This window comes from Prochlorococcus marinus str. NATL2A, assembly GCF_000012465.1.
In the GTDB taxonomy this organism is placed as follows: domain Bacteria; phylum Cyanobacteriota; class Cyanobacteriia; order PCC-6307; family Cyanobiaceae; genus Prochlorococcus_B; species Prochlorococcus_B marinus_B.
Genome location: NC_007335.2, coordinates 454,365 through 510,256 on the forward strand (window position 1 = coordinate 454,365; position 55,892 = coordinate 510,256).

Here is a 55,892-nt window from a genome sequence, read left to right on the forward strand (position 1 = left end):
CCTCAGACAGGAGAACTTACATCCCTTGCTATGAATAGGGCTTTTTCAACATTAAAGAGGTTTAAGGATTTATCAGAAAGTTATAAAGTTGAGAGTCTTATTATTGCCGCTACAAGTGCAGTTAGAGAAGCACCAAATGGGAAAATCTTTATTGCTGAAATTAAAAAGAAGATAGGCTTAGATGTTGAATTGATAAGCGGAGCAGAAGAAGCAAGATTGATTTATCTAGGTGTACTTTCAGGGATGCAATTTGGGAATAAACCTCATCTCGTCCTAGACATTGGAGGAGGTTCGACAGAATTAATCCTTGCTGATAGCTCTGAGGCTCGAGCATTAACAAGTACAAAGATTGGAGCAGTAAGATTACAAAGAGAATTTATTAAAAAAGATCCAATATCCTCTCAAAATGAATTGTTTTTAAGGTCATTTATCAGAGGCTCTATGGAGTCTGCAATTGATAAAGTATCTAAGAGAATTGAAGCGGGAGAAATACCAGTTTTAGTAGCAACTAGTGGAACTGCTATGGCTATTGGGTCGTTAATATCTAATAAAGAAAATCATATGCAATCAAAATTACAAGGATATAAAATCACAAAAAATAATTTAGATATAATTGTTAGTCAGTTAATTAAAATGACACCTTCTGAACGGAGTCAATTATCCTCATTAAGTGAAAGAAGATCTGAGATTATTGTTCCAGGCGCTTTGATTTTGCAAACCATAATGAATATGGTCGATGTTAATGAAATTATTTTAAGTGAAAGAGCTCTTCGGGAAGGATTGGTTGTTGATTGGATGTGTCGAAATAATTATTTAAAAGATCAGCTGAGTTTTCAAGGATCAATTAGAGAAAGAACAGTTATTCATCAAGCGAAAAGATTTGGTGTTAATTCAAAACGATCAAAAAGTGTATCAGAATTTGCACTTACTTTTTATGATCAGACTAAGGGGATTTTGCACAATGATAATGGTGGAGGTAGAGATCTTTTGTGGGCAGCAGCTAAGCTTCACGCATGTGGTAAACAAATTAACATAAGTGCCTATCACAAGCATTCGTGGTATTTAATCAAAAATGGAGAGCTCTTAGGTTATTCCCAAAGTGAGCATTTAATGGTTGCTGCTATTGCAAGGTATCACAGGAAAAGTTTTCCAAAAAAAAGACATGAATCTTGGCAATTATTGGTTAATGAAAGTCAAAGAAGTTTGGTAGCTGATATGTCTTTACTTCTTCGACTTTCATGCTCTTTGGATAGAAGGCCAGAACCTTTGGTATCCAAAATAGTTATTGAAGCTAATAACAAGGTAGTTAATATAGAGCTGATTCCTAATAACTTAGGTCAAAATTTAGATCTTGAGAAATGGAGCTTAAATAAGGCAATTTTACTTGTTAAAAAGATTATGGATGTTGATATAAATATACTTTAAGAAGATATCTTTTTGTCTAATAAAAAGATATCACTTCGCTTAGGATTAAAGGAATCATTTTGTCCTTTTTGAATATATTTTAATAGCATAATCGAAGTAAATAATCCTAAAGCACCCGATAAAATTACAATGATAAATGGATTGAAGTTTTTGTTTTTTCTAGTATTTTTCTTCTTAATCACAGGGCTAGGTTTAGGTTCATTTTTTTTCTTTTCATTAAGTTCTTCAAGAATAAAACTTGTATCTAAGTTTAATTTCTCGGCAATTCTTCGAACCATTGCTCTAATAAAAACTTTTTCAGGAAGTGCGCTTTCGTCTCCTGTCTCAAGTGCAATCAATTGTTCTTTCCCAATTCTTAGTGAGGAAGATAGATCCTCTACTGAAAGATTTCTACCTTGTCGGGCTTCTCTGAGAAACTCACCAACAGTTCGTAATGAGGATTTTTTATTTGCGACATGAGAATTACCGCTTTTTCTTTCTTCACTTTTTTCCAATTAAAAACCTTTTGGGTATTTAGATTATTCTAAAGGCTCTGTAAAGTCGATTGTCTCTAAAAGATAATTTATCTCTAGCTCTAGTCATTGTTAAAATACAATCCTTAGTTTTTATCTTTAACTCGACCTAAATAAATGTGAATGAGTAGGATTATAAAGCTTTGATCTATTATTACCGATTTTTAGAGTTGGACTGATTATATATAAAGTTGTTCTGATCAAATTTTGTTCTTGAGATGTTTTTGCCATCTCAGTCAAAGGTATGACTTTTATCCATTCGTCTGGCCAAGTTACTCTATATGCAATTGCTACAGGGGTGTTCGCAGGATAATACTTTATAAGTATGGATTGCACTTCTTCCACATGTCTTGCACTTAGGTAGAGACATAAAGAAGATTGAATAGATGCTAGCTTTTGAAGGCTCTCCCTCTTTGGTTTTCCTGTCCTACCATCAGCTCTGCTTAGTATTATTGTTTGGGTTAAATCTGGAACTGTTAGTTCGAATCCTAAAGTTGCTGCTGTTGCTTGATATGCGCTTACTCCCGGTACTACTTCTACCTCAATCCCTTCATCATTTAATCTGCATATTTGTTCTGATATGGCTCCATATAAGCAAGGATCACCATCATGGAGACGAACAATTTTTTTACCTTCCTTATGCTTTTTAATTAAGATTAAAAGTATTTCTTCTAGTGTTAATGAACTTGTCTTTATCTTTTCACAATCATCTTTAACAAGTTTTGTAATTTGTATAGGAATGAGAGAGTCTGTCCAAACAAGAACATCTGCTGATTTAAGTCTTTGTTGAGCTCTTATTGTCATTAAGTCTAAAGCGCCTGGACCTGCGCCAACAATTGAAATCGGATTCATTGATTTCTCCCATTCATCGAGGAAGGATCGGGGAGCGCTTTTTTAGAAACATAAATTCTCCATATTCCTAATAAACCTGCACTAATTAAAAATAAGCTAATCAATTGTGCGATTCTTAGTCCTCCTTCACAAAAAGGTGGAACCCCACCCAAGCAGAGAGGATCAGTTCTTAAGCCTTCTATCCAAAACCTGCCTAAGCTGTAAGTGATTAAATACAAGCAACTTAAGCTACCAGGTGGAAGCTTAAGGTCTTTTTTATTTGCCTTTCTAAAAAGAAAAATCAGTATGCCAAAAACAAAAATATTCCATACTGATTCATAAAGAAAGGTAGGGTGAAAATAATCTATTGTTGAGAAGATTTCTGGCCTAAATCTATAAGGTATAAATAATTTCCAGGGTAAATTTGTAGGTATCCCAAAAGCTTCATTATTAAAAAAATTTCCCCATCTACCTATTGCTTGGCCTAATGCAACTGAGGGGACCAAAACATCAATAACATCCCAAAAATGTTCTTGTCTCCAGCGGCAAAAAAATATGATGGACAATGTACCCATTATCAGTGCCCCATGAATTGCAATTCCTCCTCCCCAGATTTCTAGCGCACTGGGAATAGGAATATTTAAGTTTAGGAAATTAATTGAACTCCAGAAGTTTTTGCCAGTGTAATTTCTCCATTCAAATGCAACATAATAAATTCTTGCACCAATTACAGATGCCAAAACTAAAATAGGAAGTAAATCGTTAATAAGGCTTTTTTTTAATCCTTTTTTTGAGGCTAACTCACTTGATAAATTTAGACCTACTAAAACTGAAATAGCTATTAGCAATCCATACCACCTTAAAGAAAAAGGGCCCAGTTGAAACAACTCAGGCCCAGGTGATCTAAGCGCTAAAAAAATATGTTCCATCAACTAGTTGAATTTATATTCCTTCAGCAGCTTGAACTTTTTCTACTTGTTTCTTTTTAAGAACTAGCATTATTTGGGATAAGCCAACTCCTATAAAGAAAATTATCATTCCAATAACTCTTGCTTTACTTTGTAAAACTATCTCTTTGTCAAGTTGCCCAAAACCTCCAACATTTGGATCTTCAGTTAATTTTGCACCTTTCTCAATAGTGTCGCCTTCTTTTATTAATAATGAAGTCCCTGCAGGAAGATTTTCAGTAAAACTTTCTCCTTCTTCATTGTTTAGATTAATTATTTGTGATCCATCTTCGTTAGTTTCTATTGAAGTTATTGTCCCTGAATTGGTTGCAGTAAACAAATTGTTATTGCTCTTCTCACCAGTTGGATAAACCTGACCTCTTCCTCTATTACCCCCTACATGAATTGAATACTTTCCAAAATTATAATTGCTGTCTTTTCTTGGATCAGGTGATAATACAGGGAAGACAATCTCTCTATTTTGATCCCCAGGTAAAGGACCTACTAAAATAATATTTTCTTGTTCCTCGCTGTATTGGGTGAAGTAAACACCTTGTGTCTCTTCTTTTATTTCATCAGTCCATCTTTCTTGAGGCGCAAGTTTAAATCCATCTGGAAGCATTACAACGGCTCCGACTTGGAGAGGAACTTTGCTTCCATCAGCTCCTATCTCTTGTAGGTCCTTTTTATAGGGTATTTCTACGACTGTTTTGAAAACACTATCAGCAGCAACTGCCTGAGGCACTTCAGCTCTTGTTGGCATACTAGCTACATGACAATTAGCACAAACAATTTTTCCAGTTGCTTCTCTAGGATTTTCAAATTTTTGTTGAGCCCAAAATGGGTAGGCCCAAGTTGGTTGAGGAATTAAAAATATTGAAAATCCAATAAAAACTGAAAAGAGAATAAGTTTTAATGAGCGACTCATGGTTTTAGAAATGGTATAAAAGTTTTTTTTCATTTATTGATCATCCCCACCAAGGATCAGTACCAGTTCGAAAATCAGTTTCTGTCCACTGACTTACTAGAACTTGATCATCCTCAATTGAGACATGAGCTATGGCTAGAGATAGAGGGGCTGGTCCTCTAACAACTTTTCCTGTTGAATCGTATTGACTTCCATGACATGGACACATATATTTATTTGCTCCGCTATTCCATGGCACTACACAACCAAGGTGAGTACAAATAGCATTGATTCCGTAACTAGTAATTGCATCCTCGCCTTCAACTATTAGGTAGGTTGGATCACCTTTAAGCCCTTGAACCAAACTTCTATCACCAACTGGATGGGTTGATAGCCAACCACTTGCACTTACATTATTTCCTAACTCATCTTTTGCATTTGTTCCACCACCACCACCACCAGCCCTATATGGGGTGAAGTATTGGGCTACTGGATATAACGCTCCTAAAGCAACCCCTGTAACTGTTCCAAAAGTAAGCAGATTCATGAACTGCCTCCTGCCCATTGAGGGCACATCTGCAGTTGTCATTTGTGTCATTACAGACATTCACCTATATAAAGATATTAGACCAGAATGGACACATAAAGGGTTATTAATCTCTGCCAAGACTGGCTTTTGACATGAGTTTTAAATCTAATGAATTGAATACTGGTAGCTTTCCTTCTCCAATCCCCTTGGAAGTAGACGAAGTAGTGGGGTGCTTAAGAAGGCGATGGGGTGTCACATATGATTTGAAATTGTTAATCAAAAAAGACAGAATATATTTACAAATGATGTGGGGATTTTTAGAACAACAATCTTTTCCATTGGACGAGGAGACCTTTAGAGAAAATTTAAATCGAACCCTAGAAATTATTAATCGGGCAGGTCAATCAGGTTTCGTAAGAAATTGGTTGGAAAATGTACAGGCAAAGCCAAGACTTGGAAGGGCAATAACTTTACCTTTGCCTATGGATCAAAGGATGGACGAATTTGTCCTTTGAGATTTGTTGTTAAGGCCACTAACCCAATTCCAACAAAAAACAAAAAAGTTATCGATGTTGAGAGAAGAAGCATGGTTATGGGATCAGTCGATGGAGTTAAAACAGCTCCTGCAACTGCTGAAGCCATTACTACTAATCTCCAAGCTGATAACATCTTTTTCCAAGAAATTATTTCTAGGAACCCCAAAATCAATTGAAGGATTGGTAACTGGAAGGCTAAACCAGTTGAGAGCATTAGCAGAAGTACGAAATCTAAATATTTTTCTATTGACCAAAGTGGTTCAACCACATCAGCACCATAACTTACTAGAAATCCCAAAGCTGCGGGTATTAAAGCCTTCCAAGCAAAGAAAATTCCTAAGAAAAATAAAATTGCTGAACCTGCAACTGATGGTGCTATTAAAAGCTTTTCTTTTTTTGTTAGACCCGGAAGGATGAACTTTAAAAATTGGAAAAGTATAAAAGGAAGAGAGAGAGTAAGCCCTCCATAACCTGCAACTTTTATTGAAGTAAATAAAAATTCACCGGGTGCTACTTGTAAAAATTGTATTTTCCCCGCTGGCATCTCTAATGCTTGTACAAGCTTCCTGACAAATAACAAGCAAAAACCTGATGAAAGAAGAACTGCAATAAGACTTTTTAGGATCCTTTGACGAAGTTCTTCAAGATGATCAACCAAAGGCATCTCAAGGGGTTGAGATGCCTCATATGAATTAGCTTTTCCCTTGATCCTTATAGGAGGAGGAGCTTTTAAAATATTTTCGTTTTTGTTGGAGCTATTCAGGTTGATTTAGCTTAATAAGATTATTTTAGTCGGAAATTGAGTTTGTAAGTAGTAAATAAGAAATTTTGCTAGATATTTTACAAGTGATAAATAGATAAATTATTGATGATTCCTCTTTCGGGATAAAGTTTTTTACTTGTTTTTTGTTGGGTCAGGCAAAATAAAAGGAGGACAATCATTTAGTGAAGATTCACCATAACTAGCATATTCTTTATAACCACCCATTTTTCCGTTGGTTTTCATTAAAGCGCTTGTAAATGCTAATAAAAGAAAGACTGTTGGAGCACCAATTATTAAAGCAGCACCAAATAAATATCCAATTAAAAACTCTGGGAAAGTGTGATTACCAAGAAACTCATGCGTGCCTAGCAAAAAGTCAATCATTTTAAACTGGTCTAATGAAGATGATAGTAAGTCATTAAAGTTCACTTATGGTGGAAATATTTCGCAGCTCTTTCAGCTTTCCCCCACAGGACCTTCCCACCCCTATGACTAACTGTCCCAGGTAGTGATCCTGATATCCTTTTTAGATTCTCAATTGGAACCATAATTATTGGTGTGAGTTTGTTGCCTCTCGCACGGCTAAAAAAAGAAGCCAGATCAGCAGCTAATTGAATATCTGTCTCATCCACAATTCCATCAGATGATTTCAGTACAACATGGCTTCCTGGTATTTCTTGAGCATGAAACCAAAGATCTCCTTTTTTCCCTTTCTTCAAACTGATTAATTCGTTTTGCCTGTTATTACCTCCTATTTGAATTTTTAGACCGCTAGGACTCTGAATCTCTTTTATATGTAATGAAGTTTCTTTTTTTCTCTTTAATTTAAATTTAGAATTATTTTTTTTGATGCAAATATATTCTTCTACTTCTTCTTTAAGTTCAATAATTGATTCTAGCTTGTTTTTATTATCCTCATTTTCTTCATATAGAAATGAATCAATAAATGATTCGCAGCATTGAATATCTGATATTTTTTTCTTGTGAAAATTGATTCTATTTACAATTGATTCCCGAGATCTTTTTTTTCTTTTAGCTTCTTTAAAAAGGCTTTGAGCTTCAATTATTTGCTTCTTTGTAGGGGAAGGTAAAGTGAGTAAGCTTTTAGCCTTATTTTGCATGGTTGTATATTCAGAAATATTTTTAATTAGTAATTCCTGAACATCTAGCTTTCTTTTTTCATGGCCTTTAGAATTTGCCAGATCTTGTTTCAATTTTTCTCTAATAGAATTTATTTTTCTTTCTACGATTTTATTCGAATAATAGATGCTAAGGCTAAGTCCTATCTTTTTGTTTTTAGCTGTTGATTCTTTTTTCCCCCAGACAATATAATCTGTTGGGCCTTCGAAGTTAATAGTGTAATTACTATTCTCAAGATCTAATAACCACTCTTTCCATCTTTTATAAATTGCTTCCCAAGTTTCTAATTCAATACTTGTTACTGGTTTATTTATTATTTTAAGTGATTCGTTATAATCACTGCTCACAATTTGTAATGTTAGAGCAGGACTTATTCCTTGATAAGTATCTTTAAGGCTATTCTTAAATGTTGATGGTACTAAACATATATTCTCTTTCCATGAATTGAATGGTTCAGATAATACAGGAACTAGGCCTTTAAGAGGTGGAGGAGATGTATAGATATCTCCTGTTCCTATCGGCCTTAATCTTGATTGACTCTCTTTGATTTGTTTCCCAAGAGTAATTACTTTACCTGATCTGTCTAAAAGTAGAATATTGCTGTGTCTACCCATCAGTTCGACTATTAATTCTTTCTCTATTTCTTTACCAGGTCTACTAGAAAATTTAAACCTTACTATTCTTTCAAAACCAATTTGCGTTATATCTACTAAAGCTAAATTGACTAATAAATGTTTTATTTGTTTAGCTAATGTACTTTTCTCGCCATATTTTTTTGGAGGCGGTATTGATACAATTATTGGAGACTCAGGAAGCCAACTTATTTCGATCCATGTTAGTTTTTCTAGGGTTCTAAGTCCTAATTGAATGGTATGTGAATCAATTTGCTGTGCAGTCTCAAATCGACTTGGAACTATTTCTTGGCTAAGTTCAAATACAACCGCTTTAAGGGTTGTTAAGTCCATTATTTGAATTGGAACTGTGTTCATCTATCATCCTTTCAAATTGATAAATAATGCAATTAACCTTTGCTAGGCAAATTAGATAGAGTTTATTTATGTCGTCTTTAGGAAATCTTACTGTTCTTACTGGCCCTAGCGGGGTGGGTAAAGGAACAATTGTTAGGAAAATCCTCGAAAGTCATAGTGATGTATGGCTTTCTATTTCTGCTACTACTCGTCAGCCAAGATCTGGAGAAATTGACGGAGAGCATTATTTCTTCTTAGAGAAAAAACAATTTCAAGAAATAATTGATAAAGATGGTTTCCTTGAGTGGGCTTCATTCTCTAATAATTTTTATGGAACTCCAAAAAAAATAGTTAAAGAAAAGATTGAAAAGGGAACTAATGTTCTTCTTGAAATTGAACTAGAGGGTGCTCGACAAATTCGAAAGTCTTTTCCGGAGGCATTTCAAATATTTTTAGCACCACCAAATTTATATGAACTTGAAAAAAGAATTAGAGGAAGAGGAACTGAAACAGAAGAATCTATTAGAGATCGTTTGTCCATAGCTGAGAAAGAACTTATTGCCCAAAAAGAGTTTGACGCTGTAGTTATTAATGAAGATATAGAAAAAGCCTTCAAGGAAATTGAAGGCTTTATGGGATTAAAACTTTAATTTAATTAATAAATGTCTTTTTTTTAAAAAGACATTGGGTGGAAAAGTAAGTCTGGTACGAATCTATTGAATTCAACGATAATACCTGCTGTGAGAGTGATCCAAATCGTAGCTACAACGGGGGCTGATCTAAACCATTTAGTGCGAAATAATTGAAACATGATTGAAATAAGTTAAGTGACTTTTAGGGATTAATAAATAACTATATTTAGCCTCTTGGACCATTAAGAGAAACGTTATTGTCTTTTGCCCTGAGTTCTCCATTTTTACCTTCTCTATTAGCTTGAAGTGGCCAAGCGGCTCCTCTTTTTAAACATTGCCAGGCTAGTGAAGTGTCGATGATGATTTCGTATTCTGCTGCGTTCTTTTTGCCTCTAACAGCTCTTACATACTCCCTACCAGACCAACCAATAATCCCAGCAATATATATAAACATTACTCCTGGGATAAGTAGATCTCCTTCATGACCTCTGTTGATCCATGCACCCCAAGGTTCAATGGGTGGACCAATTATTAGATGAGGCAGCCCGTCGTCTCCGCAAAGGGCTTTGCTATATCTTTCAAATCTTTTTATGGCTTGATCTGTGGAGGCGGTACTTGCTCTCTCTTGGAAACGGGGATTATCAGCGCAAGAAACCAAAGCAGAGGCAGTAAAATCTGTAGGAGCTCTATCAGCGTTTAGTGCGGGGCCTGGTCTTGCATTAGCTATTGGAGCTATTCCTAAGAAAAGAAATGCTGAAAGAAAAATTGATAAAAGACGACTCATGAGTTCTGATTTTTATCTGTTGCCCTGTTTTAATGGGATTTCAATACTAAACTTAGTTGATCAATAGCTAGAAATGTCAATAATTTTATCCCTCGAAACAAGTTGTGACGAGTCTGCAGCGGCTTTGGTTTCTAATGAAAAAGGAAAAATTGATTTGTTAGCTAATGAAATAGCTTCACAAATTGATGAACATGCTAATTGGGGTGGTGTTGTTCCAGAAATCGCTTCAAGAAGACATTTAGAAAACCTTCCATTTTTAATTGAAGAGGTTTTTGCAAAATCAAAATTACAGATAAAAGATATAGATGCAGTAGCCGCAACTGTTACTCCAGGATTAGCAGGATCACTGTTGGTCGGATCAATTACGGCAAGAACTTTAGCTAATTTACATCAAATTCCATTCTTAGGTATCCATCATTTGGAGGGACATCTTTCCTCGATATATTTGTCAGAAAAACATCCTAAACCTCCTTTTTTAGTCTTATTGGTTAGTGGAGGACACACTGAATTGATAAAAGTAGATGTTAAACATAAGTATCAACGTCTTGGTAGAAGTCATGATGATGCAGCTGGAGAAGCTTTTGATAAGGTTGCAAGACTTTTGGGACTTTCATATCCAGGGGGCCCTGCAATTCAAAAAATAGCTAAATCGGGAGACCCAAAAAAATTTTTATTTCCAAAAGGAAGAGTCTCTAAACCTGAAGGTGGTTTTTATCCATATGACTTTTCTTTTAGTGGTTTAAAAACGGCTGTATTTCGCCAGATAGAAAAAATTAGATCAGAAAATAAAAAATTACCAATAGAAGATATTGCTGCAAGTTTTGAATACATAGTGGCTGAGGTCTTAGTAGAGAGGAGCTTTAAATGTGCCCTTGACCAAGGTTTAAATTCTCTTGTTTTAGTTGGAGGAGTTGCTGCAAATGTGAGATTAAGGGAAATGATGCTTGCAAAAGCATCTGAAAATTCAATTGATATTACTCTTGCACCAATGGAATTTTGTACTGATAATGCGGCAATGATTGGGGCGGCAGCTTTGTTAAGATTGTCATCTGAAAGCTTTAAAAGTTCAATGGAATTAGGTGTATCTGCTCGATGGCCACTAGAAAAATCTGATTTACTTTATGATCCGATTCCTCCTTTTTAATTTATATTTTTAACCTTTTAATCTTTATTATGTCTTTAAAAGAAATTGATGAAGAAAATAAATCCACCAAGCTTGCAAGCTCAAATGAACTTAATTCATGGAAGAGAGGATTCACTCCTCAAGCTGAGATTTGGAATGGCAGAATGGCAATTGCAGGTTTAATTATTGTATTAATTATTCTTTTAGCATCAAATTTGTTTTTTTCTGGCTAGGAAAAAGTATACTTTAAATTAATATTTAGTTTGAATTTTTTGGTTGTCATTTTGCTTGTTTAGTGAATGCCGGTCCTATCGATGGATCTTAAAAAGAGAGTTATTAAGTGGAAAAAAGACCATCCTCTTTATTGGCTTGAATCCTTCAAAAGCTAATTCTTCCCATAACGATAGGACTCTAATGCGGATAATTAATTTTTCTTCGAGTTGGAATTATAAAAATATCTATATAATTAACCTCTTTGGCCTGATTTCCAAGTCTCCTCTTCAACTATCAAAAAGCAATGATCCAATAGGAGAAAATAATGATTTAATTACTTTAAAATCATTAGAATTTTGGCGGGAAAATAATAATTGTGATTTGTGGTTAGGATGGGGTGATAAAGGTCAATTAAATGGACGTGATCTTAAAGTTCTAAAATTAATAAAAAATTTTTCAAATTTCAAATCTAATGAAAATAATTATTCCAAACGTGTTTTAAGTCTTGGCCTGAGTAAAAAAGGTAACCCTCGTCACCCTCTCTATATGCCTAATCATTCTTTCTTAAGAAGATTTGATCTATAATTTCGAATTGGTTTTGTCAGTTATTTTCTAAAGGAGAATGTATAAATAATATTTGGATTGAAAGGGTTGCTACTCTATAAGAATATGTAAGTAAAATCATCTTATTAACTTATTTATTTTCTTAGGTAGATTTAATGGATACTCTCTTATGTCTTCATTGCTAGTTATTTATGACTCCTGAGCGACTGGGTTTGCTCTGGGGCATCACAGTTTTTTCTGGGGCTGGAGCAAGATTACTATCAGTGCTAACAGGACTTCCTGGGGTAGTTTTATTGTTGCTATCTGGCTTGTTGATTGGTAGATCAGGTCTTGGATTGGTTGAACCTTTAGATCTAGGTAAGGGGTTGGAGACAATCGTTGGTTTGTTGGTAAGCCTTGTTTTGTTTGATGGTGGTTTGAATCTTCGATTTCCTGGAGGGGCAATCAAGTCAATAGTTCTAAGAATTTCCTCAATCAGATTAATTATTTCATTGGCAGCTGGCTTCTTTGCTGCACATTGGTTCGCTGGGCTTGGTTGGTCAGTCGCAGGAGTTTATAGCGCGATTGTTCTTGCTACTGGGCCAACGGTTGTAACTCCTTTAGTTCGACAAATTCGACTTGCATCGCCATTGAGTGATGTTCTTGAAGCTGAAGGTTTGATACTCGAACCTATTGGAGCAGTGCTTGCGCTTTTGTTGTTAGAGCTTGTTGTTGGAGATTTACATGGCTGGAGAGAGCTTTTTCTTGGTTTGCTTTCAAGGCTTGGAGGAGGAGTTTTAATTGGGTCACTCGCAGGTCTTTTCCTTTCAGAGGGTTTGAAGCGCTTACGCTCTGAGCCTTATATCGGGATCAGATTACAACTTACTCTTGGAGTAGTTTTTCTGCTTTATGGCGTATGCGAATGGTTGTTACCTGAATCAGGCTTGCCGGCATCTGTTGCCGCAGGATTTGTTGTAGGACAAAGACCTTCTACACAGGCGAATGAACTTGATAAATTAATAAGAGAATTAGCTCAGTTAGCAATAACTATGCTTTTTCCTTTATTAGCAGCCGACGTTTCATGGGGTGAATTGAGTCCTTTGGGCTGGGGAGGTATAACTTGCGTACTTTTTTTGATGATCATAGTGAGGCCAATAGCTGTATCGATAGCAACTTTTGGATTGCCTCTTGATAATAAACAAAGATTATTTCTTGGTTGGTTGGCTCCCCGTGGAATAGTGACTGCAGCAGTTGCTTCTTTATTCTCAATTAGATTGGAGCAGGCAGGCGTTTTAGGGGCTGGAAAACTTCAGGGATTAGTCTTTTTGACAATATTAATGACAGTAGGTATTCAAGGTTTAACAGCTCAACCATTGGCAAAAATGTTGGGTCTACTGGATGAAGATAAAGATTTAGATAAGCCGACTAATTCGGGCTCTATCTTTACTGAATCTTGAGAGTAAAACCCAACTTTGAATTAAATCAGGACCATTGAGCGTTCCAAAAAGCGCAGCTCTAAGACTTTTCATAACAAGACCTTTTTTTACTTCGCAGCTTTTTGTAGCTTGATTAATTAAATCAAGAGCTTTCTCTTTAGAAAAAGATGCAGCATCTGTGTCCTCCAACTTTTCAAGAATAAACTTTAAAATTACAGCTGCTTCTTTGATTTCCAATTGCTTTTTGCCATCTTCACTTAATTCTTGCTCTTCAAAAAAAGGTTTAGCTTGGTCCACTCCATCATTAATAAGAACCATGGATGGCCCTATTAAACCTACTAGATTGATGCCCCATTCATGACTTGGAAGATGCCATCCATTTTCTTTAAATAAAGGTTCTAAATTTTCTAATAGAGTTTCTGCTGACATCTCATGGATTACTTGAGAGTTGAGCCAGTTCAATTTGTCCCAATCAAATTTTGCTGAAGCTTTATTAACCTTTTTAAAACTGAAAATCTCTGAAACTTCTGAAATGTTGAATCTTTCATTAATTCCTTCTGGAACTGACCAGCCAAGAAGAGTCATATAATTAGCCATCGCTTCAGATGTGTAACCCATTTTCTTGAATTCAGAAATGGAAGTAACTCCATCCCTCTTGGAAAGTTTTTTACCTTCAGAATTAAGAATTAAAGGAGTATGAGCAAAAACTGGAATATTTAGATCAAGAGCTTCGTAAAGAAGAATTTGTTTCGCTGTATTTGCAAGATGATCTTCTCCCCTTATTACATGAGAAATTTTCATTGCTGAATCATCAGCTACCACAACTAAATTGTATAAGGGATCACCAATTGAATTCGCTGGTGCTCTTCTTGCGATGACCATATCACCTCCTAAATCTTTTCCACTCCAAGTCATTTTTCCACGAATCAAGTCATTCCATGAAATTAATTTTTCATCACTGATTTTGAATCTGATAACAGGATCTCTTCCACTCTTTATAAATTCTGATTCTTGCTCAGGAGTTAAGTTTCTGTGCCTATTGTCATATTTTGGGGCTAAACCATTTCTCTTTTGAGTTTCTCTCATTTCATCTAGTTCAGCTTCTGATGCATAACATTTATATGCAAATCCTTTATCGACGAGAGTTTTTATAATTTGTTTATGTTCATTTACTCTTTCACTTTGAATTGTTGGGGATTCATCCCAGTTGATTCCTAGCCACTGGAGACCATCATATATGTCGTTTATATACTCTTCTCTTGATCTTTCAATATCTGTATCTTCAATTCTTAAGAGAAAAGTTCCACCTTCTTTTTTTGCAAATAGCCAGTTAAATAGTGCCGTTCTCGCTGTTCCTAGATGAAGTGTTCCAGTTGGACTTGGTGCCAATCTTACCCTAACTTTCAAAGCTCTAATTCGATTTAGATACGGGACCGACGGGATTCGAACCCGCAACTTCCGCCGTGACAGGGCGGTGCTCTAACCAGTTGAACTACGGTCCCAGTTTAAGCCAAGAAAAGGATTGTATCTTTAATTAAGAAATCCCTTGTACTGACCCAATGAGTATCATCCTAAAAATGCCTTCTAGTCAACTAAGAATTTATATTCTTGACTTAAGAAAACTATCTTTGTAAGTTTTTTCAATCAAATTCTCTATTAATTTAGAGACGCTCATGAAATAAAACTAAATAAGTAGATGACTTTTAAGGACGAAAACCAGCAGGTTCTATAAGCCTAACTTGATTCCCACGAGCAGTGAACTCGCGACCTTGGTCGCTCTGCACTACAACTCGGCCACCTGATTTAACACGAATAACTCTAGCTCTGACCCAGCCTAATGCGGCTGACTCAAGAACTTTTACGACATCGCCAGGTTGAAGATCCAACTCCATTCTTTAAAAAAGTAACTGCGGAAAGGGTTTTCGAACGCGCCGTGGAGGACTTGAACCCCCGACATCAGGTTTTGGAGACCTGCGTTCTACCAACTGAACTAACGGCGCATTTTATATGCCCTTTAAATCATTGTTGAACAATGACTTTTGTTGAGGAGGCCGAAACCTCAGCGGTCGAAGCGCTGCTTGACGCGTGTGGCTTTGCCCACTCGCTCACGCAGATAGAAAAGCTTCGCTCTTCTTACTTTACCTCGGCGCTCAACCTTAATCGATGCAACTTGTGGACTGTGAACCAGAAAAATTCTCTCAACTCCTATTCCTTGGAAAATTCTCCTTACGGTAATTGTTTGATGAATTCCTCCATGTCTCTTTGCTATTACGACACCCTCATAGGGCTGAACCCTCTCCTTATTGCCCTCACTAATTCGGACACCAACACGAACGGTATCTCCAACGTAAACATCAGGGAGATCTTTGCCTAGTTGCGCATCTTCAAAAGTCTTTATTATTTCTGCAGGAGAGAGATTCTGAATTGAAATTTTCTTTCCTTTAGATTTGGTTTCAGAAGCTGTTTTAACCTCAGAGTCCTCTGAAGCATTTGATTCATCTTCAATTTTTACCTCTTGTGATGAGGGCTCTTTCGAATCGACGGACATCACCAATTACTCTTTATTTGGCCGGACTTATATTGTAACCGCTGGTTTCTCAAATTAAAAATTTTTCATATATCTGATCTTTTCATCTCTATTTGACCATGATTTTCAGATTTAGCTTTTATTCAGTCGTTGATTGAGCGTTGAAAAGAAAAACTAGTCTTTTCTCTCTTTTCTACAATATGGAAATTTTATTAAAGAAAAGAATTTTTTCAATGAAACTGTCCCTCTTCATTTGATAGTTTATCTATTATTAAATCATCAATAATGGCAAATTTTGAGGTTTTTACTTTTTTACTAAACAATGAATCTTTTCTCTGATCTTCTTTCTTCTGAAAACTCAAAAATCCCCATAAATAATGGCCCTGTAATTAAACAAAGGAGAGGGGTTGAAATTAAGTCTTCAAGAGAGATAGAAATTATGCGTAAATCCAGCAAAATAGTTGCAACTGTATTGAGTGAAATTAGAGACTTAGTTAAACCTGGAATGTCTACACTAGATCTAGATAATTATGCTGAAAAACGAATAAGAGATCATGATGCAAAGCCAAGCTTCAAAGGATATCATGGCTTCCCAGGTAGTATATGTTCAAGCATAAATAACGAAGTTGTTCATGGAATTCCGAGTAAGAAGAAGATTATTAATGATGGAGATTTGCTAAAAGTAGATACGGGAGCTTTTTATAATGGTTACCATGGCGATAGTTGTATAACAATATGCGTAGGTAATACCTCAGATAAAGCAAACGAATTGAGTAGAGTCGCTAGAGAAGCTTTGATGCTTGGAATAAAACAAATTAGGCCACAAAACAAACTTCTTGATATTGCAGGTGCAATAGAAGATTATGTGAAAGCCAATGGTTTTAGTGTCGTCGAAGATTACACTGGGCATGGAGTAGGTAGAAACCTTCACGAAGAACCTTCGGTGTTTAATTTCAGAACTAATGATTTACCAAATGTTACTCTAAGAGAGGGGATGACTATTGCAGTGGAACCTATAATTAATCTTGGGTCAAAACACTGTAAGACACTGAGTGATGGATGGACAGTCATTACAAAAGATGGAAATCTATCTGCTCAATGGGAACATACTGTTTTGGTTACAAAAAATGGTTGCGAGATATTAACTGATAGAGGTGATTGATTTTATTTTAAAGGGGTGGCATTTGAGTAAATTTTATTTATAAATCTTGAATATAATATTCTAATTGATTCAACTAATGGCATTATTAAATGTGTTATGGGATTAGGAGATACTATTACTAAATAATCCTCTTTTTTTGCTTTTTGAACTATTTTTTTTGCCACAAATTCAGGGCTCATGATTCCTTGTGGATTTAATTTCGATTTAAAAGGACCTAATATTAATTTTTTGATGATAAAAGAATTTCTTTTTTCCATTAATAATTTACTTTTTTTTAAACTTATAAGTTCACCTATTAGACGTTTTGTTATTTCATATACTGGACTAAAAGCTATTTGAATCTCTGCTTCAGATGTATTTACCCATATTTCCTTAGAATTGTACTTATTTAAATTATTTGATAGGGCTAAATCCTCAAAGATTTCTATTAATCTCAAATGACTAAGGGAATTTATTTCTAAGGCTTTATTTATTTCATTTGATTCAATCATTCCTTTTGGATTAAATCCATGATTAAGTATTAAGATGTCAATATTAGCGAGAATACTTGAAAGGAGTCTTTCTTTTCCACAGGACCATAGAATCCATTCGTCAGGTTTGCCTCCCTCAGAGTTACTATCATTCTTTTTGTCATGAGTTAAGCCAATTAGATAAGCCCCTTCTTTTTTTAGAACCTCAATAAGAGACTTGCCTAGGCTTCCATTCGCACCGGTTATGGCAATTTTTAAACCTTTAAACCTTGATTTGTCTGACAAGCTTTTTTTCATTTAGTTGAATGCATTGTATTTCTTGTGAAAAAATCAGGAATTACTGGGTAATCTTTGTCTAATTAGAATTTTATACAGATTTAGTGTTGAGAACTTTTTTAAAAAGCCTAAACTTATAAAGTTATTTATCTCCCATCAGGTCTTTAATTAATGAGCAAGACCTTTCTGATTGGATCATGCGAACCATTTAGCGGTAAGTCAGCATTAGTTCTTGGCATAGCAAGGAATTTAATTGCTTCCAATCATATGGTTAGATTTGGTAAACCATTAGCCACAAGCCTTGAATTAAATGTCTCTGAAAGAGGAGACATTCAAGATATGATTGATGATGATGTCAGATTCGTTGGGGAGACATTACAATTATCTCCTGAGAATTTAATTCCTTCCATTCAATTTTTGGCGGCTTCTACTGCTAATGAGAGGATTCAAAAAAATATCTTAGATCCGGGGGGGGGGGTTGACGAGTTCCAGCTATCTCTTAATTCTTCTGGTGAGGCTATCAATATTCTTGAAGCAGCAGGTAGTTTGCATGAGGGGCTATTGTATGGATTAAGTCTCCCTCAACTTGCTAAAGGTTTAAAGGCTAAAGTTTTACTTGCTCATTTCTGGCAAGATAGTAGAAGTGTTGAAGCTTTATTGGAGGCTAAAAATCAGCTAGGAGACCATCTAAGTGGTGTTATTTTAAATGCGGTTAACCCTGATCAAATCAAAGATATTAAAGAAAATATAGTTCCATCTCTTAAGGCATTAGGTTTAGAGATCTTTGGAGTAATGCCTAGGTCTCCTTTGTTGAGGAGTGTCACTGTTGAAGAATTGGTGAGACGTTTAAATGCTCGAGTTATTTGTTGTTCTGACAGGCTTGAGTTGATGGTCGAGACATTAAGCATAGGGGCGATGAGTGTTAATTCTGCAATGGAATTTTTTCGAAGAAGGCGTAATATGGCCGTAGTGACCGGAGCAGATCGAACAGATATACAATTGGCTGCTTTGGAAGCTTCGACTCAATGTTTAATATTAACAGGAGCTGGCGAACCTCTACCACAATTGATTAATAGATCAGAAGAGTTAGATGTTCCATTGCTAAAAGTTGATAGAGATACTCTTTCAACAGTTGAGGTCATTGAACAAGCCTTTGGTCATGTTCGTCTTCATGAGACAGTCAAAGCTACTTATGCTTTTCGTTTAGTACAAGAACATTGCGATCTCGATCGAATCTTTAAAACTTTAGGAATTTCTTCTTGAGTTGATGAATAATGGCTACCTTTAAATTATCTGAATTAGTATGTCCTTGAGTCGATCACTCGATCTTCCTGCATTGGGACGAGTTGATACTCTCGCTCAGGAATTGGCCTTGTTGAAAAACGAGGGGAAAAGAAGAATTGCTTTTTTAGGTAGTCGGCATGTACCTGTAGTTTCTATTCATATTGTTGAATTAATAGCTAGGTCTTTGGCTCAAGAAGGCCATTCGATAATCACTTCAGGCTCTCAAGGTGTAAATGCTGCAGTCATTAGAGCGGTTCTAGATGTTAACCCCTCTCTATTAACTGTTTTGCTGCCTCAGTCTCTTGACAGGCAAACTGCAGAGGTAAAGGATCTTCTTGGTAGCGTTTTACATCTAATAGAGAAAGAAGACAATAATGATTTACCTTTGCCAATGGCAAGCAGTCTTTGTAATCAAGAAATTATTAACAGATGTGATCAATTAATTTGTTTCGCATTTCATGATAGTGAAACATTATTGAGTAGTTGCCATAGTGCCGAAGATATGGGGAAAGTAGTGAGCCTTATGTTTTTTGATTGATTTTCAATTAAAGACAATCATCTACCTATTGATACTTTTTCTTAACCTACGAAATATCTCACAATTATATTTACAAGCAATCTTGGCTTTTTTTCATAAAATGGTGAAAACAAATAGAAATTTTTATGCCCTCTTCTTATTCTTTTGACGTGGTTTCAGAATTTGATCAGCAGGAATTAGTAAATGCTATTGATCAATTGAGGAGAGAAGTTGATCAAAGGTATGATCTAAAAGACTCAAAGACAAAAATTGACATTAAAGAAGATGAACTATCTATTGTTTCTCTCAGCGATATGACAATTGAATCTGTAAAAGATATTTTATTACAAAAAGCTACTAAAAGAAATTTGTCATTAAAGATATTTGATTTTCAAAAGATTGAAACTATAGGAGGAAATATGGTAATGCAAATTGTTAAACTAAAGAAAGGTCTTTCTCAAGAAATATCAAAAAAATTAAGTAAGTTAGTCCGAGATAATATGAAGAAAGTAACTGCATCAATACAAGGAGATAGTTTGAGAATTACAGGAAAAAATAAAGATGATTTACAAGCTGCAATTAATTTAATTAAGAAACAGGAGGAGGAATTCGATATAGCTCTTCAATTCCAAAATTATAGATAGTTTATGAATATATAGAAACTTTAGTTATTCAGTTTTTTGCCATGGATTCATTAATAAAAAAACTTTCTAAAAAAGCAATTGACTTATCAGGAAAGTCAAAAAAAGAACTAGAAAGAACATGTTGGATGATTGTTCATGAGTATAAGCATGGAGCAATGCCAACGGAATATGATATTAGAGAGATTGATGAAGAACTATATTTACAGGTTTTAAGCGTAGCTAAAGAGATGATTTAACTAAACGAGGAAGGATATTTTTAGTTACCGAAATGCTCTTCATGCTAATGCTTAAATATTAGGTAATTATTTTTTCTGCCTAACAAATTAAACAATTTTGATTAAATCAACATAAAATCTTTTTAGATAATATTTTTTATGACAACTCCATTTCGTAATGTGACTCCGAATGGACCAGGTGGCACAACAACTCTTCTACTTGTCCTTTCCTTTACTGGTTTTTTACTTCTTACTCAAGCATTTTTTGTCGTTCCGGCTGGTCAGGTTTCAGTAGTAACTACATTAGGAAAAGTCAGTGGGGGCTCACGCAAACCTGGTTTGAATTTTAAAGTTCCTTTTGTTCAAAATACCTATCCATTTAATGTGCAAACTCAAGTTAGACCAGAAAAATTTGATTCATTAACAAAAGATTTGCAAGTTATTTCTGCAACCGCCACTGTTAAATATGCTCTAAAACCTAATGAGGCTGGAAGAGTCTTTAAAACTATCTCTTATAACGACAGAGAGATATATAACAGGATTATTCAACCATCACTACTTAAAGCACTCAAGTCAGTCTTCTCAAAGTATGAGTTGGTAACCATAGCTAGTTCTTGGAGTGATATTTCAGAATTAGTAGAGGATACGGTTGCAGAGGAACTAAATAAGTTTGACTATGTTGATGTTCAATCTCTTGATTTAACTGGTTTAACAATTGCAGATGAATATCGAGCAGCTATTGAACAAAAACAGATTGCTGAGCAGCAATTATTGAGAGCTCAAACCGAAGTTAAAATTGCAGAGCAAGAAGCTCTTAGATACGACACTCTAAATAAAAGTCTTGATGATCAAGTTCTTTTCAAATTGTTTTTAGATAAATGGAATGGTGAGACACAAGTTGTTCCTTCATTGCCAGGAAACGGTTCAGGAAATGTTCCTGTAATTGTTAGAGGAAAAAACTAATTATCCTTTCAAAATTACTAAAAAAAGTCCAATCCAAGTTTTACTTGAATTGGATTTTTTTATGACATTTCAGAAAAGATTTCTTTAAAAGCTTTTATTGTCGCATTTATATCATCTTCAGAATGAGCAAGTGATGTAAAACCAGCTTCAAATGCACTTGGAGCTAGATAAACACCCTTTTGAAGCATCAGTCTATGAATTTTACTGAATAGTTCAGTGTCAGAAGATTTGGCTTCCTCAAAGTTTCTAACAGGGCCCTCACATAAGTAAAAACCGAACATAGCGCTAATGCTCTGACCATAAATAGGAATATTTGATTCTTTAGCAGCAGTGAGGATCCCATCCAAAAGCTTTTTTGTAATAGCTTCTAATTTTTCATATGTTCCTTCTTGTTTAAGCAGTTCAAGAGTTTTAATACCTGCTGTCATGGCAAGAGGATTTCCGCTCAAAGTACCTGCTTGATACATTGGACCGGATGGTGAGACCATTGACATGATTTCTTTACGGCCTCCATAAGCTCCTACTGGAAGGCCACCCCCAATTACTTTACCCATAGTCGTCAAATCAGGGGTAACTCCAAAACGCTCTTGTGCTCCCCCATAGCTGATTCGAAAACCAGTCATTACCTCATCAAAAACCAAAAGAGCACCGTTCTCTTGAGTTACCTCTCTTAATCCTTCTAAGAATCCTGGCTCAGGTGTTATGAAGCCTGCATTCCCCACAACAGGCTCAAGTATGACTCCTGAAATAGCATCAGGGTTTTCAGCAAATAGTTCTTTGACTGCTTCAAGATCGTTATAAGGAGCAGTAAGTGTATTGGCTGTTGTACTTCTTGGTACACCTGGTGAGTCTGGCAAACCAAGTGTTGCTACTCCTGAGCCAGCTTTCACTAAAAACATATCTGCATGTCCGTGATAGCAGCCCTCAAACTTGATAACTTTATCTCTTCCAGTGAAGGCTCTCATTAAACGGAGAACAGCCATACATGCTTCAGTACCACTATTGACGAAGCGGACCATTTCAACGCTAGGTACGGCATCTATAACCATTTCAGCGAGCTGGTTTTCCAGAACACAAGGTGCTCCGAAGCTCGTACCTTTTTCAAGTGTTTCTTGAAGGGCTGCTATTACCTCAGGGTGAGCATGGCCACAAATCGCAGGCCCCCAACTGCCAACATAGTCGATGTATCTGTTCCCATCAACATCCCAAGCATAGGGACCTTTAACTCGATCAAAAACGATTGGATCCCCTTCAACAGATTTGAAAGCCCTTACAGGTGAACTGACTCCACCAGGCATCAAATTTTTGGCAGCACCAAAAATCTCTTCAGATCTTTTTGTGTTCAACGCGTCTGTCACAGCACCTCAGCGAATGAGCTCATAAACACAGTCAGTCATAATGGCCTAAAAGTGACTGATTCGTCTAAATTTTTGAATCTGTTCAGCATCTGGTTATTTTTTTTAATCCTTAATAAATTCTATCTTCCTAATTGAACTTAAGCTTAAAAACAAGTAGCAGTAATACTTCCTTGGATATTATGCCCTGTAATTTCAATCGTTTTTGGCTAATTGTAAATATTTGATTTGTTAATTCTGTGATGATTTGAAAATAGAAAACAAATGAATTTTTTAGAAGAAAAATTCATTTTCAATATCTGATGGAGGCCAGTTGATATCCACAACTACAGGTGCGTGATCACTAGGTTTCTCTCTAGATCTTTGTTCTTTGTCGATCCAACAACTATTGGCACAACTAAGAATATCTTCTGTTAGGTAAATATGATCGATCCTCCAACCCTTGTCTCTTTCCCAGGCTGAATGCCGATAATCCCACCAAGACCAATTTTTCTCTCCCGGCTCAAAAATCCTAAAAACATCTTCTAGTTCCCCTCCTAAAGCATCTTTGAGTAATTCCCTCTCTTTGGAAGAGGCCATGATTGACTCTTCATATCTACTTGGTGTATGGATATCTCTATCTTCAGGGGCAATATTAAAGTCTCCTAGTAAACATATAGGTGTATTATTTTTATTGATTTCTCTTAGGTAAACCTGTAGGCATTTTAGCCATTTTTTTTTATAAATAAACTTATCTGAATTTATAGATGATCCATTTGGAACATAAACATTTATGATTCTAATATCATTGATATCAGCGCTTATAATTCTTTTCTGCTCACTTAATATAGATAAATCTTGATAGTCGTTGGTAACTTCATTAAACCCAATCTTTATATCATTAATTGGGAATCGACTTATTATTGCCACTCCATTATAAGACTTTTGGCCAGAGATTGATACCTCATACCCAAGGTCTGAAAAAATTTCAATTGGAAAAAATTTATCTTCTGTTTTTGTCTCTTGTAAGCAAAGAATGTCAATCTTGTTAGTGATGAGCCATTCTTTGACATGATCTATTCTTGAACGAATAGAATTCACATTCCAGGTTGCAACAAGCAAGACTTAAAAATTTTATTGCTTAAGTTATTATTATGTAAATTTAGACGAAAGTTTAGTTTTGAAGCAAACTGCACGTTTTATTAATGGCCAATTATGGTTTGCTTTATCTTGCTTGGCACCAATTTTAATTACGGTAGGCCAAGTTTTTTCGCCTTCAAAAACAATAAGAATTTCGGAACTAAAAAATTATTCAACTGATGAGAAAAGAGATATTTACAGCACTTTTGATACAGAAGATCAAATTGATCAAGGTTTACCAATCGATCCATTTGATTTAATGAACCGTCTTAAGCAAGCAGGAGCTATGAATAATGCTACAACCCCATCAGATGCACTCGATGCAGCTCTCAATGCATTTGATCAGTCAGAGGATGAGAATATCCCAAATGAATAAAAACACAATAGTATCCTTAGGCTTTTGGTAAATTTAAAATTGGTCCCTAATGGCCTCTTAATTAAATAGATGCAGAACCATCCAATCCCCTCGGTCACTGATCCATTGCAATACCGAGCAATTGGATTAGTTAGAGGTATTTACAAGCCTCAAGATGAAGACACCTTTACTCGTGGAGCTCTAATTGATTCAAAAGGTAATGAAATAGATTCAGTTGTCCTTGGAAGAGTCATAACCTTGATTAAAAATCACGTCCCTCTAGAAAAAACTCACCTCTGGGTCGTATATCCAAGATGTAGGAATAATCAAAATCTTCATTTGCAAATCACAGGTATTTGGGAACCAAGTACTTTAAAAAAAGATCTTCTTGATAGCGAGGGATTGAATGAAAATTCAGGTCTCAAGGGGGATTCTGATTCTTTATTGGAGGGTGATGATTATTTTTCAATAAGAGGAGAATTAATTTTTACTAAGCCAGAGGAAAAGAATGTAGTTATTAAAATTCGTCAAAAGCCAAGAAATCAGCAAAAAAAAGCGTTACCTTTCAAATTGAATCTTAAAGGTGAAGTACCTATTAATTATTTAAAACATTTTATTAGTCTAAATGTTCGTCGTATTGACTATCAACTTTTGATTGAGGATTTTCAAATAATAGGCCCTCTTTCTAAACAACAAATAAACAATAAAAGTAAAAAAATCTTAAAAAATAAAAATTAGTCTTATTTCGAGAATTATATATAAATGCATTCCATCTATAAAACTAATTATATATTTACTAGTAAATGAAATCTATTTTTATTGATTGTAGTCTTGGAATATCTGGAGATATGCTCGCATCAGCTTTATTCGATTTAGGTGTTCCACACTCTATTTTCTTGGATAACTTAGTAAGTTTAAATATAGATAAAAATTATAAACTAAAATTTGAAGCGGGAGATAGTGATGGCATAAAAGGCATTGTCTGTAAAAAAAACGAAATTCAATTTAAGGAATTATCTAGAAGTCTTAATGAGATAAAGAACTTACTTCTCGATTCAAGCTTGAATGATTATGTGAAGAAAAAGTCTATTAAGGTTTTTGAAATTCTTGCTGAAGCTGAAGCAGTTGTTCACGGGAATCAAATCTCAGATGTTCATTTTCATGAACTAGGTTCAATAGATTCCATCCTTGATATTGTTAATGTTTGCTCAGCGATAGACTTTTTAAAGCCATACAAAATTTATTTTTCAAATCCACCTTCTGGGAAAGGAATTGTATCCACTTCACATGGCCCTATGCCTGTTCCAGTGCCTACTGTTTTAGAGATAGCGAGGCAAAATGAAATCCCATTAATGGTGCTTGATGATAAATATTTTGGTGAAATAACAACTCCTACTGGCATCGCATTGATAGCAACTTTTATAGATAAGTTTGGCCAACCAAGTAATCTAAATATTCAAAATATTGGTATTGGCTTAGGAAGTAAAAATATATCTCGTCCTAACTTTTTACGTATTCTGCTAATAGATGAAAATGATTATTATATGGAAAATAATAAACCCTCTAATGAAAATATAATTTCTCAGGAGGCTTGGATTGATGATTCTACTCCTGAAGATGTTGCTGTTTTAATCGATAGATTAAGGTCTGCAGGTGCCATAGATGTTATTTGTTATTCGGTCGATATGAAAAAAAATAGAAAAGGTATATGTATACAAGCTATTGTCTACCCAAAGCATAAAAATTTACTGCGTGAAGTTTGGTTTAACTACAGTACAACAATTGGAATAAGAGAAAATAATATTAGCCGCTGGATACTTCCAAGAAGAATAGTGAGTCATAAAACTAAATTTGGGACAGTTAATGTTAAGCAAGTAATGAGACCAAATGGTCAGACTTCAATAAAAATAGAACATAAAGACTTGACTCGAATAACTTTAAATACAGGAATCCCAATAGAAGAAATACGTCAGAAATTAATCATAGAATTATCAGAATTTTATGAAATCGATGATTGGTCTTTTTGATGATTAATTTTATCATGAATGAAATTATCAGAAGAAATTTTGTTTTTGGAATGATTTCTAAAATCAACATTAAATTTTTGATAACATTAATTTGTTTTGCATTTCTTGGGAATTCAATATATGGGAATTTTGATTCATTATCTAATCAGACAATTACTAGTGAAGAAATATCATGGCTATTATGGGGGGTTATATTTAGTTTCTTTAGTATAATTATTAATGCTTATGCATGGAAGCTTTTAATAAATAACATTGGTTGTAGTATTAGTAATTTGAATATAATACAACTTTTCCTGGCTACAAATATATATAAATATTTGCCTGGTGGAATATGGCATTTTGTTTCTAGATATAAGAACTTGCGGTTAGAACTTTCAAATGAAAAATCAATTGAATCTATTTTATTAGAGCCAATCTTAATGCTAGTTGCAGGCTTTATTTTTATACCTTTTAGAGGTTTCAATCTGCCCATTTATATACTTTGCTGGTCATCTACTTTACTCTTCTTGCCAACATTTAGACAGTCACTAATAAAGAAATTGAGGACAATGAAGGCAAGCATTTTTACTAATAATGTTAATATTAAAGACAGAGATTTAGCGAAAAATAGTCAAAATATTTCAACAAGTTTGTTTTACCCATATAAGCCACTATTTGTAGAGATTATATTTATTTTTTTCAGATTTATTGGTTTTTTATGTTGTGTAAATGCATTTTCTATTGGGTCATTAGTTTCACATGGTGAATTAATATCTTCCTTTTCCTTGGCTTGGATAATTGGTCTTGTAGTCCCTGCCGCACCGGGAGGGTTAGGTGTGTTTGAATCTGTGATTCTATTTAGTCTAAGTTCACATTTGCCAGAGGCACCTCTCTTGGCTTCATTGCTTTGCTATCGGCTAGTTTCAACAGTTTCTGATATATTGGCAGCTTTGATTTATCCAGTTAAAAAACTATTTAAAGTTTAAATATTCATTTTACTTATTTCTGTTATTTAAGCTTGGTATTAGGGCTAAAGAGGCTATTAATCCCAGGCATATTATTATCAAAGAAGGTAAGATAGATTCTGCTAGTCTTTCATCTCCTGCATATTGGAATATTCTTACTGAAAGCGTATCAAAATCAAATGGTCTTAATATAAAAGTTAGTGGTAATTCCTTTATTGTGTCTACAAAAACAAGAAGGATGCCTACCAGAATAGGTCCTTTGAGAAGTGGTAGATGTATTTTAAAAAGGACCTCCGACCAGTTTTTCCCTAGATTTATGGCAGCATTATCTATATTTGGCGAGATCCTCTCAAAGCCAGCATCAAGACCACCTTTTGAAACAGCTAAGAATCGAATGCTATAACCCCAGATTAGTAAGCTTAATATGTTGACTTGCAAGATACTTCCTTTAAAGGAAAGAAGAGAAAGGGCTAAAACAGATCCTGGAATTGCATAGCCAATACTGGATAAGAAGGTCAATATATTGAGCCATTGATGATTATGCCACCTCTTGGAAATTGATAAAATCAATGATATAAATATCGTTATTAATGAAACAGCTAAGGCTAAGCTAAAGCTTCTAATAGTCAATCCAACTAAATCTATATTGAACCCTTGATTTATTTGATCAATATTTATTATTGCCCATGTGATTGGAATACCCAATGTAAGAATTGGAGGGGTAAAGGTTACAACTTGAGCAAGGAATAGATTTATACCTTTTAATTCCCATTTTGGTGCATCTACGCTACTTATTCCGTCTATCCATCGTTTACTTTTTTCTCTTGATTTGCGTTCAATTGCAACTAATAGAAAAACTAAAATTAGAGCAAATAAGGCAAGAGCAATGGCACCTGAGGGCTCACCTTTCTCTATCCAACTCTCAAGTATTCCAGCTGAAATACTTGGAATATTTAACAGTTGAACGGCACCTAATTCATTTATGATTTCCATGGCCATTAAAGCTAATCCAGCAGTGATTGAGGGAATTGCTATTGGGAGAGATATTCTAAAGAAACTTTTCCAAGGGCCTATACCAAGAGTTCTGCATGCTTCAATTTGTTTTCTACCGCCTTCCTCAAAACTTTCTGAACTTAGTAAAAATACATATGGATATGTTGTAAATGCCATTATTACTACACCCCACAACATGCCGGTAATTCTGATGGAATAAATGCTACCGAGGTCAATGAATGTAGCAGCTAAAAGATAAGCTGGTGTTGCGAAAGGAATTAGTTGGCAAACTTTAAGTACTTTTCTACCTTTGAAATGGCAATTGGCTAAAATCCAACCATTTGTTACACCTAAAAATCCTCCTAGAGTTAGAGAAAAAATCAACAGTAAAAGTGTTCCTTTTATTTCATTAAGATTGGCTGTAGTTAAATAAATAGAACCTTTTTGAATACCGTATAAACCCTCTTTTACGAGATTAAATAACGGCCATAAAATAAAAAATGTTAATAAAACTACTAAGTACTTTAATATGTAACGACTATTATTTAATCCAATTAGATTATAGACGAAATTAATATTTTTTTCTATTTTGAAGGCCTTTGAAGCAGGTCTGTTGTTGTTCAATTTATTCTTAAATTTGTCATTTTGTGATTATTTGTCAATACATGCATTTAATTGAGACAGTATTTTTGTTTTATCTAATTCTTTACCAATAAAGACAAGTTGATTATTTCTTTCTTCTCCCCATTCACTATCTTCAATAGAAATTCTTTTACCAGCGAGGTGAAAGACATGTCTTCTTTCGCTTTCGCTGAACCAAAGAATACCCTTTGCTCTGAAAACATCGCTTTTTAATTGATTATCTAGAAAATATTGGAATTTTCTAAGAGAGAAAGGTTCTTTAGTTTGAAAAGAAACAGAAAGAAAGTCTTCAATTCTATTATCTTCTTCTGAGTGTCCATGTCCATGTCCATGTCCATGTCCATGTCCATGTTTATGTTCATGAGAGTGATCATGAACTGATTCTTTTTGATTAATTAGATCAGTTTCAAATAGACCCACACTTAATAATAGATTAAGAGGAATATTTCCTTTAATGCTTTTTAAAATTCTCACATCATTTTTTATTTCTTTTAACTTGTCTATGGTTTCTTCTATATTTTTATTAGTTACTAAATCACATTTATTTAGAAGTAAAATATCACCATAGATTACCTGTGATCTTCCTATTGAACTTTCTAAAGCAACATCATTAAAGTTCTCAGCATCAATTAGAGTTATAATTGAGTCTAATCTTGTTTGATCTCTTAAATCACTTCCAAGTAATGTCATCGCAACTGGAAGAGGATCTGCTAATCCTGTAGTTTCAATTATAATATAGTCTAACTTCTTGTTGACATTGATTAACTTTTCTATTGCTTCTACTAACTCACCATTTATAGAGCAACATATACATCCATTACTTAGTTCTATCATTTCTTCTTCAGTCTTAATTATTAACTCATTATCAATTCCTATTTCACCAAACTCGTTAACTAATACAGCTGTCTTTATACCTTGCTGATTAGTAAGTATATGATTTAATAAAGTTGTTTTCCCTGAGCCTAAAAAACCTGATATAATTGTAATAGGGATATTTTTTTTGGAAACCATATTTTTATTAAGATTAGATACGCTAGCGTTCATTTTAATTGCAGTAAATAATGATACATTAGCTATTGATTAATTTATCAATAGCCTCAGCAAGCTTTATGTCATTGGTAGTGATTCCACCTTTGTCATGAGTGGTTAAATTGATTTTAACTTTATTATATATATTCTGCCAATCTGGATGATGATCTATTTTTTCAGATAAAAGAGCGACTTTACTCATAAATCCAAAAGCCTCAATGAAATTTTCAAATTTAAATTCTTTCTTTATCGTTTTATTATCTATTATCCAAGAAGGATTCTTTTCTATAAAAGAATCTAGTTGATTTTTCTCTATTAAGGAAACCATGAGTTTTTCATATTTCATTTTAATTTAAATCAAAATCACCAATTGCATGTAATTGTAATGACCTTGATTTATTTGATGCTCTATGTTCCCATATATAGATGGCTTGCCATAAGCCTATTTCTAATTTGCCGTCAACAACACTGAAGCTTAAATTATTTGAAGTAAGCATTGTTCTTATATGAGCAGGCATATCGTCTAAACCTTCTTCTGAATGAAGATATTCTATTTTTTTAAGATTTTTGTTGAGAGGATAAACTCCCTCCTCTGGGACAATAGCATTCATGTAAGCTGATAGGTCTTTAAGAACATTAATATCCGCATTTTCATTTATAATTAAACTACAGCTTGTATGTTTTAGAAAAATAAGAAGTATTCCTTTTTTAAGCTTTTTATATTTGATCCAATGATTAATGTTTTTTGTTATGTCAGTAAAACCTTGTCCCTTCGTCTCGAAATCAATAGTTGATAAAATCTGTTCCATTTCTAATAAATCGTTTAACCTGACTTTATTAAATCCTAACAGGTTTGTTTCTTTCTTATCAGGTTAAGTATTTTGAATTCGATCTTATAAAAAAGATATAACCTGTTTGATTTTTAAATCATGAATAATTTAATTAAGAACTTATGATTTAAATATTTAAAATTGATCAAATACTGATCTCTTTTAATCAATTTGATATTAGGATTACACATATATCAAATTAAATACATTGTCAAAGTCTGCTTGGCAGCTTTTGGGTGATTACCTAAAAGATACGCAGTTGTTGGGATCTATACAAAGCACTCTCTACTGGGATCAAAATACATCTATGCCTATTGCTGGTTCCAATTGGAGAGGAGAGCAATTAAGTCTTATAGCTAAGCAACTTCATGCAAGACAAAGTTCTGAACAGTTCGAAATTTTAATAAAAGAAGCTAAATCTGAACTTCAAAATTCAAAAGAAAAAGATGATTTTGAATCACAACTCATCACAGATAGATTTAGAAATATTGATTTGCTTGAGCAAGATTTCAATAGACAGAAAAGTTTGGATCCTCAATTGGTCGTTGAGCTTGCAACAGCAAAGTCTGAAGGGTATATGTGTTGGCAGGAAGCTAGGAAAAATAATGATTTCAAAAGCTTTTCTCCAGCTCTTAAGAAATTAATTGCATTACGAACAGAACAATCCAATCAGCTCTGTGAAGAAAGAAGTTGCTGGGAGACACTTGCCCAGCCTTTTGAACCGAATTTAACGATTGATCGTGTAAGCGAACTATTTGAACCTTTACAAAAGAGATTGCCAGAATTGATTCAGAAGGCTGAGACAATTACCAATAAAAAGAGTGAAAAATGGGATTTAGCAATTAGTGATCAAGAAAAACTCTGTCAAATACTTTTAAATGATTGGTCTAGGGATCCTGCTAATACAGCGATAGCTAAGTCTCCTCATCCATTCTCTATAACTTTAGGTCCGGATGATTATCGAATTACGACAAGAATAGTTAAAGGTCAGCCACTTTCTTGCTTATTAGCTACTGCCCATGAGTGGGGTCATTCTCTTTATGAACAAGGTTTGCCTTCTAAAAGTCACCAATGGTTTGCATGGCCGTTAGGTCAAGCAACCTCTATGGCTGTTCATGAGAGTCAATCTCTATTTTGGGAAAATAGGATTGCTAGGAGCTTTTCATTTGCAAAGTCTTTTTGGCATCATTTTGAGAATGCAGGTGCTCCAATTCACTCTGGAGATGATTTATGGATCAATCTAAATCCATTTACTCCGGGATTGAACCGAGTAGAGGCTGATGAGCTCAGTTATGGCTTGCACATAATGATTAGGACTGAATTGGAAATTGATCTTCTCGAGAGAGGCCTTTCTGTGGAAGATCTGCCTAATGAATGGAATAAGAGGTATTTGCACCTTCTAGGTGTGTCGCCTAAAAATGATACTGAAGGATGTTTGCAAGATGTGCACTGGAGTGAGGGGATGTTTGGTTATTTCCCTTCTTATTTGCTTGGTCATCTTATTAGCGCTCAGTTGACAAAAACTCTTGAAGAAGATTTAGGGAAAATTGAAAATCTTATTGAATCTACGGAAATCAGTAAAATATTGGGTTGGCTTCGCAAAAATGTTCATCATTATGGGAGAAGTTTAGATTCTGAGGAACTTGTAAGGAAGGTTACTGGAGCAAAATTATCACCAACTTATTTTCTTGAATACTTAGATAATAAACTTGAAAAGCTGTCTACAATCTCTAAGTAAAATAGACATATATTGCCAAAAAAATTAAGAGGAGCATGTCTTTTGTTGAAACTTTTCTAAATTATCCGACGCAACTCCATTTGCATTTACTGCGTTGATTTACCATGTAAGAACATAGAAAAATACCATGGCTAACCTTGACCAAGCGCCTAGCAGAACAATGCCTAATCTGCTTCATATATTGCCTGCGTTTGCCAATGAATCTGAACTTAGAGTCAATACAATCGTTGAGTTAAATTCAAATACTATAAATAAATACGAACTTATTACTGAAACAGGGCATCTAAAACTTGATCGTGTCGGATATTCTTCTCTGGCCTACCCTTTTGCTTATGGGTGTCTTCCACGGACATGGGATGAAGACGGGGACCCATTAGATATCGAAATTGTGAATGTTACAGAGCCTTTGGTTCCCGGTTCAATTGTTGAGGCAAGGATTATAGGAATAATGACTTTTGATGATGGAGGTGAAGTTGACGACAAAGTTATTGGCGTAATAGCCGATGACAAGAGGATGGATCACATACAAAGCTTTGAACAATTAGGTAAGCATTGGATTAATGAAACAACTTATTATTGGGAGCATTACAAGGATCTTAAAAAACCAGGAACTTGTACTGTAAATGGTTTCTTTGGTGTTGAAAAAGCAGTTCAGATTATTAAATCCTGTGAGGAGCGTTACTTATCTGCAATAGATCCTAATTTAATTAATTAAATTTTATGAATGATTTAGGCCCTTGCAGACTTGAATATCTCTTCTAATATTTCCCCTGCTCCACGGCCTTTTAATTCATTGGCTAAGTCTATTCCTATTTCCTCCGCAGAGCTTACCGATCCTTTTTTTATATCTCTAATTAATCTTTTACCATCTAAACTTGCGACCATTCCTTCAAGAATTAATTCATTGTTGTTAATTTCCGTTCTAACGCCTATTGGAACTTGACATCCTCCTTCAAGCTCTCTGAGGAAAGACCTTTCAGCTAAACATCTTTTAGATGTTGATTCGTGTTCAAGTGTTTTTAAAATATCTAGTACCTTTTGTTGACCACTTACACATTCAATACCAAGAGCTCCCTGCCCCACAGCATGAAGTGAAATATCTGTTGGGATTAACTGATGTATTCGATTAGCAAAGCCAAGTCTTTGCAATCCAGCAGCAGCCAATATAAGACAGTCATATTCTCCTGAGTCAAGCTTTTCTAATCGTGTAATAACATTTCCTCTTACATCTTTGAAAACAAGATGTGGATAATGGTATCTCAATTGAGCAAGCCTTCTTAATGAACTAGTCCCCACAACAGAACCTTCTGGAAGAGTCTCTAGTTTGTGAATTTGATTTTTCTCATTAACAACTAACGCGTCTGAAGGATCTTCTCTTTTTGTGATGCAGCCAAGAATCAATCCATCTGGAAGGTTCGTGGGTAAATCCTTAAGTGAGTGGACTGCAATTTCAGCATGACCAAGAAGCATTTGTGCTTCAAGCTCTTTAGTGAAAAGACCTTTATCTCCTATTTTTGCTAAAGCCACATCAAGTATTTTGTCACCCTGCGTAGCCATTGCTTCGATAGTGATAACAAGATCAGGATGTTCTCTTTGTAGTTCATCTCGTACCCAGTTCGTCTGAACCATGGCCAGCTGGCTTCGGCGAGAGGCGATGCGCAGTTGGTCTAGAGTCATTAGCAAATATTTTCTATTTCTTTACCTTAAGCAGTCAACCTTACCAAATTAAAAATCTTGGAAAATAATTTAATAAGGTTGATGTGAAATGAAATCTATGATCTAAACAATTATTTGTATTTGTTGGTTGTAAAAGTAAAGGTTATTTAGTTTAGTTTTTTAATTTAGCTTGATATATTCTTTAAGAACCCCGTTTCTGTTTGGATGGCGGAGTTTTCTGAGAGCCTTAGCCTCTATTTGTCTGATCCTCTCTCTAGTTACATCAAAAATTTGTCCAATTTCTTCAAGGGTTTTCATTCTTCCATCATCTAAGCCATAACGAAGTCTTAGAACATCCCTCTCTCTGGGACTTAGTGTAGCGAGAACACCCTCCAAATCTTCTCTTAATAAGGTTTTTGCCACATCTTGTTCAGGATTTTCTATGTCTGCTTCAATAAAGTCACCAAGTCTAGAATCTTCTTCTTTCCCAATAGGGGTCTCAAGAGAAATGGGGAGCTGAGCACTTTTTGCAATGAATCTGAGTTTTTCAATCGTCATTTCCATGCTTTCGGCGATTTCTTCCTCGGTTGGTTTCCTTCCAAACTCTTGACTTAAAACTTTAGTGGTTTTCTTGATCCTTGAAATTGTTTCATATAAATGCACAGGCAAACGAATTGTTCTGCTTTGATCTGCAATTGCTCTAGTGATAGCCTGCCTTATCCACCAAGTAGCATAAGTTGAGAATTTATATCCTTTCTCATGATCAAATTTTTCAGCTGCACGAATTAGACCAAGACTTCCTTCTTGAATAAGATCTTGAAAAGACAAACCTCTATTCATATATTTCTTGGCAATTGAAACTACTAGTCGTAGATTCGATTGCACCATTTTTTCTTTTGCTCGTCTGCCAAGCATTAGTCGCCTGCGGAAGCGAGCTAATGGCATGTCTGCAAGAACTGCCCATTCTTTGACTGATGGGAAATGTCCATTCTCACTTTCAAATTGCGCAGCTTCTTCCTCTAATTGAAGAAGATCTGCTATCTTCCTGGCTAATTCAATTTCTTCATCTGGCCTGAGAAGTCTTATACGACCAATTTCTTGTAGATAAACCCTAATCGAGTCTTCTGTATAAACACCCTTTGGCCCTATTTTTATACTTGCTAAGGCTTTAGCTGCTGCTTCTTGAGCACTTGATAGCACAGAGGCATTATCGTCATCATCATCTAGATCGATATCGGCTTCAGGCACTTTATTAGCTTCAGCAATTAATTTATCCGCCTCTAGATCTAAATCAATTTTTAGATCATTTGAAGATTCTTGAGGAAGAGTCTGGGTTTCTTTAGTCACGTTTAATTTGGCAGCTGTTTTTTTAATTTTTTTGGAATTGTTTTTAGGATCCTGATTAATAGAAATATTTTTAGATGTCTGTTTTTCCTTTAACATGATTCCCCCGATGGTTTTGTGGTCAGTTGCAGAGCTCAGGTTAGTACCCGAAAAAATGGTCGGAATCTCCTAGAGATGTTATTTCAGGAAAAACTATTTAATTTGTAAAATTTCAACAAAAACACTCTAATTTGAGATTGTCCTTAATCGTGATAAATCTTGCGAAAAATCACATGAAATCAATATGGACTTGAGATCATGAAGGATGTTTTGTTGAAGAATAGAAATGTATAAGCAAGGAGGTCAGGGGATTTCTCAGACCGGCTTATCTCAGAATTGGATTTTTCCTATTCTTGATAAAGCTTCTAGTCTTCCCTCTGGGTGGAATTTTGCAAGTTCCACAACAGCTTTAAAGCTGTTCACAATCCAATGGTAGAAAAAATTTCTAAAGTCGGCAAGTATTAAAACAGATATGAATTCTTTTATATTTGATATTTGGTTACATGTGGGTCGCGAAGGGCGATGTTTTTCTTATCAAGATGGAAATAATTTAGATATTGATTTAGGCGATGTTGTGACAGTGCGTCTAAAAGGGCAACGCATGCAAGGGTTGGTTGTTAAGAAGATGAAAAAAAACATAACTAGTACACACCAAAATTTAAATAATTTTTCGCTGAATAATGTAGAAACATTGGTTCAAAAAGCAGCTATCACAAAAGAATGGAGAGAGTGGCTAGAAGAAATTGCTCTTGATTTATATGTAAGTGATTTTCAGATGCTTAAGACCGCGTTACCTCCTGGTTGGTTAGGAAGATCGAAACTATCGAATAGACCTAAAAAACTCTGGTGGGTAAAATTGTCTAGCAATAATTATGAGGGAAAGATATCTTCTCGACAGATTGAGTTAAAGAAAAATCTTCTCTTAAATGGAGGAGGAAAATGGCAAAAGGATTTGGAGGCTGAGGGATTTTCTTCTGTATTGATTAGAAACTTTGTCTCAGTTGGTTGCGGAGAAAGAGAAAAACGTCTTTATCTTTTTAATTCTTTTGATAATGAAGAATCTAATGATAAAAAGATGTTAAAGATTGAGGAACCTCAACCTTTAACACTAGAGCAAAAATCAGCAAAAGAAAAATATGAGTCTCTTCCAGACGGATCAGCTCTTTTGCTTTGGGGTGTTACTGGGTCTGGGAAGACGGAGGTATACCTACAAATTGCAGCGCATGAGTTATCTGAAAGTAGACATTGTCTTATCCTTACACCAGAAATTGGGTTAGTACCACAATTAGTTGATCGCTTTCGAAAAAGATTTGGGTTAAATGTTTTTGAATATCATAGTAATTGTTCTACTAAAGAGAAAATTGAGACATGGAAGAGAGCTTTAGACAACACAAAACCTAGTGTTTTTATTGGTACTCGATCAGCTATTTTTCTGCCATTATCCAGCTTAGGATTGATAGTTCTTGATGAAGAACACGATAGCTCTTTTAAACAGGAATCCCCTATGCCTTGCTATCATGCAAGAGAATTGGCAATTCATAGAGCAAAAAAAACAGGTGCTAAAGTAATACTTGGAACAGCAACTCCATCTTTGAATGTTTGGAAAAATTTAAAACCAAATGGAAATGTAGTTGTTGCAAAATTAACCAAAAGGATTTCGAATCGTAAATTACCAACTGTTAGTGTCGTTGACATGCGAGAGGAATTAGCGCTTGGGAATCGAAGCTTAATTAGTAGATATCTAAAAAAACAACTTTTGAGTATAAAAGAGAGTGGAAATCAAGCTATTGTTTTGGTTCCTAGACGTGGATATAGTAGTTTTTTAAGTTGCCGCAGTTGTGGAGAGGTCGTTCAATGTCCACATTGTGATATTGCACTAACTGTACATCGTTCTAAAGAGGGTAATCAATGGTTACGTTGTCATTGGTGCGACTTTCGTTCGAATATTAGTGATAAGTGTGGAGAATGTGGTTCAAATGCTTTTAAACCGTTTGGTACTGGAACACAAAGAGTGATGGATCATTTAGAAAGAGAACTAGAGGGTATAAGTTTATTAAGGTTTGATAGAGATACAACTAGAGGCCGTGATGGCCATAGATTGTTGCTAGAAAGATTTGCTAATGGTGACGCCGATATTTTAGTAGGTACTCAGATGCTATCTAAGGGAATGGATTTACCAAAGGTAACTCTTGCCGTCGTCTTAGCAGCAGATGGTTTATTGTATCGTCCTGATTTAATGGCTACTGAAGAAACGCTTCAACTATTTATGCAATTAGCTGGTCGTGCAGGGCGAGGTGAGCAACCTGGAAAGGTTGTAGTGCAAACTTATTGTCCTGATCATCCAGTAATTCTTCATTTGATTGATGGTAGTTACGAAGAATTTTTGAAAAAAGAAGAGAAGACTAGAAAAGAAGCCTCGATGGTTCCATACAGTCGAGCCTGCTTGTTAAGGTTCTCTGGCGAATCTTCAGAGTTGGCATCACATGGAGCATTTGATGTTTTATCAAAAATAAAGGATGCTTGCAGTCAAAAAGGTTGGAAATTAGTCGGTCCAGCACCTTCATTAGTTGAGAGAGTCGCAGGTAAAAGCCGTTGGCAACTTCTTTTGTACGGTCCAGAATTAAGTCATATACCACTCCCTTATGGACCTGAATTATGGAAAGATTTACCAAAAGGAGTAACTCTTTCTATTGATCCTGATCCTCTACAATTATGAGTTTTATCTTTTTTTAAGGTGGTAGCTCAGGGAAACCGAAGCCCATTTGTAGACGTAATCTCTGAAGGGATAAGCTCAGCAAAGTTAAAGCAATTATCAAGATAATCCCAACTGAAATTTGGTTCCATTTCCAATTTGAAATCTCCAGTTGGTTAATCTGTCCAATTTCAAGAGGAAAGGAAGTTAGACCTTGATTAAAAGTAGGTTCTAGAGGTTTGGTTTTAAAATTATTTTTATTGCCAATACCATTAATAACGATGTTTATTTTTAATCCCGGAATTTTTGGGATTTCTCTCAAATCAAAATAAATCTTAAAATTTTGACTTGTACCAATTATCCAGTTTTTGTTGTTTGTAATTATTTCAGGTTTATTTATACTGAATCCGCTAGCTTTTGAAGCTACTAAAACTATTTCTTGAAGTAATTTATTTACTTCTTCAAAACGAATAGTTGGTGATTCAAAATGCTGCTTATCCTCATGAGTTTGGAGTTTTAAGATACTATGTTTTTTACTAAGATTTTCTTCAAATGCCATTTGCCATGGAATTGATTCACCAGAATTACTATCTATATCAAGTGAAATCTTTAGTCGATCTGGACCTGTAACACTCAAGTTTGTTGATATATCAACGCAACCACTCAAAAGGAATGTTATTAATAAAATAACTAATAAAGTTATTATTGAAAATCCAAAGTCTAGACTTTTTGTTGGACCAGTTGGAGGATGATAAATTTTCTCCCTCTTCTTTTTTGCTTTGCTAACTGACGATTTTAGAGAAGGTTCCATCTCTAAATTTGGTATTTCTACCGACCAGTTTGATGGTTTTGGTAGACGTGGAGCATCAAGTATTGATAAAAGCTGTTTAGCTTGTTGACGGACGCTTTCGTCTTTGTTATGAATTAATGTTTGACAGATATTGATCGCCTTTTGTTCATCACCTTTCCCCATGTATGCAGTAACTATGAGGAGCCTAAGTTGACCTCCAATTTCTGTCTCTGCTTGGAAATCTAGAAGTAAAGGGTCAATTATTTTTATGCAAATACCGTAATCACCTTTTTCAAGGGCCGCTTCAGTAGCTTTTATAGCTGAAGCTATATTTGACATTTAACCTCTACCCATAACCATTGTTCCAATACCTGCATCAGTGAAAACTTCTAAAAGAAGTGAGTGAGGAGTCCTTCCGTCAATGATATGGGCAGCGTTAACACCTTGGGCAAGCGAACGTATACAACATTCAACTTTTGGTTTCATACCTGCTTTAACTATCCCTTTATCAATTAATTCTCTAGCTTCCGATAAACGTATCTTTTCTATTAAGGAAGAAGGATCATTTTCATTTCTTAAAATACCAGGAGTATCTGTTAGAAGGATTAATTTTTCGGCACCTAGTGCTGCAGCAAGCTCCCCAGCAACAGTATCAGCATTGATATTGTGTGATTTGCCATCAGAAGAGTTGGCTACGCTAGAAATGACTGGGACGTAACCTTCTTCGAGAAGAGGGCTCAAAATCTTTGTATTTACTTTTGCAACTTCTCCGACAAGACCATGACTTCCACCTCCAAGCGTTCTTGCCTCAATAAGTCCGCCATCTATTCCACATAGTCCAACAGCCAATCTTCCGTGATTGTTTATTCCACTTACAATCTGTTTATTTACTCTTCCCGTAAGAACCATTTCTACGACATCCATGGTCTCGGTATCAGTAATACGTAAACCATCCAGGAAAACTGGTTTTATTCCTAATTTTTCTAACCATTGGTTTATCTCAGGCCCGCCACCATGAACGACTACTATTTGTACTCCAACCGACGAGAGAAGAGCTAGATCTCTAAATACTGCATTTTGAAGTGTTTTATCTGCCATGGCTGAACCACCATATTTGATTACGATTCGCTTATTTGCAAAACGCTGAATATAAGGAAGTGCCTCACTTAACACAGAAACCCTTATTGAATCTTTGTCCGTGAAGGGTTTATTAATATTCTTACTGTGCTTAGCTTGTTGGATTTCTTTATTCATTTTCTTGTGGATTATCTTCTTGTTTTTGCGGAAGTAGGATTAAATCTATTGCACCTGGTGTAGGACAAAATAATTCAGCGCACAAACCTTTAGCAAAGAATCTTCCTAAACGTTCTTTTTGAGCATTCCATCTTTCTAAGGACACAGCAGCCATTTCAAATCTCATTCGTATTCCATAATTACCTTCTTTAACCAACTCTTCTACTTCTAGAAGTTGGGGAGGATTGTCTATGTCCCAAAGTTTTAATACTCTTAGAGATGATTCAAGTTGGCAAGATTGGCCATAGCGCCATCTAGTTACATCTTTAACTAGTTTTCCTAGCTCTTCAGGAGCTCTGTCTCTCTCTGAGGCAAACTTAGTTGTAGGAACTACTCTTAGGGCAGGAGGAACTTCAGTCGTTTTCAGTGATATACCTATTAGAAAAATAGGTACTCCATAGAAGAAAGTAGGAACACTGAGGTTTGTTGCATCAGTGAAATAGGCTGTTAGGCCTATTAGAGAAAGGGATGCTCCTCCGATAGTGATGAGGCTTGCCGGTGACAGAAGTTTATTCATGAGTGTAATTTTGGCTAAAATCGTGGGCAGATGGGTTTTTCAGGAGACAGTCTCATGGCCTCACACCAAAAACAATTTTCTGAGTTAACTGATCTTGTTGAAAAATTAAACAAGGATAGAGCTTGGATCCTTGAACAACTAGATAAAGGTTGCTGGCCTGAATTTAGACCTGATCTGGCAGCTTTGGAGAGAGAATTAGGTCAACTTTTAACTAGGGCTGCAGAATACATTGAAGAAAATGGTTAATTTTTTCAGAATGGAATGTCATCTGTATCAGGGATTAATGGTGAGCTGTCCCATTTAACACCCTCGTTATTTAAAGGATTTGCTGAATTGCTTTTTATATTTGACTGAGTTTGAGAAGGTATTGATGGAAGAGGTGTTTTAGAGGAAAAGGGGTGGATTCGAGAAAGAGTAAATTCAGCTTGTTTCTCTTTAGTCCCATCCTGGCGAGGAACAGTATTCATTCTTAAGCGACCTTCAATTACTAATTTAGTATTGACTTGAACCTTGTTTTGAAGTTCTTCTGCTAATTTCCCCCAACCAACTACCTTAATTGCACAGGGAGGGTCATCAGCACGGAGGCTGTCAAATTCAACTTCTAGTTCAGCTAGCGGAGTTTTGTTGTCTTGGGTAAAACGAACTGTTGGAGCCTTCTTTACCAAAACCTCAAGCATGCAATGGTTCATCTTTTTTCTTTAGTTATTGTGGTTTATCTTGATGGATATAAGGGAAAAATGCCAGCCACATCTTTGGTTGTTAACAGGAACAGGCGAAGGTCATATTTTCGCTGAGTCTCTATTGAAAGAAGGCTGGAAAATTACTGTTAGTGTTGTTTCGGATAGAGCCTCGATTCCATATGAAAAATTAAACTTAGAGAAAATATTAATTGGTGCCTTAATTACTGAAGAAGAGATCCGGGGAGTCATATTAAATGCCAGAATTCATCAAAATGGATTTCATTGCGTTGTTGATCTGACTCACCCATTTGCTATGAAAATCACACGGTCAATCTCAAAAGTTTGCAAGGAACTAGGTCAAACATTCATAAGGTATGAAAGAGCTATCGATAATATTTCAAATGCATTTTTAATAGAAAAATTTAGTGATTTAAGAAATTATGATCTAAAGAATAAATCTATTTTGCTCGCCATAGGAGTAAGACATCTTCAGGAAGCCTTTATTTTCGCGAGAAATTCAGGAGCAAATGTTTATGCAAGAGTTTTAGCTAATCCAGAAAGTATAAGAAAAACACTGTCTTCATCAATTCAAAAAACAAATTTTGCGGTATTAAATCCTTCAGTTTCTAGTAATGGAAAAATTGAAAAAGCTCTTGTTAGGAAATGGAATATTAGTGGTGTCATTTGTAGGCAATCAGGAGGAAGTAATGAAATCTTATGGCACCGAATTTGTATGAGTATGAAAATTAATCTTTGGTTGTTGGAAAGACCTACTGAATTTAAAAATATTAATTCAGTAGATAGCTATGAAAAATTAATTAAAAAATTAAAATCTATTAGTATGGAATAAAAAGTTTTTGAGATCATGTCTTTATCTAGCTTCAATCAAGAAATTTATTTGGTTATAACTACTGAATTTGATAAAAAAAATGCATCTAAATTAGCTAATCTACTCTTGAGGGAGAAATTAATACCTTGCGTAACTTTTAAGAATATCGAATCACATTTTTGGTGGGAAGGAAATATTAATCAATCGCAAGAAGTACAATTAATGATTAAGTGTAAGAAAGAAAATCTAGATAACGTTTGTAATAAAATTTCTGAATTACATAGCTACGAAATACCAGAAATAATTTATTTTCGCGTTTCAGCTAATAAAAATTACCATCATTGGATGAATTCTATTTAAGCTTTCAATCCTTAGGCTTCTAAATGTGAATTGATCAAATTTAAAAGATCAGTATTGGAACGAGATCCTAATTGTGTAACGATCTGTCCTGCACAAATAGATCCAATTTTTGCAGATAATTCTGGCTTTAGGCCATCTGCATACCCTTTTAAAAAAGCTCCAGCATAAAGATCTCCAGCACCCGTAGTATCAATAGCCTTCCCAAGAATGAAAGGATCTATTTTTATTTCTTTGCCATTTGAAATTAGAATTGATCCTTTTTCACCAATTGTGATTGCCGCAAGATCACATTTTTTTTTCAATTTTTCAAGAGCATTACTTAGAGAAGAGGTCTCATACAAATTTGTTATTTCATCTTCATTGGCAAATAATATATCTATATGTTCTTCAACTAGTTTTATAAAACTCTCGCGGTGTCTGCTAACACAAAATGAATCAGAAAGGGATAAAGCAACTTTTCGACCTGCATTTTTAGCTATTTCTGCCGCTTTAATAAATGCATTTTTAGCAGCTGGGTTATCCCATAGGTATCCCTCTAAATAAAGTATTTTTGCTTCCCTGACTAGTGAGAGGTCTATATCCTTAGGTTCTAAGAGAACTGAAGCGCCCAGATAAGTGCACATAGTTCTCTGAGCATCTGGAGTGACAAAAATTATGCATCTAGCAGTCGAGGGACCAACGGATGATGGTGGGGTCTTAAAAATGGTCCCAGTCGTTGATATTTCCTCTGTAAAGATTTCTCCTAGCTTGTCATCTCTCACCCTTCCAATAAAGGCTGCCTTCCCACCTAGCTGTGCAACACATGCTAATGAATTGGCAACAGAACCTCCCGACTTTTGAATTCTGTTAGTCGTCATTTCATAAAGTTCTTTAGCTTTCTTTTCATCAATCAAGGTCATTGAACCTTTGTCGAAAGATAGCTTCTTTAGAAAGGAATCATCTGTTGTTGTTAATACGTCTACAATTGCATTCCCAATACCTACTATGTCTAGTGAAGCGGCGTTTGTCTTATTAGTCATCAAGTTTGTTTAAAAAATCATAAAAGAACAATTGTTTGTTTTTAAGAATTCAAAAGAGCTCTTTTTGGTCCGTGAATAGGATCTTCAATAACAATTGTTTGATCTCTATTAGCTCCTAGGGAAACTATTGCTATGGGTACTTCCATGAGCTCAGCTAGGAATCTCAAGTAACTCATTGCTGCAGGTGGAAGATCTTCTAGACGACGACAATTTTCTGTAGAGCATCTCCAGCCAGGTAGCTTTTTAAAAATCGGATTACATTTTTCAAAATCTTCAACACTAGTTGGGAAATAATCAATTCTTTTACCATTTAATTCATAAGCAACACATATATCAATTTCTTCTAGTTCATCTAAAACGTCTAATTTAGTAATAGCAAGGCAATCCAATCCATTTACCTCAACTGCGTATTTTCCAATGACTCCATCAAACCAGCCACATCTCCTTCTTCGTCCAGTAGTCGTTCCAAATTCACCACCTCTATCACAAAGTTGATCATTAATACTCCCGTGCAATTCAGTCGGGAAGGGACCTTCTCCCACTCTAGTCGTATAGGCTTTAGCAACCCCGATAACCCTGTCTATAAGGGTAGGACCTACTCCTGCACCAATGCAGGCCCCGCCTGACACTGGATTAGAGGAGGTTACATAAGGGTAGGTTCCGTGATCAAGATCTAAAAGAGTCCCTTGAGCTCCCTCAAATAAGATGTTCTTCTTTTTTCTGGCTGCTTGATGAATTGTTCGGTTGCAGTCAACAATATGTTTTTTGAGCTGTTTTCCGTAATCAAGATATTCTTCTATTATTTCATCAATAATTAATGGCTCGATTCCATAAATCTTTTGGAGTAGTCCGTTTTTCTCTGATAAAGGGACCTGTAATCTTTCTTGAAGCTTTTCCCTGCTCATCAGATCAATTATTCGAATCCCATTCCTTTGAGATTTGTCAGCATATGTTGGACCAATGCCCCTACCAGTAGTACCGATTTTTTGGTCACCTCGCTTTTGCTCCATAGCCAAATCAAGAAGCCTGTGATACGGCATCGTTACATGAGCAGTTGAAGCAAGCTTTAAGCCTGAAATATCAATATCGTTATCTTCAAGCATTTTTATTTCTTTAATCATTACTTTCGGATCAACAACTGTTCCTGAACCAATAAGACAAATCGTATCTGGATACAAAATCCCTGAGGGGATTAAATGTAATTTGAGAACTTTGTCTTCTACAACAATTGTATGACCGGCATTAACCCCACCTTGATAGCGAACAACTACATCTGCGGAGCGACTGAGCAAATCGGTGATTTTGCCTTTACCTTCATCACCCCATTGAGCGCCTATAACTACAACATTTGCCAAGGAAGAAAATTCGGCTCGAAACCGATTTACTTTAGAAGAAATAAGATTTGCAGATAGCCCTACCCTGAGTCAAAGAAATGAATTAAAGATTATCTTTAACTATCTCTAGCTGCCAATTTCTCTGCTTTAGATAATTCTTTGTTTAACCTCTCTTTGAGATTTTCAGGAACTGGTCTGTTTGCAAAAGTCTTGTAATGACCTGATAAAGCATTTAATGCGGTCTGCATTGTTGTAAAGGTCGTGGAAGTGTTTACTTGAGATCGATTCCTATATCTTGAAATGTAATCACTTATTAGAAAAACAGCTTCTTTTTCTGCCTCAGATAGTCCTTTGTCTTCTTTAGGTAAAGTTATGGTCTCTTTTAAAGTTGATGAGACTGCAATAGTGTCTTTCGCAAAATCTCCAGTCATTAGTGTTTTGGCTGCATTCACTTCTGAAGCGAATTGGAAGAGCATGAGGCAGAAGCCAAGGCATATAGCCAAAGCTGCCCTCACCAACCTGATGGAGAGGCGATGAAAGGCAGAAATCATTTGTTTTTTGCAGTTACGTAAGACTCTAGAGTCCTTTGGGCTCAATTTATAGTTTTTCAGTATTAAATTCTTCAGAAAGTTTTTTAAAAACGGAGTTCAGATCTAACAACTCTGTAATTTTTGTTTTTCTATTATGTAATTCAACCAGTCCCGAACTAGCTTCTCGCCCAGCAACAATTCTCCATGGGATTCCAATAAGGTCTGCATCTTTAAACTTTATCCCAGCCCTCTCATCCCGATCGTCAAGAAGAACATCAACCCGATCTTGTATTAATTTTTGATAGATATCTTCAGCTAAACATTTTTGATCATTATTCTTTATATTGGCAATGATAATTATTACTGTAAAAGGTGCAATTGATGTCGGCCAGATAATACCTAGATCATCATGATTTTGTTCTACTGCTGCTTGAGCTAATCTGGAAATACCAATTCCATAGCAACCCATCCAGAAGTGGTCTTCAACACCTTTTTCATTAGTAAAAGTAGCATTTAATGATTTAGAATACTTAGTCCCTAATTGAAATATATGCCCTATTTCTATCCCTCTACATTCTTGAAGCTTTTGTGTTTTATCATGAATACACCTGTCTCCTGGTTTGGCTTTTCTAATATCACATATCATTTGCACAGTATTAATTAGATTCCAATTATAAAATATTTTATGCTCATCCTTAATATTGTTTCCACATATAAAACTTTTAAGATCTTTTGCAGAATTGTCAGCGATTCTTATGAATTTTTTTTCCCATGCTTTTGATTGTGCAAGTAAATTATCGCTAAGATCAGGACCTATAAAACCAAATGGAATATTAGAAATGCCTTGCTTTTGCATATCTTCATTAGAAATAATTCTAATATCAAGTACATTTTGCTTTAATTCTTGAGATATTTTATTTGAAAGTTTAATATCATTTATTTCTTGATCCCCCCGAATACTTACTAGAACTGGGTATTTTTTATTATCATCACACGTTGCTAGATAAGCTAATACTTTTACAATTTGACTTGGGTGGAAATCATTGTAATTACATAATTCATCTATGGTTTTTTGATTAGGTGTCTTAATTATCGATGGTTTATTAGGTTCTAATAATTTTCCTTCTTCAATAATGGAAACAGCTTTTTCTTGATTAGCCCCATACTTGCTATCAGAACTTATTAAAATCAAGTCCTCTCCAGACTCAGCTGTTACCATGAATTCTTGAGATGCTGCACCCCCAATAGCTCCACTATCTGCGTCGACACAAACAAAATCTAGCCCACATTTTGTAAATATATTTTCATAGGCATTTCTCATGTCTGAATAAGTTGATTGAAGATCATTCTCATTTGCATGAAAGGAATAAGCATCCTTCATGATGAATTCTCTACTTCTCATTAACCCAAATCTTGGCCTTATTTCATCTCTAAATTTTGTTTGAATTTGGAATATATTTATGGGTAATTGTTTGTAGGAGTGAATAGTTTGAGAAATTATTTGCGTAATTACTTCTTCATGAGTTGGTCCCAGTCCTAGTTCTTTACCTTGTCTATCTTTAAGACTAAACATAATACCTTCTCCCTTTGTATATGATTTCCACCTCCCACTTCTTTCCCATATTTCTGAAGGCTGAAGTTGAGGGAGAAGAGTTTGCAGGCAACCTTTTGTTGATAACTCTTCTTCAACTATTGAGGTTATTTTTTTTAGAACCTTCCAAAGTAATGGCATATATGCATAAATGCCTCCGGTTAGGCGCTTAACATAACCACCTCTTACCAGTAACTGATGTGAAATTATATCGGCTTCTGCAGGGACGTCTCTAAGAGTGTTCAGCATTAGGCGGGAGACGCGCATAAGCCTAAAATTTAAATCTTTATGAGATTAGTCCTTTGAGTGTTGGCCATAAGAATATCTATATTGTTTGTGCGGGAATCATGTTGTTTTTTTAAAGTGTCCAATTGTACATGGTCTAAATTAGATTATTCTGCTAACTTCTTCCACATGTTTTCCTAGAAGCTTTCTTTAGCAATGTTTAACGGGCCAGTGAATTCAGTAACAAATGGAAGATCAGAGGAGTTTTTAGATAAAGGGTTGAATACAGCTTCTAACTCAAGTGATTCATTATTGACTATTGACGAAGTTCAGAAAACATTGAATAGATCTAGAGCTTCCGTATACAGGTATACAAATACTGACACAAGAAATCTTAATCCCCCTTTCAATCCTAGAAAACTAAACACTGAATTTAGAAGCGATCAAAAAGATCAATTGCTTTTTCATCCCAATGAAGTCGCAAGATTTGCAAAAGATATACTCAGAATTAAGGAAGTAACTGTAGAAATATTAAATTCTCCATCATCTGAAACACAAAATATTCTAAATGCAATACTTGATGAGTTGAGAATTATAAGGAATAAACTTGATGGACAATCTGATAAGAATCACTCTATTCCTAATCATTTACAAGATCCTGATAAAAAGGCTGCTTAGTTATTCTTAAATGTGGGATAGTATCTATATACATTCTCATTAATTAAGAATTTTAATTGATTTCCACGCATTTGACTAACGGTTTATTTATTCCAAACATTACATGGATTTAGAACCACATTTAATTAATACGCAATCACCCGAGATTGACCCTCTTTTGCTTAATAAAGAAAAAGACCAACTATCTGCAGATGATGAAGATCCTTATAGTTTTAATAGTACCTCAACTTCTTTAATTGGTTTAGCAATAGTATTTGTAATGCTAGGAATACCATTATTAGCTGTCATAAGTGAAAGGCCAGAGACAACAAAAAGCTTACCGACTTCAATAAATCAAAATGGACCTGAGTGATCTTCCTCCTTCACCATCGCCTGGATTAGTAAATCTAGTTGTAGAGATTCCTGCTGGCAGTAGAAATAAATACGAATATTTTAGCTCTGCAGGAATTATGGCTCTGGATAGAGTTTTGCATTCTTCAGTGAAATACCCATTTGATTATGGATTTGTTCCAAATACTCTTGCTGAGGATGGAGCGCCGCTTGATGCAATGGTCGTGATGGAAGAACCTACTTTTGCAGGTTGCTTGATTCAGGCAAGACCTATAGGAGTTCTTGATATGCATGATTCTGGGGCCTACGATGGCAAACTTTTATGTGTACCTACTGCAGATCCAAGACAAAGAGAAATTAATACTATTAAGCAAATAGCTCAGGACCAATTGGAGGATGTGGCTGAGTTTTTTAGAACCTATAAAAGCTTGGAAGGGAGGGTGATCGAAATAGATGGATGGAGAGACTACGATGCTGTTGATGAATTATTAAAAAGTTGCATAGAAGCACATCATTTGGAGATAACCCAAAAATAACTATTTTAATTTTCTTTTTTGGGTAAACTTATCTTTTTTATGCTTTGAAAACTTGAAATTATTTAGTTATTCCTCATGCTCAACTTGTCGCAGAGCGATTAAGTGGCTTAAATACAATGATATTCCCTTTGAATTAATTGATCTTTTAAAATCCCCCCCGTCCAAGGAAATGCTTATCTCAGCTAGTGAGCTATATGGGGATAGAAAATATCTTTTAAATACTAGTGGGGTTGTATATCGTTCTATGGGTTCGGATGCTGTAAAAAAAATGAGTGATAATGATTTGTTTGAGCAACTTATATTGGAACCCAGATTAATAAAGAGACCTTTTTTATACAAATCTAGTAAATGTTTTTTAGTTGGATTTAAAGAAGAAAAGTGGGCTGAGAAATTACTTTGAAATTCACATGATCACTATCATTGACTGAATATAAGTAGTCTTTACAAATAAAGTAAACTATACATTTATTATTGATAAACAATTGAAGCACAACCATTCAGACTCGAGTAAAGAAAGTAAAAATTGTTGGTGGTATTCTTTCTTTGATACGTGGGGACCTATTTCTCTAACTATTCTCCTTTATATAGGTATTCGTCATTTTATAGCAGAAGCTAGATATATACCCTCGGGTTCAATGCTGCCAGGATTGAAAGTTAATGATCGACTAATTGTTGAAAAACTTTCTTTGCGCCAAAGGTCACCTTTGCGTGGGGAAATTGTAGTTTTCAACTCACCATATTCCTTTGATAAGAAATTGATAGCTGATAGGACTAAACAACTTCCGTCTAAATTTCAATGTTCATTAATAACTTTTCCATTAATTTCTTGGATACCTACTCTATCTGATCGTGCTTGTGATGCTTATATCAAACGAATAGTAGCGGTGGGAGGAGATCGTCTTTTGATTAATGGTAAGGGAGAGATTGTTTTGAACGGTAGATCAATCAATGAACCATATGTTATGAACTTCTGCCCAAGTAAATCTAAATTTAATCTATGTCCTCCGATGACTTCAACTGTTCCAAAAGGGCATGTATTCGTTTTGGGGGATAACCGTGCTAATAGTTGGGATAGTCGCTTTTGGCCAGGAGGGGGGTTCTTACCCCATAATGAAATAATTGGCAAAGCAAGCTGGCGCTTTTGGCCTATTAATCGTTTAGGTAAGCTTAATTACTGAGCCTATAATCAATAACTTTCCCAACTGCCTTTTGTCTTTGTTCACCCCCATTTTGATTAAAACAGCTTCTCTTTTGATATGTGATGCTTCCTTTTCAGGATTTGAATATCATCATAAAATAACTACTAGTCATTAAATTAGAGAGCTCCAGCAGCTGTTGAGTCGATAATTCCTCCTAAATGTGAAGTGATATTTAAACAGGTAATTTGATCTGGTTGCCCTTCGTTGTCTGAGAGATCAATGACTGTAACGCCTCCATTACCTTGTTTTATCATCCAAATATTTGATGGCATTAACCCTAAAAGATGACAAAGAATGGTTTTGTTAACTGCATCATGAGCGACAACCAATGCGGTTTCATCGTTTTTAAGGTCTTTGCAAATCTCATTCCAACCAGTAATGGATCTCGTGGAGACTTCTTTTATATTTTCTCCCTCTGGCATTTGAACTTTTTCAGGTGAAATCTTCCATGTTTGTAGAAGATCTGGCCAGTCGGTCTTTATCTCAGACTCCAACTTCCCTTCCCATTTTCCGTGACCAATTTCTATTAGGTTGTCTTTGAGAGAAATTTCGATCCCTGGATGTTCGTTTAGAATTATCTGAGCTGTTTCTTTTGGTCTTGATAGAGAGCTACTGAAAGCTTTTTGTAAAATATTGGTTTTTAAAAATTCACTTGCGGCCTTTGCTTGGGATTTACCATTTTTATTTAAGGGAATATCAATTTGTCCTTGGAACCTTCCTTGTTTATTCCAGTCTGTTTCACCATGCCTAACTAAAATAATTCTTTTTTTACTCTTTTTTTTTGGAATTGTAGGATTTAAATGAGCAACATTATTGAGACATTGGATTTGAACTTGTCTATCTTTCCAATCATTAAAATTAATATTACAAATTGAGATTGAGGTGTTATCTAACTTCAATCTTCTAAACCCTTTTGATGGCTCATTAATTAATTTCAGTATCAAGCATCTAAGAATTGCATTATGGGCAACTATCAAAATTGTTTTATTTGACCCTGAATGAGCATCAAATAGTGATTTTAAGAAATTTTCAGCTTGAGATAAGAGTTCTTTAATTGGTTGAAATTTTGAACCGTCGTCTCTATTAATAGTCAGTTCCTTTGGCTCTTTTTGCCAAATAGACAGCTCTTCTGGGAACTGATTTTTTATTTCATTTTTTGTTAAACCACTCCAAGGCCCAAGGTCAACCTCTAGGAGTTCGTCTGTATAAGTTGCTTGAAGCTCACTTTGATGTTGTTTAATAATGATTCTTGTGGTTTCTGATGCTCTTTGTAAAGGAGAGCTATAAATTGCATCTATTGGAATAGAAGAAATTGTTTTTCCGGCCGCTTCAGCTTGCAATTGCCCTTCTCTAGTTAATGTTGAAAGGTCGTTTCTTCCTTGAATACGACCTTCCTTGTTAAAACTGCTCAATCCATGACGGACAAAAATTAGACGCAATGTCATTAAATAAAGTGTCTTCTAGATATTTATGGTATTCGCCATGAGGGCAATCTAAGGTTCTTTTAGTAAAGATAGAAGTCTTTCTCCATGTCAGTCTTAACAAGTTGATTTTATGAGACAAGCCAAAACTGGTTGGAAATGGGCGATCGCTCTATTTTCATTACTTTTAACTGTTCTGATATGGCAACAAGGTTTGCAAGAAAGCTTTGAACGACCCTCAGTAGCTCCAAAGATTTCTTTGATGCAAACTGAGATGGCAGTGTCAGCTTCTTCATCTTTACCTGAAACAATACAAGAAGTATTTTTAGGTTCAGAACCTCAAAAAAAACTTTATCAAGCCCTCAGTGACATTCCTTTGGAACAAATAGAGGATAGAGAAAGATTGTTACTAGCAATTCTGGAAGAGTCTGAGAGTGAGCAAAAATTTATGTTGATGAAAGATTTTAATGATAAAAAGTTTGAAACAATTAAAGGCTATATATTGGATAGACAACAAGGTAAAGAACTATATAAATTTCCTGATTTTGATGAGATTAAATTAGACCCTTTACTTTATCAAATTTCATGTTCCAACTTGGGATTTACTGATGAAAAATGTATTAATCAAAAATATAATTCCCTAACAGCTATAAGGCTTTTAACTTCACAATTATTTCCATTTTTTGCTTCTGTTATAGGGAGTATATTCTTGATTAGGTATGCTTTCGTTTTCTTAAGAAAGAAAAATACTCCATGGCCAGAAATGATATCCCCCCCCCTATCATTAATAGATATGGTTCTTCTAATCTCTGGTGGTTTCGTTGTTATTGGTGAAGTCGTTTTCCCCGCACTAATTATACCAATAACAGATTTATTGTTTAATAATTTATCCTCTCCATTAAACCAATCTCTAAGAGTATTTATTGGTTACTGTTCAATGACTATAGCTCCTTTATTTATAATTAGATATCAATTAATGGGTTTAGTTCCTTCGGGGATTGATGGAGGTTGGCTTCAATGGAAAATCAGACCAATCAAAGAAGGACTTTTTAAATCAATAAGTGGATGGTTAATGATTATGCCTTTAGTGCTGCTTATTGGATGGCTAATGAATGAGATTATTGGTGACCAAGGAGGAAGTAATCCTCTATTGGAATTGGTTTTAGGTAGTGATGAATTCTTTCCATTATTTTTGCTTTTGATTACAACTGTTGTTTTGGCTCCAGTTTTTGAGGAGTTAGTTTTTAGGGGTATTCTTTTGCCTGTATTGGTATCCAAAGTTGGCAAAGCTAGCGGAGTTTTATTAAGTGCCTTGATCTTTGCTTTAGCTCATTTAAGTGTAGGGGAATTACCTCCTCTATTTGTATTAGGAATTGGTCTTGGTTTGATGAGATTGAGCTCAGGAAGGTTATTTCCTTGTGCTCTTATGCATTCCCTCTGGAATGGAGTCACTTTTATTAGTCTACTATTAGTAGCTTGAGATTAAATAAAAAAAATATCAGTATTCCAGCTCTTGCAGTTGCTTGATCAAGGTGTTTGACTTGAATTACTTTCGAATTTTGATTTGATTAGTCGAACTCAATATAAACAGAAAGCAGGCCAATTTCAAAAAAAGAAGTTGTCCAAGGAATTGTTAAACAGTGTTTTCTCCTCAAAACAGGTTCAAAGAAAGTTTCCAATTCAAGCAGCTCTTCATATCGTTTTAGATGGTGCATTGTTAGGCATACTCATAACAGTGGCGATAATGTCATCCGTAGCTCTGCATTCTCAATATTTGTGGACTAAGTCTTTTACTAAACTTGAAACTACTAGAGACTTGAACCGAAGGACATTGGAGTCAACATCAATCCTTGAAAGTTATCTATTGAGAAATCAAAAGTTGTCTAGAAATTTAGTTCCCACTAAAGCGGAAGATCTTATATACGTAGATAGACCAAAACCAGAAGAAACTAAAAAATCATTCGATGTGACATTGAAAAGTAGACTTCTAGAGAAAATATCTTCTTTTCCCGTTAAATCAGGTTACTAATAATTCCCATGAGAAGTTCTGATCATAGAAAGAAAAGAAAGACTTTTAAAGTAAACACTCTTCAGCCCCTATCTCATTCCAGATTTAGAATTATCTTTGTTTTATTATGCCTTGGACTTGGGGGCCTTTTTTTAAGGGTAGGTTGGCTTCAGCTATTTCAGTCTGAACAATTAAGAGCTCTAGCACGCGAAGTTCAAACAGAACAAAAGACCCCTCTGGGGACACGTCGATCTATTTTAGATAGAAATGGAAAGCTTGTCGCAATAGATGAGAGACGTTTTAAAATTTGGGCTCACCCTAGGTATTTTAATTTTCCCGGTGATTCATCTAGGACAGTTCGTAAACCAGTCGAAGTAGCAAAGCTTCTTTCTGCCCCACTATCCATAAGTGTTGATGATATTTTAAAAAAAGTAGGAAATTATTCCTCAGGGGTAAAACTTGCAGAGGGGGTGACGCCCGAGCAAGCTAATGCTATTAAGAAACTTGGAATAAGTGGTATTGATTTGGAGGTGTATCCTCAAAGGCTTTATCCTCACGGGTCTCTTTTTGCAAATGTAGTTGGTTTTTTGGATTTGGATAGAAGACCTCAGGCTGGATTGGAATTAAGTTTAGATAGTGATCTAAAGCGTCTAGAAAAAGCAAGTTTAATCAGAAGAGGAGCTGATGGAACACCTTTGCCTACAGGTGTTCAACGTGGTGTCTTTGAAGAGGATCAACTAAGTCTCCAATTAACCTTAGATGTAAGGCTTCAAGAAGTAGCCATTAAAGAAATAAGTAAGCAAGTAAAGAAGTGGGATGCAAAAAAAGGTGTGGTCATCGTAATGGATATAGATACAGGAGAACTTCTGGCATTGGCTTCTACGCCAACTTATGATCCTAATAAATATTGGGATTATTCTCCATCTCTTTTTAAAGAGTGGTCAGTGCAAGAATTATTTGAACCTGGTTCTACCTTTAAGCCAATTAACTTGGCATTAGCATTGGAGGAGGGGGTTATAAGCCCTAATGGAGAAGTGAATGATGATGGTCTAGTTACAGTAGGAGGATGGCCTCTCTCTAATTGGGATCGGAGGCCTAACGGGATATTGACTTTCCCTGAAGTGTTACAAGTCTCAAGCAATGTAGGTATGGTTAAAATTATGAATAAATTGAATGCGAGTATTTACTGGCAATGGTTAAGGCGCCTAGGCATTGAAGAAATACCAGAAACTGATCTTCCAGGAGCAGTTTCTGGGCAAATAAAATCAAAGCAGACTTTTGTCAATCAACCGATAGAACCAGCGGTAGCCTCCTTTGGTCAAGGCTTTTCTGTTACTCCGCTTAAACTAGCTCAATTGCACGCTTTAATTGCAAATGGAGGCAGACTTGTGACGCCTCATATCACTAAAGGCCTGAAAGGTGATTATGAGTCGTATTTCAATTCTCCTTCAGAACCAAAGCAGGTGTTATCTCCTGAGGTTACAAAGACTGTTCTTGGATGGATGGAAACAGTTGTGTCATTTTACGATGAAAGTGGTATTGATGTAGATGTTCCTGGCTATCGAATTGGAGGAAAAACAGGGACGGCACAAAAATCGCAGGATGGTTTTAACTATAATTCTAAAATTTGCAGTTTTGTTGCAAGTCTTCCTATCGATGATCCTCGCTATGTCGTTTTAGCAGTTATTGATGAACCCCAAAAGCCAAATGCATATGGATCAACGGTGGCTCTCCCTGTGGCAAAAAAAATTATTGAGACTTTGCTTGTGATAGAAAAAATCCCTCCAAGTATTTCTAAAAAAGAACATTTGGCTAGCAAAAGCTAAGAGATGGCTAAATTTTCCCAAAAGTACTAATTAAAGGGTGAAATCTATAAAAAATATGGCTAGTCTATTACATATGAAAGACGTTTTTTATTATGGAATCCCTTCTTAGTCAGCTATCTTCAATGACTGTGGTGGTGGCTGATACTGGTGATCTTGAAGCGATCAAAAAATATCATCCCAGAGACGCTACAACAAATCCTTCTTTAATTCTTGCGGCTGCACAAATGCCTGCTTATCAAAGTTTGATTGATCAAGCACTTACCACCTCAAGAGAAATGTTAGGGACCAGTGCCGCTAAGGCCGATGTGGTTAAGGAAGCTTTGGATGAACTGTGTGTTGTCTTTGGTAAAGAGATTTTGAAATTAATTCCTGGCCGTGTTTCAACAGAGGTTGATGCAAGACTAAGCTTTGATACTGATGCGACCATTGAAAAAGCAAGAAAAATAATTGCTAAATATAATGCAGATGGTATTTCTAATGATCGTGTTTTAATCAAAATTGCCTCTACGTGGGAGGGAATAAAAGCTGCTGAAGTATTAGAAAAAGAGAATATTCATTGCAACTTAACTTTGTTGTTTAATTTTTATCAAGCAGTTGCTTGTGCTGAGGCAGGTGT

The 55,892-nt window shown here is 35.2% G+C and carries 64 protein-coding genes and 2 tRNA genes (2 of these 66 cut by a window edge); 33 read left to right on the forward strand and 33 right to left on the reverse strand.

Annotated elements, in window-relative coordinates; all coding sequences use genetic code 11:
• On the forward strand, positions 1-1,425 hold the 3' portion of the coding sequence (locus PMN2A_RS02405; protein ID WP_011294422.1) for a Ppx/GppA phosphatase family protein. It extends 210 nt beyond the left edge of the window; the window shows 1,425 of its 1,635 coding nt (coding positions 211-1,635); its start codon lies off the left edge, out of view; its stop codon occupies positions 1,423-1,425.
• Here PMN2A_RS02405 and PMN2A_RS02410 read toward each other — a convergent pair.
• From PMN2A_RS02410 to petC, 5 genes are all read right to left on the reverse strand, one after another.
• Positions 1,422-1,919 carry a helix-turn-helix domain-containing protein gene (locus PMN2A_RS02410; protein ID WP_011294423.1) on the reverse strand — a complete coding sequence of 166 codons (498 nt, stop codon included), beginning with the start codon at positions 1,917-1,919 and terminating at the stop codon, positions 1,422-1,424. The two genes, PMN2A_RS02405 and PMN2A_RS02410, sit on opposite strands and share 4 nt — an antisense overlap.
• A gap of 117 nt (positions 1,920-2,036) precedes the next feature.
• A complete protein-coding gene (gene cobM, locus PMN2A_RS02415) occupies positions 2,037-2,789 on the reverse strand; it encodes a precorrin-4 C(11)-methyltransferase (protein WP_011294424.1) in 753 nt (250 codons plus the stop codon).
• Positions 2,786-3,697, reverse strand: a complete 912-nt coding sequence (gene lgt / locus PMN2A_RS02420) for a prolipoprotein diacylglyceryl transferase (protein ID WP_011294425.1) — start codon at positions 3,695-3,697, stop codon at positions 2,786-2,788. The genes cobM and lgt overlap by 4 nt, the downstream gene beginning before the upstream one ends.
• Positions 3,698-3,710: 13 nt before the next feature.
• Positions 3,711-4,643: a cytochrome f gene (gene petA, locus PMN2A_RS02425; protein ID WP_041710938.1), complete on the reverse strand. Its 933-nt coding sequence runs from the start codon at positions 4,641-4,643 to the stop codon at positions 3,711-3,713.
• A 40-nt stretch (positions 4,644-4,683) separates the two neighbouring features.
• Positions 4,684-5,220, reverse strand: coding sequence for a cytochrome b6-f complex iron-sulfur subunit (petC, locus tag PMN2A_RS02430; RefSeq protein ID WP_011294427.1), 537 nt, complete (start codon positions 5,218-5,220; stop codon positions 4,684-4,686).
• Positions 5,221-5,303: 83 nt separating this feature from the next.
• Here petC and PMN2A_RS02435 point away from each other — a divergent pair, with 83 nt between their 5' ends.
• On the forward strand, positions 5,304-5,666 hold the full coding sequence (locus PMN2A_RS02435) for a DUF3067 family protein (RefSeq protein ID WP_011294428.1): 363 nt from the start codon (positions 5,304-5,306) through the stop codon (positions 5,664-5,666).
• Here the strand turns inward: PMN2A_RS02435 and tatC are convergent.
• The 3 genes from tatC to PMN2A_RS02450 form a co-directional block, all read right to left on the reverse strand.
• The gene (tatC, locus tag PMN2A_RS02440; protein ID WP_011294429.1) at positions 5,632-6,351 is read right to left on the reverse strand and encodes a twin-arginine translocase subunit TatC; all 720 of its coding nucleotides are present in this window, start codon (positions 6,349-6,351) and stop codon (positions 5,632-5,634) included. The two genes, PMN2A_RS02435 and tatC, sit on opposite strands and share 35 nt — an antisense overlap.
• Positions 6,352-6,582: 231 nt before the next feature.
• On the reverse strand, positions 6,583-6,834 hold the full coding sequence (locus PMN2A_RS02445; RefSeq protein WP_011294430.1) for a hypothetical protein: 252 nt from the start codon (positions 6,832-6,834) through the stop codon (positions 6,583-6,585).
• Positions 6,835-6,875: 41 nt separating this feature from the next.
• The gene (locus tag PMN2A_RS02450; protein ID WP_011294431.1) at positions 6,876-8,579 is read right to left on the reverse strand and encodes an Rqc2 family fibronectin-binding protein; all 1,704 of its coding nucleotides are present in this window, start codon (positions 8,577-8,579) and stop codon (positions 6,876-6,878) included.
• 68 nt (positions 8,580-8,647) lie between these two features.
• On the opposite strand from PMN2A_RS02450, the gene gmk reads away from it, so the two are divergent.
• Positions 8,648-9,208: a guanylate kinase gene (gene gmk / locus PMN2A_RS02455; protein WP_011294432.1), complete on the forward strand. Its 561-nt coding sequence runs from the start codon at positions 8,648-8,650 to the stop codon at positions 9,206-9,208.
• Between the two features lie 23 nt (positions 9,209-9,231).
• Here the strand turns inward: gmk and psaJ are convergent, their stop codons facing one another.
• Positions 9,232-9,369, reverse strand: a complete 138-nt coding sequence (gene psaJ / locus PMN2A_RS10055) for a photosystem I reaction center subunit IX (protein WP_011294433.1) — start codon at positions 9,367-9,369, stop codon at positions 9,232-9,234.
• A gap of 47 nt (positions 9,370-9,416) precedes the next feature.
• Positions 9,417-9,974 (reverse strand): photosystem I PsaF protein (subunit III), encoded by a 558-nt coding sequence (locus tag PMN2A_RS02460; protein WP_011294434.1) that lies wholly within the window; start codon positions 9,972-9,974, stop codon positions 9,417-9,419.
• A 73-nt stretch (positions 9,975-10,047) separates the two neighbouring features.
• Between PMN2A_RS02460 and tsaD the strand changes: the two genes are divergently transcribed.
• From tsaD to PMN2A_RS02480, 4 genes are all read left to right on the forward strand, one after another.
• Positions 10,048-11,118 (forward strand): tRNA (adenosine(37)-N6)-threonylcarbamoyltransferase complex transferase subunit TsaD, encoded by a 1,071-nt coding sequence (tsaD, locus tag PMN2A_RS02465; RefSeq protein WP_011294435.1) that lies wholly within the window; start codon positions 10,048-10,050, stop codon positions 11,116-11,118.
• A gap of 29 nt (positions 11,119-11,147) precedes the next feature.
• Positions 11,148-11,330 (forward strand): hypothetical protein, encoded by a 183-nt coding sequence (locus PMN2A_RS02470; protein WP_011294436.1) that lies wholly within the window; start codon positions 11,148-11,150, stop codon positions 11,328-11,330.
• Between the two features lie 55 nt (positions 11,331-11,385).
• A complete protein-coding gene (locus PMN2A_RS02475; RefSeq protein WP_225866323.1) occupies positions 11,386-11,895 on the forward strand; it encodes a DUF1643 domain-containing protein in 510 nt (169 codons plus the stop codon).
• A gap of 170 nt (positions 11,896-12,065) precedes the next feature.
• Positions 12,066-13,310 (forward strand): cation:proton antiporter, encoded by a 1,245-nt coding sequence (locus PMN2A_RS02480; protein ID WP_011294438.1) that lies wholly within the window; start codon positions 12,066-12,068, stop codon positions 13,308-13,310.
• On the opposite strand, the gene gltX is transcribed toward PMN2A_RS02480, so the two are convergent.
• The 5 genes from gltX to rplS form a co-directional block, all read right to left on the reverse strand.
• Positions 13,266-14,696, reverse strand: coding sequence for a glutamate--tRNA ligase (gltX, locus tag PMN2A_RS02485; RefSeq protein ID WP_011294439.1), 1,431 nt, complete (start codon positions 14,694-14,696; stop codon positions 13,266-13,268). The genes PMN2A_RS02480 and gltX overlap by 45 nt on opposite strands.
• Positions 14,697-14,717: 21 nt before the next feature.
• Positions 14,718-14,791, reverse strand: a tRNA-Asp gene (locus PMN2A_RS02490).
• Between the two features lie 201 nt (positions 14,792-14,992).
• Positions 14,993-15,181: a hyperconserved protein Hcp gene (locus tag PMN2A_RS02495; protein WP_006043540.1), complete on the reverse strand. Its 189-nt coding sequence runs from the start codon at positions 15,179-15,181 to the stop codon at positions 14,993-14,995.
• A 35-nt stretch (positions 15,182-15,216) separates the two neighbouring features.
• Positions 15,217-15,289, reverse strand: a tRNA-Trp gene (locus tag PMN2A_RS02500).
• 59 nt (positions 15,290-15,348) lie between these two features.
• Complete coding sequence (gene rplS, locus PMN2A_RS02505) at positions 15,349-15,837, reverse strand: 50S ribosomal protein L19 (RefSeq protein WP_011294440.1); 489 nt, start codon at positions 15,835-15,837, stop codon at positions 15,349-15,351.
• Positions 15,838-16,138: 301 nt separating this feature from the next.
• Here rplS and map point away from each other — a divergent pair, with 301 nt between their 5' ends.
• On the forward strand, positions 16,139-16,978 hold the full coding sequence (map, locus tag PMN2A_RS02510; RefSeq protein ID WP_011294441.1) for a type I methionyl aminopeptidase: 840 nt from the start codon (positions 16,139-16,141) through the stop codon (positions 16,976-16,978).
• 2 nt (positions 16,979-16,980) lie between these two features.
• Here the strand turns inward: map and PMN2A_RS02515 are convergent, their stop codons facing one another.
• Positions 16,981-17,745 carry an SDR family oxidoreductase gene (locus PMN2A_RS02515; RefSeq protein ID WP_011294442.1) on the reverse strand — a complete coding sequence of 255 codons (765 nt, stop codon included), beginning with the start codon at positions 17,743-17,745 and terminating at the stop codon, positions 16,981-16,983.
• 150 nt (positions 17,746-17,895) lie between these two features.
• Here PMN2A_RS02515 and PMN2A_RS02520 point away from each other — a divergent pair, with 150 nt between their 5' ends.
• From PMN2A_RS02520 to PMN2A_RS02540, 5 genes are all read left to right on the forward strand, one after another.
• The gene (locus PMN2A_RS02520) at positions 17,896-18,987 is read left to right on the forward strand and encodes a phosphotransacetylase family protein (protein ID WP_011294443.1); all 1,092 of its coding nucleotides are present in this window, start codon (positions 17,896-17,898) and stop codon (positions 18,985-18,987) included.
• A gap of 40 nt (positions 18,988-19,027) precedes the next feature.
• A complete protein-coding gene (locus PMN2A_RS02525; protein WP_011294444.1) occupies positions 19,028-19,546 on the forward strand; it encodes a hypothetical protein in 519 nt (172 codons plus the stop codon).
• Positions 19,547-19,671: 125 nt separating this feature from the next.
• Positions 19,672-20,169 carry a YajQ family cyclic di-GMP-binding protein gene (locus PMN2A_RS02530; RefSeq protein ID WP_011294445.1) on the forward strand — a complete coding sequence of 166 codons (498 nt, stop codon included), beginning with the start codon at positions 19,672-19,674 and terminating at the stop codon, positions 20,167-20,169.
• A gap of 41 nt (positions 20,170-20,210) precedes the next feature.
• Positions 20,211-20,405: a hypothetical protein gene (locus tag PMN2A_RS02535; RefSeq protein ID WP_011294446.1), complete on the forward strand. Its 195-nt coding sequence runs from the start codon at positions 20,211-20,213 to the stop codon at positions 20,403-20,405.
• Between the two features lie 138 nt (positions 20,406-20,543).
• Complete coding sequence (locus PMN2A_RS02540) at positions 20,544-21,347, forward strand: prohibitin family protein (protein WP_011294447.1); 804 nt, start codon at positions 20,544-20,546, stop codon at positions 21,345-21,347.
• A 59-nt stretch (positions 21,348-21,406) separates the two neighbouring features.
• Here the strand turns inward: PMN2A_RS02540 and hemL are convergent, their stop codons facing one another.
• Both hemL and xth read right to left on the reverse strand, forming a co-directional pair.
• Complete coding sequence (gene hemL, locus PMN2A_RS02545) at positions 21,407-22,693, reverse strand: glutamate-1-semialdehyde 2,1-aminomutase (RefSeq protein ID WP_041711150.1); 1,287 nt, start codon at positions 22,691-22,693, stop codon at positions 21,407-21,409.
• A 282-nt stretch (positions 22,694-22,975) separates the two neighbouring features.
• Positions 22,976-23,803: an exodeoxyribonuclease III gene (gene xth / locus PMN2A_RS02550; protein ID WP_011294449.1), complete on the reverse strand. Its 828-nt coding sequence runs from the start codon at positions 23,801-23,803 to the stop codon at positions 22,976-22,978.
• A 58-nt stretch (positions 23,804-23,861) separates the two neighbouring features.
• Here xth and PMN2A_RS02555 point away from each other — a divergent pair, with 58 nt between their 5' ends.
• The 4 genes from PMN2A_RS02555 (at position 23,862) to PMN2A_RS02570 (ending at position 27,168) form a co-directional block, all read left to right on the forward strand.
• Positions 23,862-24,197 carry a hypothetical protein gene (locus PMN2A_RS02555; protein ID WP_011294450.1) on the forward strand — a complete coding sequence of 112 codons (336 nt, stop codon included), beginning with the start codon at positions 23,862-23,864 and terminating at the stop codon, positions 24,195-24,197.
• Between the two features lie 69 nt (positions 24,198-24,266).
• Entirely contained in the window at positions 24,267-24,914 is a 648-nt protein-coding gene (locus PMN2A_RS02560; RefSeq protein WP_011294451.1) for a hypothetical protein, read from the forward strand.
• 65 nt (positions 24,915-24,979) lie between these two features.
• Positions 24,980-26,203 carry a nickel pincer cofactor biosynthesis protein LarC gene (larC, locus tag PMN2A_RS02565; protein WP_011294452.1) on the forward strand — a complete coding sequence of 408 codons (1,224 nt, stop codon included), beginning with the start codon at positions 24,980-24,982 and terminating at the stop codon, positions 26,201-26,203.
• 14 nt (positions 26,204-26,217) lie between these two features.
• Complete coding sequence (locus PMN2A_RS02570) at positions 26,218-27,168, forward strand: lysylphosphatidylglycerol synthase domain-containing protein (RefSeq protein ID WP_225866324.1); 951 nt, start codon at positions 26,218-26,220, stop codon at positions 27,166-27,168.
• A 9-nt stretch (positions 27,169-27,177) separates the two neighbouring features.
• Here PMN2A_RS02570 and PMN2A_RS02575 read toward each other — a convergent pair whose 3' ends face one another.
• The 4 genes from PMN2A_RS02575 to PMN2A_RS02590 are packed head-to-tail and all read right to left on the reverse strand — an operon-like array spanning position 27,178 to position 30,620.
• Complete coding sequence (locus PMN2A_RS02575) at positions 27,178-28,764, reverse strand: ABC transporter permease (RefSeq protein ID WP_011294454.1); 1,587 nt, start codon at positions 28,762-28,764, stop codon at positions 27,178-27,180.
• Between the two features lie 27 nt (positions 28,765-28,791).
• A complete protein-coding gene (locus tag PMN2A_RS02580; RefSeq protein ID WP_011294455.1) occupies positions 28,792-29,826 on the reverse strand; it encodes a CobW family GTP-binding protein in 1,035 nt (344 codons plus the stop codon).
• 25 nt (positions 29,827-29,851) lie between these two features.
• Positions 29,852-30,157, reverse strand: a complete 306-nt coding sequence (locus PMN2A_RS02585) for a 4a-hydroxytetrahydrobiopterin dehydratase (RefSeq protein WP_011294456.1) — start codon at positions 30,155-30,157, stop codon at positions 29,852-29,854.
• 1 nt (position 30,158) lies between these two features.
• Positions 30,159-30,620: a secondary thiamine-phosphate synthase enzyme YjbQ gene (locus PMN2A_RS02590; RefSeq protein ID WP_011294457.1), complete on the reverse strand. Its 462-nt coding sequence runs from the start codon at positions 30,618-30,620 to the stop codon at positions 30,159-30,161.
• Between the two features lie 229 nt (positions 30,621-30,849).
• Here PMN2A_RS02590 and PMN2A_RS02595 point away from each other — a divergent pair, with 229 nt between their 5' ends.
• Both PMN2A_RS02595 and PMN2A_RS02600 read left to right on the forward strand, forming a co-directional pair.
• On the forward strand, positions 30,850-32,379 hold the full coding sequence (locus PMN2A_RS02595) for a carboxypeptidase M32 (protein ID WP_011294458.1): 1,530 nt from the start codon (positions 30,850-30,852) through the stop codon (positions 32,377-32,379).
• 127 nt (positions 32,380-32,506) lie between these two features.
• Positions 32,507-33,094 (forward strand): inorganic diphosphatase, encoded by a 588-nt coding sequence (locus PMN2A_RS02600; RefSeq protein WP_011294459.1) that lies wholly within the window; start codon positions 32,507-32,509, stop codon positions 33,092-33,094.
• 14 nt (positions 33,095-33,108) lie between these two features.
• On the opposite strand, the gene hemC is transcribed toward PMN2A_RS02600, so the two are convergent.
• Together hemC and rpoD are read right to left on the reverse strand one after the other, a co-directional pair.
• Positions 33,109-34,056 carry a hydroxymethylbilane synthase gene (gene hemC, locus PMN2A_RS02605; RefSeq protein ID WP_011294460.1) on the reverse strand — a complete coding sequence of 316 codons (948 nt, stop codon included), beginning with the start codon at positions 34,054-34,056 and terminating at the stop codon, positions 33,109-33,111.
• Positions 34,057-34,215: 159 nt separating this feature from the next.
• Positions 34,216-35,478 carry an RNA polymerase sigma factor RpoD gene (gene rpoD, locus PMN2A_RS02610; protein WP_011294461.1) on the reverse strand — a complete coding sequence of 421 codons (1,263 nt, stop codon included), beginning with the start codon at positions 35,476-35,478 and terminating at the stop codon, positions 34,216-34,218.
• 226 nt (positions 35,479-35,704) lie between these two features.
• Here rpoD and PMN2A_RS10415 point away from each other — a divergent pair, with 226 nt between their 5' ends.
• Together PMN2A_RS10415 and priA are read left to right on the forward strand one after the other, a co-directional pair.
• Positions 35,705-35,854, forward strand: a complete 150-nt coding sequence (locus PMN2A_RS10415) for a hypothetical protein (RefSeq protein WP_011295155.1) — start codon at positions 35,705-35,707, stop codon at positions 35,852-35,854.
• Positions 35,855-35,890: 36 nt separating this feature from the next.
• A complete protein-coding gene (gene priA / locus PMN2A_RS02615) occupies positions 35,891-38,134 on the forward strand; it encodes a replication restart helicase PriA (protein ID WP_011294462.1) in 2,244 nt (747 codons plus the stop codon).
• Between the two features lie 13 nt (positions 38,135-38,147).
• On the opposite strand, the gene PMN2A_RS02620 is transcribed toward priA, so the two are convergent.
• Genes PMN2A_RS02620 through PMN2A_RS02630 form a run of 3 tightly spaced genes read right to left on the reverse strand, consistent with a single transcriptional unit; the run spans position 38,148 to position 40,710 of the window.
• On the reverse strand, positions 38,148-39,239 hold the full coding sequence (locus PMN2A_RS02620; protein WP_011294463.1) for a DUF3153 domain-containing protein: 1,092 nt from the start codon (positions 39,237-39,239) through the stop codon (positions 38,148-38,150).
• Complete coding sequence (argB, locus tag PMN2A_RS02625) at positions 39,240-40,154, reverse strand: acetylglutamate kinase (protein WP_011294464.1); 915 nt, start codon at positions 40,152-40,154, stop codon at positions 39,240-39,242.
• Positions 40,147-40,710 (reverse strand): DUF2854 domain-containing protein, encoded by a 564-nt coding sequence (locus PMN2A_RS02630; RefSeq protein WP_011294465.1) that lies wholly within the window; start codon positions 40,708-40,710, stop codon positions 40,147-40,149. Before PMN2A_RS02630 ends, argB begins: the two co-directional genes overlap by 8 nt.
• Positions 40,711-40,764: 54 nt before the next feature.
• Between PMN2A_RS02630 and PMN2A_RS02635 the strand changes: the two genes are divergently transcribed.
• Positions 40,765-40,956 carry a hypothetical protein gene (locus PMN2A_RS02635; protein WP_011294466.1) on the forward strand — a complete coding sequence of 64 codons (192 nt, stop codon included), beginning with the start codon at positions 40,765-40,767 and terminating at the stop codon, positions 40,954-40,956.
• A gap of 5 nt (positions 40,957-40,961) precedes the next feature.
• Here PMN2A_RS02635 and PMN2A_RS02640 read toward each other — a convergent pair whose 3' ends face one another.
• Positions 40,962-41,399: a single-stranded DNA-binding protein gene (locus PMN2A_RS02640; RefSeq protein WP_011294467.1), complete on the reverse strand. Its 438-nt coding sequence runs from the start codon at positions 41,397-41,399 to the stop codon at positions 40,962-40,964.
• A gap of 31 nt (positions 41,400-41,430) precedes the next feature.
• Between PMN2A_RS02640 and PMN2A_RS02645 the strand changes: the two genes are divergently transcribed.
• Together PMN2A_RS02645 and cutA are read left to right on the forward strand one after the other, a co-directional pair.
• The gene (locus PMN2A_RS02645) at positions 41,431-42,240 is read left to right on the forward strand and encodes a precorrin-6A/cobalt-precorrin-6A reductase (protein WP_011294468.1); all 810 of its coding nucleotides are present in this window, start codon (positions 41,431-41,433) and stop codon (positions 42,238-42,240) included.
• 15 nt (positions 42,241-42,255) lie between these two features.
• Positions 42,256-42,579 (forward strand): divalent-cation tolerance protein CutA, encoded by a 324-nt coding sequence (gene cutA / locus PMN2A_RS02650; protein ID WP_011294469.1) that lies wholly within the window; start codon positions 42,256-42,258, stop codon positions 42,577-42,579.
• An 11-nt stretch (positions 42,580-42,590) separates the two neighbouring features.
• Here the strand turns inward: cutA and PMN2A_RS02655 are convergent, their stop codons facing one another.
• From PMN2A_RS02655 to PMN2A_RS02670, 4 genes are all read right to left on the reverse strand, one after another.
• A complete protein-coding gene (locus PMN2A_RS02655; protein WP_011294470.1) occupies positions 42,591-43,598 on the reverse strand; it encodes an adenosine kinase in 1,008 nt (335 codons plus the stop codon).
• Between the two features lie 41 nt (positions 43,599-43,639).
• Positions 43,640-44,953, reverse strand: coding sequence for an adenylosuccinate synthase (locus PMN2A_RS02660; protein ID WP_011294471.1), 1,314 nt, complete (start codon positions 44,951-44,953; stop codon positions 43,640-43,642).
• A 95-nt stretch (positions 44,954-45,048) separates the two neighbouring features.
• Positions 45,049-45,483, reverse strand: coding sequence for a photosystem II protein Psb27 (gene psb27, locus PMN2A_RS02665; protein ID WP_011294472.1), 435 nt, complete (start codon positions 45,481-45,483; stop codon positions 45,049-45,051).
• 46 nt (positions 45,484-45,529) lie between these two features.
• The gene (locus PMN2A_RS02670; protein WP_011294473.1) at positions 45,530-47,320 is read right to left on the reverse strand and encodes a proline--tRNA ligase; all 1,791 of its coding nucleotides are present in this window, start codon (positions 47,318-47,320) and stop codon (positions 45,530-45,532) included.
• A 174-nt stretch (positions 47,321-47,494) separates the two neighbouring features.
• On the opposite strand from PMN2A_RS02670, the gene PMN2A_RS02675 reads away from it, so the two are divergent.
• From PMN2A_RS02675 to lepB, 5 genes are all read left to right on the forward strand, one after another.
• Positions 47,495-47,956 (forward strand): hypothetical protein, encoded by a 462-nt coding sequence (locus PMN2A_RS02675; RefSeq protein WP_011294474.1) that lies wholly within the window; start codon positions 47,495-47,497, stop codon positions 47,954-47,956.
• Between the two features lie 103 nt (positions 47,957-48,059).
• Positions 48,060-48,308, forward strand: a complete 249-nt coding sequence (locus PMN2A_RS02680; protein WP_011294475.1) for a hypothetical protein — start codon at positions 48,060-48,062, stop codon at positions 48,306-48,308.
• The gene (locus tag PMN2A_RS02685) at positions 48,295-48,822 is read left to right on the forward strand and encodes an inorganic diphosphatase (RefSeq protein WP_011294476.1); all 528 of its coding nucleotides are present in this window, start codon (positions 48,295-48,297) and stop codon (positions 48,820-48,822) included. The genes PMN2A_RS02680 and PMN2A_RS02685 overlap by 14 nt, the downstream gene beginning before the upstream one ends.
• 52 nt (positions 48,823-48,874) lie before the next feature.
• Positions 48,875-49,222 (forward strand): Spx/MgsR family RNA polymerase-binding regulatory protein, encoded by a 348-nt coding sequence (locus PMN2A_RS02690; RefSeq protein WP_011294477.1) that lies wholly within the window; start codon positions 48,875-48,877, stop codon positions 49,220-49,222.
• An 82-nt stretch (positions 49,223-49,304) separates the two neighbouring features.
• Positions 49,305-50,000, forward strand: coding sequence for a signal peptidase I (lepB, locus tag PMN2A_RS02695; protein WP_011294478.1), 696 nt, complete (start codon positions 49,305-49,307; stop codon positions 49,998-50,000).
• A gap of 137 nt (positions 50,001-50,137) precedes the next feature.
• Here the strand turns inward: lepB and PMN2A_RS02700 are convergent, their stop codons facing one another.
• Positions 50,138-51,466, reverse strand: a complete 1,329-nt coding sequence (locus PMN2A_RS02700) for a histidine phosphatase family protein (protein ID WP_011294479.1) — start codon at positions 51,464-51,466, stop codon at positions 50,138-50,140.
• A 109-nt stretch (positions 51,467-51,575) separates the two neighbouring features.
• Here PMN2A_RS02700 and PMN2A_RS02705 point away from each other — a divergent pair, with 109 nt between their 5' ends.
• The 4 genes from PMN2A_RS02705 to PMN2A_RS02720 form a co-directional block, all read left to right on the forward strand.
• Positions 51,576-52,922 carry a CPBP family intramembrane glutamic endopeptidase gene (locus tag PMN2A_RS02705; protein ID WP_011294480.1) on the forward strand — a complete coding sequence of 449 codons (1,347 nt, stop codon included), beginning with the start codon at positions 51,576-51,578 and terminating at the stop codon, positions 52,920-52,922.
• Between the two features lie 84 nt (positions 52,923-53,006).
• Positions 53,007-53,471 (forward strand): hypothetical protein, encoded by a 465-nt coding sequence (locus tag PMN2A_RS02710; RefSeq protein ID WP_011294481.1) that lies wholly within the window; start codon positions 53,007-53,009, stop codon positions 53,469-53,471.
• Between the two features lie 8 nt (positions 53,472-53,479).
• The gene (locus PMN2A_RS02715) at positions 53,480-55,276 is read left to right on the forward strand and encodes a peptidoglycan D,D-transpeptidase FtsI family protein (RefSeq protein WP_011294482.1); all 1,797 of its coding nucleotides are present in this window, start codon (positions 53,480-53,482) and stop codon (positions 55,274-55,276) included.
• Between the two features lie 92 nt (positions 55,277-55,368).
• Positions 55,369-55,892: the 5' portion of a transaldolase gene (locus PMN2A_RS02720; protein WP_011294483.1), read on the forward strand. 475 nt of this gene lie beyond the right edge of the window; only the first 524 of its 999 coding nucleotides appear in the window; its start codon is at positions 55,369-55,371; its stop codon lies beyond the right edge, outside the window.

Bases quoted from the DNA above. Each gene is read 5' to 3' on its own strand.
- PMN2A_RS02670 (WP_011294473.1), bottom strand. From the start codon at position 47,320: ATGCGCGTCTCCCGCCTAATGCTGAACACTCTTAGAGACGTCCCTGCA.
- rplS (WP_011294440.1), bottom strand. From the start codon at position 15,837: ATGTCCGTCGATTCGAAAGAGCCCTCATCACAAGAGGTAAAAATTGAA.
- argB (WP_011294464.1), bottom strand. From the start codon at position 40,154: ATGAATAAAGAAATCCAACAAGCTAAGCACAGTAAGAATATTAATAAA.
- tatC (WP_011294429.1), bottom strand. From the start codon at position 6,351: ATGCCTTTGGTTGATCATCTTGAAGAACTTCGTCAAAGGATCCTAAAA.
- petA (WP_041710938.1), bottom strand. From the start codon at position 4,643: ATGAGTCGCTCATTAAAACTTATTCTCTTTTCAGTTTTTATTGGATTT.
- psaJ (WP_011294433.1), bottom strand. From the start codon at position 9,369: ATGTTTCAATTATTTCGCACTAAATGGTTTAGATCAGCCCCCGTTGTA.
- PMN2A_RS02585 (WP_011294456.1), bottom strand. From the start codon at position 30,157: ATGAAATATGAAAAACTCATGGTTTCCTTAATAGAGAAAAATCAACTA.
- PMN2A_RS02560 (WP_011294451.1), top strand. From the start codon at position 24,267: ATGCAGAACCATCCAATCCCCTCGGTCACTGATCCATTGCAATACCGA.
- tsaD (WP_011294435.1), top strand. From the start codon at position 10,048: ATGTCAATAATTTTATCCCTCGAAACAAGTTGTGACGAGTCTGCAGCG.
- PMN2A_RS02520 (WP_011294443.1), top strand. From the start codon at position 17,896: ATGAGCAAGACCTTTCTGATTGGATCATGCGAACCATTTAGCGGTAAG.
- hemC (WP_011294460.1), bottom strand. From the start codon at position 34,056: ATGACTCTAGACCAACTGCGCATCGCCTCTCGCCGAAGCCAGCTGGCC.
- petC (WP_011294427.1), bottom strand. From the start codon at position 5,220: ATGACACAAATGACAACTGCAGATGTGCCCTCAATGGGCAGGAGGCAG.
- PMN2A_RS02655 (WP_011294470.1), bottom strand. From the start codon at position 43,598: ATGACTAATAAGACAAACGCCGCTTCACTAGACATAGTAGGTATTGGG.
- PMN2A_RS02525 (WP_011294444.1), top strand. From the start codon at position 19,028: ATGTCCTTGAGTCGATCACTCGATCTTCCTGCATTGGGACGAGTTGAT.
- PMN2A_RS02570 (WP_225866324.1), top strand. From the start codon at position 26,218: ATGAATGAAATTATCAGAAGAAATTTTGTTTTTGGAATGATTTCTAAA.
- PMN2A_RS02515 (WP_011294442.1), bottom strand. From the start codon at position 17,745: ATGAAAAAAAGCTTGTCAGACAAATCAAGGTTTAAAGGTTTAAAAATT.
- larC (WP_011294452.1), top strand. From the start codon at position 24,980: ATGAAATCTATTTTTATTGATTGTAGTCTTGGAATATCTGGAGATATG.
- PMN2A_RS02470 (WP_011294436.1), top strand. From the start codon at position 11,148: ATGTCTTTAAAAGAAATTGATGAAGAAAATAAATCCACCAAGCTTGCA.
- PMN2A_RS02685 (WP_011294476.1), top strand. From the start codon at position 48,295: ATGGACCTGAGTGATCTTCCTCCTTCACCATCGCCTGGATTAGTAAAT.
- PMN2A_RS02705 (WP_011294480.1), top strand. From the start codon at position 51,576: ATGAGACAAGCCAAAACTGGTTGGAAATGGGCGATCGCTCTATTTTCA.
- PMN2A_RS02700 (WP_011294479.1), bottom strand. From the start codon at position 51,466: ATGACATTGCGTCTAATTTTTGTCCGTCATGGATTGAGCAGTTTTAAC.
- PMN2A_RS02715 (WP_011294482.1), top strand. From the start codon at position 53,480: ATGAGAAGTTCTGATCATAGAAAGAAAAGAAAGACTTTTAAAGTAAAC.
- cutA (WP_011294469.1), top strand. From the start codon at position 42,256: ATGTCTTTATCTAGCTTCAATCAAGAAATTTATTTGGTTATAACTACT.
- priA (WP_011294462.1), top strand. From the start codon at position 35,891: ATGAATTCTTTTATATTTGATATTTGGTTACATGTGGGTCGCGAAGGG.
- PMN2A_RS02640 (WP_011294467.1), bottom strand. From the start codon at position 41,399: ATGAACCATTGCATGCTTGAGGTTTTGGTAAAGAAGGCTCCAACAGTT.
- PMN2A_RS02680 (WP_011294475.1), top strand. From the start codon at position 48,060: ATGGATTTAGAACCACATTTAATTAATACGCAATCACCCGAGATTGAC.
- PMN2A_RS02495 (WP_006043540.1), bottom strand. From the start codon at position 15,181: ATGGAGTTGGATCTTCAACCTGGCGATGTCGTAAAAGTTCTTGAGTCA.
- lgt (WP_011294425.1), bottom strand. From the start codon at position 3,697: ATGGAACATATTTTTTTAGCGCTTAGATCACCTGGGCCTGAGTTGTTT.
- PMN2A_RS02620 (WP_011294463.1), bottom strand. From the start codon at position 39,239: ATGTCAAATATAGCTTCAGCTATAAAAGCTACTGAAGCGGCCCTTGAA.
- PMN2A_RS02580 (WP_011294455.1), bottom strand. From the start codon at position 29,826: ATGAACGCTAGCGTATCTAATCTTAATAAAAATATGGTTTCCAAAAAA.
- PMN2A_RS02530 (WP_011294445.1), top strand. From the start codon at position 19,672: ATGCCCTCTTCTTATTCTTTTGACGTGGTTTCAGAATTTGATCAGCAG.
- PMN2A_RS02600 (WP_011294459.1), top strand. From the start codon at position 32,507: ATGGCTAACCTTGACCAAGCGCCTAGCAGAACAATGCCTAATCTGCTT.
- gmk (WP_011294432.1), top strand. From the start codon at position 8,648: ATGTCGTCTTTAGGAAATCTTACTGTTCTTACTGGCCCTAGCGGGGTG.
- PMN2A_RS02535 (WP_011294446.1), top strand. From the start codon at position 20,211: ATGGATTCATTAATAAAAAAACTTTCTAAAAAAGCAATTGACTTATCA.
- map (WP_011294441.1), top strand. From the start codon at position 16,139: ATGAATCTTTTCTCTGATCTTCTTTCTTCTGAAAACTCAAAAATCCCC.
- PMN2A_RS02445 (WP_011294430.1), bottom strand. From the start codon at position 6,834: ATGATTGACTTTTTGCTAGGCACGCATGAGTTTCTTGGTAATCACACT.
- PMN2A_RS02645 (WP_011294468.1), top strand. From the start codon at position 41,431: ATGGATATAAGGGAAAAATGCCAGCCACATCTTTGGTTGTTAACAGGA.
- PMN2A_RS02675 (WP_011294474.1), top strand. From the start codon at position 47,495: ATGTTTAACGGGCCAGTGAATTCAGTAACAAATGGAAGATCAGAGGAG.
- PMN2A_RS02635 (WP_011294466.1), top strand. From the start codon at position 40,765: ATGGCCTCACACCAAAAACAATTTTCTGAGTTAACTGATCTTGTTGAA.
- PMN2A_RS10415 (WP_011295155.1), top strand. From the start codon at position 35,705: ATGTATAAGCAAGGAGGTCAGGGGATTTCTCAGACCGGCTTATCTCAG.
- PMN2A_RS02435 (WP_011294428.1), top strand. From the start codon at position 5,304: ATGAGTTTTAAATCTAATGAATTGAATACTGGTAGCTTTCCTTCTCCA.
- PMN2A_RS02630 (WP_011294465.1), bottom strand. From the start codon at position 40,710: ATGAATAAACTTCTGTCACCGGCAAGCCTCATCACTATCGGAGGAGCA.
- PMN2A_RS02590 (WP_011294457.1), bottom strand. From the start codon at position 30,620: ATGGAACAGATTTTATCAACTATTGATTTCGAGACGAAGGGACAAGGT.
- PMN2A_RS02450 (WP_011294431.1), bottom strand. From the start codon at position 8,579: ATGAACACAGTTCCAATTCAAATAATGGACTTAACAACCCTTAAAGCG.
- PMN2A_RS02480 (WP_011294438.1), top strand. From the start codon at position 12,066: ATGACTCCTGAGCGACTGGGTTTGCTCTGGGGCATCACAGTTTTTTCT.
- cobM (WP_011294424.1), bottom strand. From the start codon at position 2,789: ATGAATCCGATTTCAATTGTTGGCGCAGGTCCAGGCGCTTTAGACTTA.
- psb27 (WP_011294472.1), bottom strand. From the start codon at position 45,483: ATGATTTCTGCCTTTCATCGCCTCTCCATCAGGTTGGTGAGGGCAGCT.
- PMN2A_RS02460 (WP_011294434.1), bottom strand. From the start codon at position 9,974: ATGAGTCGTCTTTTATCAATTTTTCTTTCAGCATTTCTTTTCTTAGGA.
- rpoD (WP_011294461.1), bottom strand. From the start codon at position 35,478: ATGTTAAAGGAAAAACAGACATCTAAAAATATTTCTATTAATCAGGAT.
- PMN2A_RS02540 (WP_011294447.1), top strand. From the start codon at position 20,544: ATGACAACTCCATTTCGTAATGTGACTCCGAATGGACCAGGTGGCACA.